The sequence below is a fragment of the Streptomyces sp. CNP082 genome, assembly GCF_059570535.1.
This window is the reverse complement of record NZ_JCANSZ010000038.1, coordinates 1-57,671: the sequence shown is the minus strand read 5'-3', so window position 1 is coordinate 57,671 and position 57,671 is coordinate 1. Positions and strand designations below refer to the sequence as shown.

At 71.6% G+C, this 57,671-nt stretch carries 41 protein-coding genes, 5 tRNA genes and 1 pseudogene; 23 read left to right on the top strand and 24 right to left on the bottom strand.

The window, feature by feature from the left end:
• The first annotated feature begins 270 nt into the window (after positions 1–270).
• The 4 genes from B124_RS25940 to B124_RS25925 all read left to right on the top strand — a co-directional run bounded on the left by B124_RS25940 (position 271) and on the right by B124_RS25925 (position 5,177).
• Positions 271–2,964 (top strand): AAA family ATPase, encoded by a 2,694-nt coding sequence (locus B124_RS25940; protein ID WP_496505374.1) that lies wholly within the window; start codon positions 271–273, stop codon positions 2,962–2,964.
• 55 nt (positions 2,965–3,019) lie between these two features.
• Positions 3,020–3,391, top strand: coding sequence for a 6-pyruvoyl trahydropterin synthase family protein (locus tag B124_RS25935; protein ID WP_496505373.1), 372 nt, complete (start codon positions 3,020–3,022; stop codon positions 3,389–3,391).
• Between the two features lie 1,127 nt (positions 3,392–4,518).
• On the top strand, positions 4,519–4,806 hold the full coding sequence (locus B124_RS25930) for a helix-turn-helix transcriptional regulator (RefSeq protein ID WP_496505372.1): 288 nt from the start codon (positions 4,519–4,521) through the stop codon (positions 4,804–4,806).
• Positions 4,807–4,865: 59 nt separating this feature from the next.
• On the top strand, positions 4,866–5,177 hold the full coding sequence (locus B124_RS25925) for a DNA-binding protein (protein WP_496505371.1): 312 nt from the start codon (positions 4,866–4,868) through the stop codon (positions 5,175–5,177).
• Between the two features lie 170 nt (positions 5,178–5,347).
• Here B124_RS25925 and B124_RS25920 read toward each other — a convergent pair whose 3' ends face one another.
• Positions 5,348–6,394, bottom strand: coding sequence for a LacI family DNA-binding transcriptional regulator (locus B124_RS25920; protein ID WP_496505370.1), 1,047 nt, complete (start codon positions 6,392–6,394; stop codon positions 5,348–5,350).
• Between the two features lie 107 nt (positions 6,395–6,501).
• Here B124_RS25920 and B124_RS25915 point away from each other — a divergent pair, with 107 nt between their 5' ends.
• From B124_RS25915 to B124_RS25900, 4 genes are read left to right on the top strand one after another with little or no spacing between them, the layout of a single operon-like run.
• Positions 6,502–7,680 carry a phytanoyl-CoA dioxygenase family protein gene (locus B124_RS25915; RefSeq protein ID WP_496505369.1) on the top strand — a complete coding sequence of 393 codons (1,179 nt, stop codon included), beginning with the start codon at positions 6,502–6,504 and terminating at the stop codon, positions 7,678–7,680.
• Between the two features lie 16 nt (positions 7,681–7,696).
• On the top strand, positions 7,697–8,458 hold the full coding sequence (locus tag B124_RS25910; RefSeq protein WP_496505368.1) for an SDR family oxidoreductase: 762 nt from the start codon (positions 7,697–7,699) through the stop codon (positions 8,456–8,458).
• 54 nt (positions 8,459–8,512) lie between these two features.
• On the top strand, positions 8,513–9,517 hold the full coding sequence (locus tag B124_RS25905) for a Gfo/Idh/MocA family protein (protein WP_496505367.1): 1,005 nt from the start codon (positions 8,513–8,515) through the stop codon (positions 9,515–9,517).
• Positions 9,514–10,533, top strand: coding sequence for a Gfo/Idh/MocA family protein (locus tag B124_RS25900; RefSeq protein ID WP_496505366.1), 1,020 nt, complete (start codon positions 9,514–9,516; stop codon positions 10,531–10,533). Before B124_RS25905 ends, B124_RS25900 begins: the two co-directional genes overlap by 4 nt.
• Before the next feature lie 58 nt (positions 10,534–10,591).
• On the opposite strand, the gene B124_RS25895 is transcribed toward B124_RS25900, so the two are convergent.
• The 4 genes from B124_RS25895 to B124_RS25880 are packed head-to-tail and all read right to left on the bottom strand — an operon-like array spanning position 10,592 to position 14,644.
• Positions 10,592–11,611 (bottom strand): Gfo/Idh/MocA family protein, encoded by a 1,020-nt coding sequence (locus tag B124_RS25895; RefSeq protein WP_496505365.1) that lies wholly within the window; start codon positions 11,609–11,611, stop codon positions 10,592–10,594.
• Positions 11,612–11,640: 29 nt separating this feature from the next.
• A complete protein-coding gene (locus tag B124_RS25890) occupies positions 11,641–12,543 on the bottom strand; it encodes an ATP-binding cassette domain-containing protein (protein ID WP_496505364.1) in 903 nt (300 codons plus the stop codon).
• 5 nt (positions 12,544–12,548) lie between these two features.
• On the bottom strand, positions 12,549–13,628 hold the full coding sequence (locus B124_RS25885; RefSeq protein WP_496505363.1) for an ABC transporter permease: 1,080 nt from the start codon (positions 13,626–13,628) through the stop codon (positions 12,549–12,551).
• Positions 13,628–14,644 carry a sugar ABC transporter substrate-binding protein gene (locus B124_RS25880; protein ID WP_496505362.1) on the bottom strand — a complete coding sequence of 339 codons (1,017 nt, stop codon included), beginning with the start codon at positions 14,642–14,644 and terminating at the stop codon, positions 13,628–13,630. The genes B124_RS25885 and B124_RS25880 overlap by 1 nt, the downstream gene beginning before the upstream one ends.
• 296 nt (positions 14,645–14,940) lie before the next feature.
• Between B124_RS25880 and iolC the strand changes: the two genes are divergently transcribed.
• From iolC to B124_RS25855, 5 genes are read left to right on the top strand one after another with little or no spacing between them, the layout of a single operon-like run.
• On the top strand, positions 14,941–15,888 hold the full coding sequence (iolC, locus tag B124_RS25875; protein WP_496505361.1) for a 5-dehydro-2-deoxygluconokinase: 948 nt from the start codon (positions 14,941–14,943) through the stop codon (positions 15,886–15,888).
• A 33-nt stretch (positions 15,889–15,921) separates the two neighbouring features.
• Positions 15,922–16,809 (top strand): Cgl0159 family (beta/alpha)8-fold protein, encoded by an 888-nt coding sequence (locus tag B124_RS25870; RefSeq protein WP_496505360.1) that lies wholly within the window; start codon positions 15,922–15,924, stop codon positions 16,807–16,809.
• Positions 16,810–16,838: 29 nt separating this feature from the next.
• Positions 16,839–17,750 (top strand): 5-deoxy-glucuronate isomerase, encoded by a 912-nt coding sequence (iolB, locus tag B124_RS25865; protein ID WP_496505359.1) that lies wholly within the window; start codon positions 16,839–16,841, stop codon positions 17,748–17,750.
• A 31-nt stretch (positions 17,751–17,781) separates the two neighbouring features.
• Positions 17,782–19,281: a CoA-acylating methylmalonate-semialdehyde dehydrogenase gene (mmsA, locus tag B124_RS25860; RefSeq protein WP_496505358.1), complete on the top strand. Its 1,500-nt coding sequence runs from the start codon at positions 17,782–17,784 to the stop codon at positions 19,279–19,281.
• Between the two features lie 2 nt (positions 19,282–19,283).
• Entirely contained in the window at positions 19,284–20,057 is a 774-nt protein-coding gene (locus B124_RS25855; protein WP_496505357.1) for a GntR family transcriptional regulator, read from the top strand.
• A 44-nt stretch (positions 20,058–20,101) separates the two neighbouring features.
• On the opposite strand, the gene B124_RS25850 is transcribed toward B124_RS25855, so the two are convergent.
• From B124_RS25850 to B124_RS25820, 7 genes are all read right to left on the bottom strand, one after another.
• Positions 20,102–20,950: a sugar phosphate isomerase/epimerase family protein gene (locus B124_RS25850; protein ID WP_496505356.1), complete on the bottom strand. Its 849-nt coding sequence runs from the start codon at positions 20,948–20,950 to the stop codon at positions 20,102–20,104.
• A gap of 159 nt (positions 20,951–21,109) precedes the next feature.
• Complete coding sequence (locus B124_RS25845) at positions 21,110–21,997, bottom strand: sugar phosphate isomerase/epimerase family protein (RefSeq protein WP_496505355.1); 888 nt, start codon at positions 21,995–21,997, stop codon at positions 21,110–21,112.
• A complete protein-coding gene (locus B124_RS25840; RefSeq protein WP_496505354.1) occupies positions 21,994–22,953 on the bottom strand; it encodes an NAD(P)-dependent oxidoreductase in 960 nt (319 codons plus the stop codon). The genes B124_RS25845 and B124_RS25840 overlap by 4 nt, the downstream gene beginning before the upstream one ends.
• Before the next feature lie 4 nt (positions 22,954–22,957).
• Positions 22,958–24,175 (bottom strand): Gfo/Idh/MocA family protein, encoded by a 1,218-nt coding sequence (locus B124_RS25835; protein ID WP_496505353.1) that lies wholly within the window; start codon positions 24,173–24,175, stop codon positions 22,958–22,960.
• A 16-nt stretch (positions 24,176–24,191) separates the two neighbouring features.
• Positions 24,192–24,992 (bottom strand): HpcH/HpaI aldolase family protein, encoded by an 801-nt coding sequence (locus tag B124_RS25830; protein ID WP_496505352.1) that lies wholly within the window; start codon positions 24,990–24,992, stop codon positions 24,192–24,194.
• Positions 24,989–26,953, bottom strand: coding sequence for a 3D-(3,5/4)-trihydroxycyclohexane-1,2-dione acylhydrolase (decyclizing) (gene iolD, locus B124_RS25825; RefSeq protein ID WP_496505351.1), 1,965 nt, complete (start codon positions 26,951–26,953; stop codon positions 24,989–24,991). The genes B124_RS25830 and iolD overlap by 4 nt, the downstream gene beginning before the upstream one ends.
• A gap of 43 nt (positions 26,954–26,996) precedes the next feature.
• Positions 26,997–28,439 (bottom strand): aldehyde dehydrogenase family protein, encoded by a 1,443-nt coding sequence (locus B124_RS25820; protein ID WP_496505350.1) that lies wholly within the window; start codon positions 28,437–28,439, stop codon positions 26,997–26,999.
• A gap of 320 nt (positions 28,440–28,759) precedes the next feature.
• Between B124_RS25820 and B124_RS25815 the strand changes: the two genes are divergently transcribed.
• Positions 28,760–29,551 carry an NAD(P)-dependent oxidoreductase gene (locus tag B124_RS25815; RefSeq protein WP_496505349.1) on the top strand — a complete coding sequence of 264 codons (792 nt, stop codon included), beginning with the start codon at positions 28,760–28,762 and terminating at the stop codon, positions 29,549–29,551.
• A 240-nt stretch (positions 29,552–29,791) separates the two neighbouring features.
• Here the strand turns inward: B124_RS25815 and B124_RS25810 are convergent.
• The 5 genes from B124_RS25810 to B124_RS25790 form a co-directional block, all read right to left on the bottom strand.
• Positions 29,792–29,873, bottom strand: a tRNA-Phe gene (locus B124_RS25810).
• 23 nt (positions 29,874–29,896) lie between these two features.
• Positions 29,897–29,971 (bottom strand) — tRNA-Asp (locus tag B124_RS25805).
• Between the two features lie 42 nt (positions 29,972–30,013).
• Positions 30,014–30,086: transfer RNA gene (locus B124_RS25800), tRNA-Glu, on the bottom strand.
• 142 nt (positions 30,087–30,228) lie between these two features.
• Entirely contained in the window at positions 30,229–31,635 is a 1,407-nt protein-coding gene (locus tag B124_RS25795) for a GntP family permease (protein ID WP_496505348.1), read from the bottom strand.
• Between the two features lie 253 nt (positions 31,636–31,888).
• Positions 31,889–32,461 (bottom strand): gluconokinase, encoded by a 573-nt coding sequence (locus B124_RS25790; RefSeq protein ID WP_496505347.1) that lies wholly within the window; start codon positions 32,459–32,461, stop codon positions 31,889–31,891.
• Positions 32,462–32,555: 94 nt separating this feature from the next.
• Here B124_RS25790 and B124_RS25785 point away from each other — a divergent pair, with 94 nt between their 5' ends.
• Positions 32,556–33,341, top strand: coding sequence for a FadR/GntR family transcriptional regulator (locus B124_RS25785; RefSeq protein WP_496505346.1), 786 nt, complete (start codon positions 32,556–32,558; stop codon positions 33,339–33,341).
• Positions 33,342–33,581: 240 nt separating this feature from the next.
• Here B124_RS25785 and B124_RS25780 read toward each other — a convergent pair whose 3' ends face one another.
• On the bottom strand, positions 33,582–35,762 hold the full coding sequence (locus B124_RS25780) for an MMPL family transporter (RefSeq protein WP_496505345.1): 2,181 nt from the start codon (positions 35,760–35,762) through the stop codon (positions 33,582–33,584).
• Positions 35,763–35,918: 156 nt separating this feature from the next.
• Here B124_RS25780 and sigJ point away from each other — a divergent pair, with 156 nt between their 5' ends.
• A complete protein-coding gene (gene sigJ, locus B124_RS25775) occupies positions 35,919–36,905 on the top strand; it encodes an RNA polymerase sigma factor SigJ (protein WP_496505344.1) in 987 nt (328 codons plus the stop codon).
• A gap of 1,231 nt (positions 36,906–38,136) precedes the next feature.
• Positions 38,137–38,619 (top strand): hypothetical protein, encoded by a 483-nt coding sequence (locus B124_RS25770; protein WP_496505343.1) that lies wholly within the window; start codon positions 38,137–38,139, stop codon positions 38,617–38,619.
• Between the two features lie 130 nt (positions 38,620–38,749).
• On the opposite strand, the gene B124_RS25765 is transcribed toward B124_RS25770, so the two are convergent.
• Both B124_RS25765 and B124_RS25760 read right to left on the bottom strand, forming a co-directional pair.
• Positions 38,750–39,394 carry a hypothetical protein gene (locus B124_RS25765; RefSeq protein WP_496505342.1) on the bottom strand — a complete coding sequence of 215 codons (645 nt, stop codon included), beginning with the start codon at positions 39,392–39,394 and terminating at the stop codon, positions 38,750–38,752.
• A 296-nt stretch (positions 39,395–39,690) separates the two neighbouring features.
• Complete coding sequence (locus tag B124_RS25760) at positions 39,691–41,871, bottom strand: glycoside hydrolase family 6 protein (RefSeq protein ID WP_496505341.1); 2,181 nt, start codon at positions 41,869–41,871, stop codon at positions 39,691–39,693.
• Positions 41,872–42,256: 385 nt separating this feature from the next.
• Here B124_RS25760 and B124_RS25755 point away from each other — a divergent pair, with 385 nt between their 5' ends.
• A complete protein-coding gene (locus B124_RS25755; protein ID WP_496505340.1) occupies positions 42,257–43,690 on the top strand; it encodes a sulfotransferase family protein in 1,434 nt (477 codons plus the stop codon).
• Positions 43,687–44,883 carry a glycosyltransferase family 4 protein gene (locus B124_RS25750; protein ID WP_496505339.1) on the top strand — a complete coding sequence of 399 codons (1,197 nt, stop codon included), beginning with the start codon at positions 43,687–43,689 and terminating at the stop codon, positions 44,881–44,883. The genes B124_RS25755 and B124_RS25750 overlap by 4 nt, the downstream gene beginning before the upstream one ends.
• A 163-nt stretch (positions 44,884–45,046) precedes the next feature.
• On the opposite strand, the gene B124_RS25745 is transcribed toward B124_RS25750, so the two are convergent.
• Together B124_RS25745 and B124_RS25740 are read right to left on the bottom strand one after the other, a co-directional pair.
• Positions 45,047–48,427, bottom strand: coding sequence for a S8 family peptidase (locus tag B124_RS25745; protein ID WP_496505338.1), 3,381 nt, complete (start codon positions 48,425–48,427; stop codon positions 45,047–45,049).
• A 238-nt stretch (positions 48,428–48,665) separates the two neighbouring features.
• The gene (locus B124_RS25740) at positions 48,666–50,747 is read right to left on the bottom strand and encodes an ATP-binding SpoIIE family protein phosphatase (RefSeq protein WP_496505337.1); all 2,082 of its coding nucleotides are present in this window, start codon (positions 50,745–50,747) and stop codon (positions 48,666–48,668) included.
• A gap of 180 nt (positions 50,748–50,927) precedes the next feature.
• On the opposite strand from B124_RS25740, the gene B124_RS25735 reads away from it, so the two are divergent.
• From B124_RS25735 to B124_RS25725, 3 genes are all read left to right on the top strand, one after another.
• Entirely contained in the window at positions 50,928–51,812 is an 885-nt protein-coding gene (locus tag B124_RS25735) for an amidohydrolase family protein (protein ID WP_496505336.1), read from the top strand.
• A 129-nt stretch (positions 51,813–51,941) separates the two neighbouring features.
• A tRNA-Asp gene (locus B124_RS25730) sits at positions 51,942–52,019 on the top strand.
• 54 nt (positions 52,020–52,073) lie between these two features.
• A tRNA-Phe gene (locus B124_RS25725) sits at positions 52,074–52,147 on the top strand.
• 255 nt (positions 52,148–52,402) lie between these two features.
• On the opposite strand, the gene B124_RS25720 is transcribed toward B124_RS25725, so the two are convergent.
• A complete protein-coding gene (locus B124_RS25720; RefSeq protein ID WP_496505335.1) occupies positions 52,403–55,405 on the bottom strand; it encodes a helix-turn-helix transcriptional regulator in 3,003 nt (1,000 codons plus the stop codon).
• Positions 55,406–55,550: 145 nt separating this feature from the next.
• On the opposite strand from B124_RS25720, the gene B124_RS25715 reads away from it, so the two are divergent.
• Complete coding sequence (locus B124_RS25715; protein WP_496505334.1) at positions 55,551–57,077, top strand: MFS transporter; 1,527 nt, start codon at positions 55,551–55,553, stop codon at positions 57,075–57,077.
• A gap of 36 nt (positions 57,078–57,113) precedes the next feature.
• Here B124_RS25715 and B124_RS25710 read toward each other — a convergent pair.
• A pseudogene (locus B124_RS25710) lies at positions 57,114–57,305 on the bottom strand (ABC transporter permease); the annotation flags it as partial.
• Between the last annotated feature and the right edge of the window lie 366 nt (positions 57,306–57,671).

Below are 57,671 nucleotides of genomic sequence, written 5' to 3'. Positions count from 1 at the left end.
GCCGTACCGAGGGCAACGGCAAGAAGAGCTGCCCCCTCCAACCAGTCATCACGGGCGTCCGTCCAGCGTCCGGCGGACTCGGCCCAATCTGCCGGAGCCCCGAGCCCCTCAGAAAAGCCGTGGGCCAGCGCGAGCGGCGTCTCGGCACCGAACTCGGGGAATGCCAGGCGACCGGTGGCCGTCTGGGGGCCGGGCCTCGAATGATCTACGGTGGACGCCACGTAACGGTGTGGGTACGGAAACGTCCGTGACGGAGGACTGGAGCGGGTTGTGGTACGGACCAGGTTCGTTGACCGTGTGGAGCACATGGCCGAACTGCGCTCGCTGATGGCGGCGTTAGCGCAGGGGCGCGGTGGCCGGGCGATCGTGGTCGACGGTGTCTCGGGCGTGGGGAAGTCGGCGCTGCTGAGGGCGTTCGAGACGGAGGTTGCCACCGCTGCTGGAGCGGGCGTGGGCAGGGTCGTATCGACTCGCTGCCATCCAGGGATCGGGCCGGGACTGCGTTACGGGCCCGTCGTCGATCTTCTTCTGCAGTTGGCGGAGGATCACGAGGTCAAGGAGCCTGGTGTCTTCCGCAGACTGCTGAACTTCAGCGGTCAGAGCGTCGTTCGATCCGCCCCGGAGGTGCTTTCTGCGCTCGTGCCCGGGCTGGGGGCTCTGTTCACCCTTGGCAGGGAGGTCGCTGAAGCGTCACTCGCCTCCGGCTCGATGCCCTTCGACAGTCTGCTGCCCTTCCAGCAGGGAGCGGCCGCACAGATCGTTGAGGGACTGCTGGACCTGGTCAGGCAGGGCCCGCCCACCGTCCTCCTGATCGACGACATCCAGCACAGCGATCCCAGCAGTCTGCTCGTCCTTGACCAGCTGCTGCGCAGGCTCCCCGGCGAACCGCTTGCCGTGGTCCTCAGCCATGCCACGGACGGGGTGTACGCGGCGGACTCCGGCTCCACGGTCGAGGAATTGCTCCACCGCTGGACGACGGAGGAGATCCTGCAAAGGTCGTCACTGACAGGGCTGCCACCCGATGCGGTGGCCGAGCTTGTGAGGACCCGACATCCTGCCGCTCCCTCTTCCCTGCCGGAGCAGCTGAGTCAACTGACCTCCGGCCATGCTGTTTTCATTGCTCTCTGCCTGGACGAGTGGCGTCCCGAGGACGGAACCCGGGTTGAATTGCCCGCCAGCCTCGCACGCGTGGTGGAGGATCGCCTGGGGGGACTCGGAGAGCAGGACCGGGAGCTGCTCGTTATCGGCGCCACCCAAGGTGAGGCGTTCTTCTCGCGGACTGTCGCCGCGGTCAAGGGCGCATCGCACGATGACGTGATGGAGCGGCTGAGACGCATCGCCGCCCGCCATCGGCTGATCGCGCCGGAGCGCCTTCCCGGATGGGCCCGGCTGGAGGCGTCCGACCGCTACCGGTTTGAACACCGGGCTCTGTGGAGCATGGTGTACGCCCGGCAGAGCCCGCAGCAAACGCGTTCCCGCCACGCGCGCATCGCGGCTGCGCTCACCTCCGAACCGCTGCACGGTGCGCCTCTGGAGCGCCGACTGGAAGTCGCCCACCATCTGCGCAACGGTGGCACGGAGTGCCTGGTCGCCTCGGCCGACGTGCACTACGAGCTGGCTCGGGACGCCGCCATGGAAGGGCTGTCCTTCGCCGAGGCGGAGCAGCACTGCGAAGAAGTGATCAACGCGGTCCGGGACCTGCCCGAGTATGAGGAGAGCCGGGACCGGCGCCTCATCCAGGCCGTTGAGCTGCTGTTGTCGTTGACGGAGGTGCGCTGGCGAGGCCAGCATCAGCCGGCGGGGGGTCCCGACATCGACGCCCTGGCCGCCGAGGCCGAGGTGGCGGCGAGGCGCTGCGGCACCCCCGAGCTGGTGATCCGTACCACGCTGTTGCGTGGCAAGACCCTGCTGGCAACCCAGGGACTGGTGCCGTCCCTGGACAAGCTCCGCGCAGCCGTGGAGCTGGCCGAGCGGCACGGTGACCCTGTCTCGCTCTTCGTGGCCCGGGTCGAGTACGGACGCCAGGTCTCCAAGCGGCGGCTGGCCGACGGGCTTGCCCAGCTCCGGGAGGCGGAGCGCATGTACGCCTCCGATCCGCGCCTCGGCGGCAGCGACGACCCGGTCCTCCAGCACGCCCGCAACCTGGGAGAGATGCAGCTCGGCGTCACCCTCTTCGACAGCGGGCACCTCAGTGATGCACTGGCCAGGCTGCGCCGCTGTGCCGGGCGGCTGCGCGACGAACCGCTGAAGGCCGAACTGCCCATCGCCCTCAACTACCTGGCCCAGGTCTACGCCGCTCTCGGCACCGACCGGGAGGCGGAGGACGTCCTGCGTGCAGCCCTCGACTTCGAGGCGGACCGCGGGGGCGACAGCGGCTGGCACGCTTACAACACGGCACTCCTCGCTCGCCTTCTTGTCGATAGGCCGGGGCAGCGCAACCAAGCCCTGGAGCTGATCACCAACGCGTGGGCGGAGACCGAGCGGACCTGGCTGGCCAACCTCGTTCCCATCGTCCGTAACCTGTACGCCGAGGTTCTGCTCCTTGCTGCGGAAGAATCCGGAGAACTTCTGGACCAGGCAGAACGCCTGGCCAACACCACCTGCGTCGAGACTCAGCGCAGTGGCATGATCCGCAGCAGGATCGCCGCGCACTCTCTGCGCAGCCGCATCCTGCTGAGGCGAGGCGCCGTGGGCGATGCCGGCGAGCAGGCCCGTGAGGCCGTACGCATCCTCGACGACGTAGGAGACATGCCAGCCCTGCGGACCGAGGAAGTCCTCTACCACTCCGCCGTCACTCTGGCCGCTGCCGGTGCGCAAGCGACGGCTCAAGCACTCCTTGAGCGTGCACGGGTCGAGGTCTGCCGCAAGGCAGACCTGATTACGGAGCGGGGCCTGCGGGATCGCTTCCTCACCGAGGTCCCCCTCAACCATTCCATCCGCGAGGGCGACGGGATCGGCTGGTGACCAGGGAAGGTGACGTGCGGAGAACCCCGGGAGCGGGTGGCAGACTGGAGCCGCCATGCTGACGATCACCAAGGAGTTCCACTTCTCGGCCAGTCACGTCCTCGACCGGCTGCCGAGCTGGCACCCCTGCGCCCGCATGCACGGCCACAACTACGTTGTCGTACTGGAGCTGTCCGCCCGTAGAGAGAACCTCACCGAGGCGGGTTTCGTACGCGACTACCGTGAACTTGATGCCTTCAAGAAGTGGATGGACGACACCCTCGATCACCGCCACCTCAATGAGGCGATGGGGGGGGGTATCTCCCCGTCCGCCGAGAATCTCGCAGCCTGGATCTTCGACAACTGGATTCAGAGGCTCCCCGAGCTGACAGCGGTGAGGGTCTCTGAGACGCCCAAAACCTGGGCTGAGTACCGGCCCGAGCGATAGGCAGACCGGCGGCGGAGGCTCTGTTGTCAGTGGCTTCCGGTATCAATCGATGTGGAAACGATCAGCCGGTTTTCGTCCTGGGGAGCGATCTGCTGGCCCTGGAGCCGGCCGCGTTCAAGACCGCTGGTTGGATCACCTGTTCGTCGACGCTGACGGGATACCGACGCTGGTGGAGGTCAAGCGGGCGAGCGATACGCGTATCCGGCGCGAGGTGGTGGGTCAGATGCTGGACTATGCGGCGAACGGAGCGCGTTACTGGCCCGGAGCACTGCTTCAACGCTCCTTCGAGGAGACCTGCGTCGCGGACGGCCGATCGCTGGAGGCGGCGTACGGGGAACTGCTCGGCGGCCGCTCCCCGGAGGAGTTCTGGACGACGGTCGAGGAACGACTGGCCGCTGGGCAGATGCGGCTGTTATTCGTCGCGGATCGGATCCCGCTGGAGCTACGGGCGATCGTTGAGTTCCTGAACCGGCAGCTGCGGCAGACCGACGTGTACGCGGTCGAACTGACTCAGTACCGAGGTGACGGCGATCTCCGCGTCCTCGTCCCGCGCGTTCACGGCGAGGTCGCTACGGCAGCGAAGTCCCCCTCCGGGCGCCGGGCCACGCAGCGGACGACGCGTGACGACATGGACGCAGTGATCCGTACTCGCGTTGCGCCAGAACCGAGGCGGATCGCGACCGCGCTGCTGGATCACGGCGCGGCCAGGGGACGACTGGAAGGGGGAACGGCCAAGTACGCCAGCATGTCCGCCCACTATCCGGTCGCCGGCCGGCAGGTGCCAATCTGGACGCTTTCCCTGAACGACAACCCCGCGAGGGAAGAACTCGCCTTCCTGAGGCAGGGGCGAGACGCTCGGTGCGTCGCCGAACCAGGGCCGCCCCTTGAATCCGCCGTCGAACCGGCTGCACTCGGCCCCGGCGGCATACACTCCACGCCAGGGGTCGGTCGTCGGGCAGTCGTCGGGCCCGCATCCTCGGGGGTCGGATCGGGGAGGGGAGAGGCGCATGTCCTCGATGACGACGCCGAGCGACGCGAACACCGCGACGAGGCTGGAGTTCTGGCGGGACGTCGTCAGCCGGAGCTTCGTGCCCCTGCCCTGATGTTCCCCCCGGGCCATGCTCGGGATGCCGGAACGCGACCTGGCACGGGTGATGGCGATCTCGGTGTCGTGCCGCGACGGGCTGGGCACGGTGGTGCGCCCCTTCCTGTACGGACTGGCGTGTCAGGCGGACGAGTTGGAGTCGCTCGGCACGTCCCGGCTCGCCGACAACGTGGCCGACCTGGTGGGCACGCTGTCGCATCTGCCGGTCGGCGCCATCGGCAGCCGCTGGGGCTTCCCAGGCCCGGCCCACTTCAGCCACGCCTTCAAGACGGCCTACGGCAGCAGCCCGAGCCAGGCCCGCACAGCGTAGTCCGCGCGCACGGTAAGGACGGTGACAGTGCTCAGCCCGGCAAGCCTCCGTGCACCGCCGTGAAAGCCCGAACGCCCACCGATTTCGTCATCGGCGCCAACACCATCGTGGAAGTCAGCCATGCACGGGTGAACATGCCTCGACTGCAGTGGGTGCTCTTCCGTGTCAAGGTCGAGCCGGTGACCGAGAGCGTGGCGAAGACGTCCGCGCAACTGCTCAGGGCCGCGGGTCAGCACGGCCACACGTACGCGATCGACGCGACCGTGGCCGAGGTGGCGCTGCGCCAGCCGGGCCCGGTGGCCATGCTGACGTCCGACGTCGACGACATGACCCGGTTGTGCGGTGACCGTGTCCGGCTCATCGGCATCTGAGCGGAAGCTCGACGCTGCCCTCCTGACCCCGAAGGCTCATCACCGGCCGATGGGGAGCGTTCGTCCAATCCGCCGGTCGTAAGGGATACGCCCAGCTCAGGCTGCGATGGGTGAAAGGCTCGACCGAGTTCGCCGATCGTGAAGATCTGGCTCAAGGACACGCAGCGGGTTCAGCCGACGACCGGCATGGACGGGGCCCCTGGCGGCATGTTGAACGGCGTGACCACCTGGATCGCCGAGGGCAGCGAGGGGCCGTCGTCGGGGAGTGCCTTGTGGGCGCGCATGATGATCTGGCAGGTGCGGCGCATGTCCTGGCGCAGGTCGTGGTGCAGGACCGCGGACAGGCGGCGATCGCGCAGCAGCCGGGTGTTGTCGTGGTCAAGGTCGTGGGCGATGAACACCGCGCACTCCCGCCCGAGCGCGTCGAAAGCGTCGAGGGTGGCGAGGTTGCCCCCGCCCGCGGAGTAGACGGCGATGATGTCCTCGTCCCGCTTGAGCGCCTCCAGGACGAGATCGTGCTGGGTGGCGTCCAGGCCGTCGCTGTCGGTGACCTCCACCAGGGCTCGTCGGGGGTCGGCGAGGCGCATGGCGCTGCGAAAGCCCATCTCGCGTTCCTCCTCGCCACGGAAGGAGCCTCGGCTGATGGTGGTGAGCACGTTGCCGGGCCGCTTGCCCAGCCACTGTCCGAGGAGGTAGGCGGCGGTGGCACCGGCCGCGCGGTTGTCGATGCCGACGTACGCCAGGCGCGGGCTGTGGGGCAGGTCGGTCACCAGGGTGACGACGGGGATGCCGGCCGCGACCAGCCGGCCGACCGCGGCGGCGATCTCCGGCTCGTCGGGGGCCTTGAGGATCACGCCCTGCGTACCACGCTTCGCGATCTTGTCCAGGGTCCCGATCAGCTCGGCGGGAGGGCAGCTCTCACGGAAGTGGAAGCGCGAGCGCACGTGAGCGGGATGCAGGGAGGGCAGTTCGGCTTCGAGCGCCTCCCGAACGGCGGTGGAGAACCGCTCCGGGGTCTGCATCACGATGTCGATCATGAAGGTGCGGCCCCCGAGCCGGACCTGGCTCTGCTGGCGGTCCAGGTCGTTGATGGCTTCGTGCACCTCCCTGATGGTGCTCTCCGTCACATTGCCCCGGTCGTTGAGGACGCGGTCGACGGTGGCCGTGCTCAGTCCGGCCTGGCGAGCGATTTCCCTGATCGGGTAGGGGTGTCGCATGACTGATCCCAAGGCTGATGATGGATTTTTGATGTACCGATAAGCATTGAATGATGGGTTTGGGTTATCAACACTGGCAGAAATGCACGGACTGCGAAAGGACCCGGATGTCTCCCACAGCCGCGGGAGCGCGGACTTGGCTGACCGAGGCGGACTGCGATCTCGACGTGTTCCGCTCACTCGTGGAGCAGCGCACCGATCCGGGCGATCACCCCTCGGCCGAGCGGGTCGAACAGAACGTGCCGCTCTACGACAGCGAGCGGCTCCGCTCCCTGGCGACCTCCCCGGAGGGCCGTCGTAGCGTGCAGGACGAGTTGGTCCGGGCTCTGCTGGACGGGCCCGGCATCGTGGTCTTCAAGCGCGCCTTCCCGGACGTGGCTGTCGTGGACCGGGCGTCCGACGCCTTCCGCGCACTGATCGAGGAGGAGCGGGCGAGCAGCGCGGCCCGCGGTGACCACTTCGCCAGGCCCGGCGCGAACGACCGCGCCTGGAACGCCCTGGACAAGGTGGCCGTGCGGGCGCCGGAGGTGTTCGCCGACTACTACGCCAATGACGTCCTGGCGCTGATCGCCGAGGCCTGGCTGGGCCCCGGCTACCAGGTGACCTCCCAGATCAACGTGGTCAACCCGGGCGGCGCCGCGCAGAACGTGCACCGCGACTACCACCTCGGCTTCCTCACCCAGGAACGCGCCACCGCCTACCCGGCGCACGTCCACCGCCTCTCGCCGGTGCTGACCCTGCAGGGCGCGGTGGCCCACTGCGACATGCCCGTCGAGTCCGGCCCGACGCTGTATTTGCCGCACTCGCAGAAGTTCGAGCCCGGTTACCTCGCCTGGCGCCTGCCGCGGTTCGTCGAGTACTTCGGCGCCCACCACGTCCAGCTCCCGCTGGAGAGCGGCGACGCGGTCTTCTTCAACCCGGCGCTGTTCCACGGCGCCGGACACAACCGTTCGACCGACATCAAGCGCATGGCGAACCTGCTGCAGATCTCCTCCGCCTTCGGCCGCGCCATGGAGACGGTGGACCGCGAGGCGATGGCGAACGCGCTCTTCCCGGTGCTGCTGCGCCGCAAGGCCGAGGGCGTCTCGGAGGACTGGCTGCGCCGCGTGATCGCGGCCACCACCGAGGGCTACCCCTTCCCCGCCAACCTGGACCTCGACCCGCCGGTCGACGGTCTCGCACCGTCCTCCCAGGCGGACACCGTGTGGCAGGCCGTCGACGAGGGCTGGGCCCCCGGGCGGCTGCGCCAGGAACTGCAGGCGGCCGCCAAGCGCCGCCGGAGCTGAAAAGGACACAGCACTGATGGGACTTCTTGAGGACAAGGTCGTCCTCGTCAACGGCGGCAGCCAGGGCGTCGGCGCGGGCATTGTGCGGGCGGCCGTGCGGGAGGGCGCGAGCGTCGTCTTCACCGGCCGCCGGGCCGAGGTCGGCGAGAAGCTCGCCGCGGACACGGGAGCGCGCTTCGTGCGGGCGGACCTCTCCGATCCGGCGCAGGCGCGTGGCAGCGCCGTACAGGCCATCGATGCTCACGGGCGCATCGACTGCCTGGTCAACGCGGCCGGGCTGACGTCGCGTGGCTCGCTGCTGGACACCACGCCGGAACTGTTCGACCAGCACATCGCGATCAACCTGAAGGCACCGTTCTTCGCGATGCAGGCGGCGGTGGCCGACATGACGGCCCGCAGGGCGCCGGGCACCATCGTCAACATCATCTCCAACTGCGCGCACGGCGGGCCGCCCTTCCTGGCGCCGTACTCGGCGGCCAAGGCCGGTCTGGCCGGCCTGACGCGCAACGCCGCGCACGCGCACCGCTGGGACCGGATCCGGATCAACGGCCTCAACATCGGCTGGACGGACACCGAGGGCGAGGACGCCACGCAGCGCGCCTTCCACGACGCGGGCGACGACTGGCGGGTGAAGGCCGCCCGGTCGCAGCCGATGGGCAAGCTCGGGCAGGTCGACGAGATCGCCGACTTCGTCGTCTTCCTGCTCTCCGACCGCAGCGGTGTGGTGACCGGCTCGGTCATCGACTGGGACCAGATCGTCTTCGGCGGCCAGGACTGAGCCGCACTTCAGCAGGAACTGAGCCGCACTTTCAGTAGAAGGAGCACGATTCTCATGCGTATAGGCATCATGGGACTGGGCCGCATCGGCGCCTTCCACACGGAGACCCTCTCCGGGCTCGACGCGGTGGACTCCCTGGTGGTCACCGACCCGGTGGCCGCGGCCGTCGCCTCGGCCACCGAACGCTTCGGGGCCACCGCCGCCGACTCCCCCGAGACCCTGCTCGCCGCCGGAGTCGACGGCGTCGTGATCGCCGCCGCGACCGACGCGCACCCCCAGCTCATCCTCGCCGCTGTGAAGGCAGGTATCCCGGTCTTCTGCGAGAAGCCCGTGGCCCGCGGTGTCGAGGAGAGCCTGGAGGTGCTGCGTACGGTAGAAGGCGGCGGCGTCGAGGTGCACATCGGCTACAACCGGCGCTTCGACGCGGGCTGTGTGGCCGCGCGCAAGGCGGTGGTGAGCGGTGAACTCGGCGATCTGCACACCGTACGGTCCACCACCCTCGACCCCGCCCCGCCGCCGCCCGCCTACGTGGCCGTCTCCGGCGGCATCTTCCGCGACTGCAGCGTGCACGACTTCGACATCGTGCGATGGGTGACCGGCCGCGAGGTGGTCGAGGTGTACGCGACCGGCGGCAACCGCGGCGCGGACTACATCCGTGAGGCGGGTGACGTCGACACGGCGTCCACCCTGCTCACCCTCGACGACGGCGCCATCGCCGTCATCTCCAACTCCCGCCACAACGCCCGCGGTTACGACGTGCGTCTGGAGCTGCACGGCATGAAGGACAGCATCGCGGTCGGCCTGGAGGACAAACTGCCGCTGCGTTCGGTGGAGCCCGGGGTGACCTTCCCGGCCGGCACCCCGCACCACTTCTTCATGGACCGCTTCACCGCCGCCTACCGCGCCGAACTCACCGCGTTCACCGAGGTAGTCGCCGGCACCCGTACCTCCCCCTGCACGGTCGCGGACGCCATCGAGGCGAGCTGGATCGCCGAGGCGTGCACCCTGTCGCTCCACGACCACCGGCCCGTACGGCTCGACGAGGTGCGCAAGGCATGACGGACCAGCCCCTGCGGATCGGCGTCCTGGGCGCGGCCCGGATCGCCGAGCTGTCGATCGTCGGCCCGGCCCGTGCGACCGGCCACCGCCTCGTCGCGGTGGCCGCCCGCGACCGCGGCCGGGCCGAGTCCTTCGCCGCCGCGCACAGCGTGGAGCGGGTGGCGGACTCCTACGCCGATCTGGTTGCCGACCCGGAGATCGAGGTCGTCTACAACCCGTTGGCCAACGGCCTGCACGGGCCGTGGAACCTGGCCGCCCTCCAGGCCGGCAAGCACGTCCTCACCGAGAAGCCGTCGGCGAGCAACGCGGCGGAGGCGGCCGAGGTCCACGCGGCCGTCGCCAAGGCGGGCACGGTGTTCATGGAGGGCTTCCACTACCTGTTCCACCCGGTCATCCGGCGCCTGTACGAGCTGCTGGACAGCGGGGAGCTGGGCGAGCTGCGGCACGTCGAGACCGTGGTCGCCATGCCCGCGCCGCCGGACAGCGACGTACGGTGGTCGCTCCCGCTGGCGGGCGGCGCCCTGATGGACCTCGGGTGCTACAGCCTGCACGCCCAGCGCATGCTCGCGCCGTGGGCAGGTGGGGCGCCCCGGATGGTCGCCGCGCGCGGCGGGGAGAAGGCCGGGGCCGCGGGGGTCGACGAGTGGCTGGACGCCGATCTGGAGTTCCCGGCCGGCGTCACGGGTACCGCCCGCTGCCACATGGCGTATCACGAGTGGCAGATGAGCTGCCGCGTCGTGGGCTCGCGCGGCGAAGCCACGGTGGTGAACTTCGTGCAGCCCCACCTGGTCGACCGGGTCGTCGTGCGTACGGCCGCCGGTGAGCGCACCGAGGAACTCGGCCGCCGCTCCTCGTACACCTACCAGTTGGAGGTCTTCGCCGCCCATCTGCGGCACGGTGCACCGCTGGTGCTCGACGCCGACGACGCGCTGACCACCATGCGGCTCATCGACGCCTGCTACCGGGCGGCCGGGTTCCCGGTCCGGCCACGTACGGTCCTTCCGGACGTCGGCTGAGAAGCAACGAAAGAGGGCGGTACCCGACCGGGTACCGCCCTCAACTGCTGTGTACCGCCTACTGGTAGAAGGCAGGCCGCTCGATCGGCTCGACCTCGACGCGCCGCCCCTCCCGCTGGGACAGCACGCCCGCCTCGCACACGGCCGCAGCCGCGTAGCCGTCCCAGACGCTGGGGCCGGTGATCCCGCCGCGCCGGGTGGCGTCCACCCAGGCCTGGACCTCGCGGTCGTAGGCGTCGTCGAAGTGCTCGACGTAGTCCGGCGTGATACGTCCGCCCCAGCGGCCGTCGGCGCTCAGCCGCGGCCCGTGCTCGTCACCGATGCGTACGGTGCCCCGCTCGCAGACCGCTTCGGCGTGCACCTGGTAGCCGTAGCCGCAGTGGCCGAAGATCTCGACGTCGGCCAGGGCACCCGACTCGGTTTCGAAGAGGACGAATTGAGGGTCGTTCATACCGGCCGGAGCATGCGACGTCGGGGCCGGCTTGTGCACGGTGACCGCTGTGATCTCCTGGTCGAGGAGCCAGCGGGTCACGTCCATCTCGTGGACCACCGAGTCGTTGATGAGCATCTCGTCGGTGAACCACGGCGGCATGGACAGGTTCCGGTGCCGATGGTGCAGCATCAGTGCCCTGCCCAGCCCTCCGCCGTCGAGGAGCCGCTTCAGCTTCATGTATTCGGTGTCGTACCGCCGCATGAAGCCCACCTGGATACGCCGGTGCCCGAGCCGCTGCTCCGCCTCCAGGACGCGAAGGGCGGAGGCCGCGTCGGGGGTGAGCGGCTTCTCGCACAGCACCGGCAGGTCACGGCCGAGGGCTTCGAGCAGGGCCGCCTCGTGGGCGGGCCCCGGCGAGGCGATGAGTACGGCGTCGACGTCCGTCGCTGCCAAGGCCGCCATGGGTTCGGTGTACGCCGTGCAACCCTCGATGGCGTCCGCGAGCGTCTTGGCGCGCTCCGCCTCGATGTCGACGACGGCGCTCACGCGTGCCCCGCTGACGACGTGCTGGAGTCTGCGCACATGATCCGCGCCCATCTTGCCGGTGCCGACGACGGCAACACCCAGTACTCGCTGAGGTGGCATGTTCGTGATGTCTCCGGTGCCGGTGAGGGTCAGTTGGCCTGGGGGGCGCCGGCCTGAAGAGCGTCCTCTTCGGGTAGCTCCTCCGCGTCGACACCGCGGACCTGGGCCAACTCGTGCTTGAGTGCGGCGAGTTCGGTGCCGCCGGCCATGTGGTTGGTCAGCTCCTCCAGCGTGATCTCGCTGCGTTCGGCGGACAGTTCCATGGTGCCCAGGCGCAGCACGCTGAAGTGGTCGCCGACCATGTAGGCGTGGTGCGGGTTGTGGGTGATGAAGATGACGCCGAGGCCGCGCTCGCGGGCGGCGGCGACGTACTTCAGCACGACACCGGACTGCTTGACGCCGAGGGCGGCGGTGGGCTCGTCCAGGATCAGGACGCGGGCGCCGAAGTAGACGGCGCGGGCAATCGCCACGCACTGACGCTGGCCGCCGGAGAGGGTGCCGATGGGCTGTTCGAGGTTGTCAAGGAGGATGCCCATGTTGCGCAGTTCCTCGTCGGCGGTCTTCTTCATCTTCCCGATGTCGAGGCGGCGGATCGGCCAGGGGCCCTTGGTCATCTCGGAGCCGAGGAAGAAGTTGCGCCACACCGGCATCAGCGGGACGGTCGCCAGGTCCTGGTAGACGGTGGCGATGCCGCGGTCGAGGGCCTGGCGCGGGGTCGAGAAGTGCACCGGTTCGCCGTCGACGAGGAACTCGCCCTCGGTGTGCTGGTGCAGGCCCGAGATGATTTTGATGAGGGTGGACTTGCCGGCGCCGTTGTCGCCCAGCACGCAGGTGACCTGGCTGGGGCGGACGGCGAGGTCGACGCTGTGCAGGGCGCGGATGTTGCCGTAGGACTTGCCGGCGTTGCGGAGCTGGACGATGGGACGGTCCTCGCCCTCGGGCGTGGTGTCCTGGAGGATGGCGCCGTGGGTGCCGGTTCCGTTGCTTGTCATGGGGGTCACCTCCGGGTCGCTGTGCGCTGGACCCACAGATTGATGAGGGCGGCGCCGAGCAGCATCACGCCGAGGAACGTCTTGAACCAGTCGGGGTTCCAGCCCGCGAAGACGATGCCCTGCTGGACCATGCCGAACATGAACGCGCCGAAGACCGGGCCGATCGCCGAGCCGGCGCCGCCGGTCAGCAGGCAGCCGCCGATGACGGCCGCGGAGATGTAGATCAGCTCCTGCCCGACGCCCTCGCCGGACTGGACGGTGTTGAAGGTGAACAGCTGGTGCATGCCGACGAACCAGGCGCCGAGGCCGACCAGCATGAACAGCGAGATCTTCGTGAACGTCACCGGCACGCCGACCGCCCGCGCGCTGTCCTTGTTGCCGCCCACCGCGAAGATCCAGTTGCCGTACTTGGTACGCAACAGGACCCAGGTGGCGATGGCCGCGAAGACCAGCCAGTACACGATGGTGATCTTGACCTGGACGCCACCGACGTCGAAGGTCGACGCGAAGACCTTCTTGGCCTGGTTGAAGCCGTCCATGTCGCTGATGCCGTCGGTCGCCACATTGCCGGTGAACAGCTTGGTGACGGCGAGGTTCACGCCCTGCAGCGTCAGGAAGCTGCCCAGAGTGATCAGGAAGCTGGGCAGCCCGGTCTTGACCACCAGCCAGCCGTTCAGGAAGCCGACCCCCAGCGACACCAGGAGCGCAACGATCACGCCCACCCAGACGTTCATGCTCAGCTGATAGCTGATCATGGCCGCGGTCAGCGCCGAGGTGATCACCGCGACACCCGACGACAGGTCGAACTCGCCGCCGATCATCAGCAGGGCCACCGGCAGGGTCACGATGCCGAGGGTCGACGACTGGTAGAGCACCGTCGCCATCGAACTGCCGTCACGGAGCGTCGGCGCTGCGGTGAAGAAGAAGACGAACACCGCGAGGGCGCCGAGGAAGACGCCCACTTCGGGCCGGGCCAACACCTGGATGGCCAGCGGCCGTTCAGAGGTCCGCCCGTCCTTCTGAGCGGCCGGCGGGGCCGGCGACGGGGAGCCCGTCGCCGGTGCCGATGTCTGGGTCGTGGTCATCACCGGGTTCCCTTCGCGGCGAACTGGGCGATCTTGTCGACGTTGGTCTTGTCGACGAAGGCCGGCCCGGTCAGCACGGGTGCCACGCCGCCGCCGCTGTAGTTGCCGTTGTTCTTGTAGAGCCACAGGGAGTCGACCGACAGATAGCCCTGCAGGAAGGGCTGCTGGTCGATGGCCCACTGGATCTCGCCGGCCTTGATGGCGCCGACCGCGTCCTTGTTGAGGTCGAACGTGGCGAGCTTGGCCTTGCTGCCGGCGTCGGCGATGGACTGGATGGCGGTCATCGCGAACGGGGCGCCGAGCGTCGTCACATAGTCGATGGAGTTGTCCTGCTGGAGCTTGGCGGTGATCGTCGACTTCACCGACGGCATGTCGGTGCCGTTGACGTAGAGGATGTCGGTCTTGCCCTCGAACGTCTTCTTCACGCCGGCGCAGCGGGCCTCCAGGGCCACCTGCCCCTGTTCCATGATCACGCAGACGGTGTGCTTGGCGCCGGCCTCGTTGAGCCTGCGGCCGAACGCCTCGCCGGCGATGCTCTCGTCCTGGCCGAAGTACGACAGCAGGCCCTGCTTCTTCCAGTCCTGCACGCCGGTGTTGAAGCCGACGACGGGGATGCCGGCCTTCTCGGCCTTGGCGACCACGCCCTTCATGGCGTCCGGCTTGGCGAGGGTGACCGCGATGCCGTCGACCTTCTGGTCGATCGCGTTCTGCACCAGGTTCGACTGGTTGGGGCCGGCTGGGTCGCTGGAGTAGACGAGCTTGACGTTGTCCTTGGCGGCGGCGGCCTGGGCACCCTTGCGGATCGTGTCCCAGAAGGTGTCGCCGGGGGCCGCGTGCGTGATCATCGCGATCGTCATGCGGGGAGTGTTGGCCTTGCCGGCCGAGATATCGTTTCCGCTCTCTTCGGCCTTCTTGCCTCCGGAGCTGCTGGAGCATCCGGCGACAAGCAGTGCGGCGGCTGCCGCCGCGACGACGGGGACGATTCTGCGGGGGCGGGGGTGGGACGAACGGTCCATCTTTCCGGCACCTCACTGTGCTGCGGGGGAAAGGGAGAGGCGGCTGACCGAGCAGACGCTGCTGATCACATGTCGTTAACACTGCTGTTGCCTATGACGAGATAGAACCGTCATGCCACCCGGAGGTCAACGCTTGTAATGACATCATTTGTCCATCAGGGCAAGATGTCAGAACAATTGCTTGACGCTGGCTGCGCGTGACCTCTACACCTGAAATGGCCGGGCGTCCCCGGCCCTTTCCCTTCGCCTTCCTGATCGCGACGGGGGATGCGTGCCCGCATGCAGGAGATCCACGAATGAACGCTTCCTTTGATGTGATAACCATGGGCCGAACGGGCGTCGACATATATCCACTGCAGACCGGGGTCCCCCTGGAAAGGGTCGAGAGCTTCGGCAAGTTCCTGGGCGGCTCCGCCACCAACGTCGCGGTCGCCGCAGCCCGTCTCGGACGTTCCACCGCCGTGATCACCCGCACCGGGCAGGACCCGTTCGGCAGGTATGTGCACGAGGCGCTCAAGGGGTTCGGGGTCGACGACCGCTGGGTGTCGCCCGTGGCCGACCACCCGACGCCCGTCACCTTCTGCGAGATCTTCCCCCCGGACGACTTCCCCCTGTACTTCTACCGCCGGCCCAAGGCCCCCGACCTGGAGATCAGGACCGGGGAACTCGACCTGGACGCCATCCGGAGCACTCTCGTCTTCTGGATCACCGGCACCGGCCTGAGCGAGGAGCCCAGCCGCTCCGCCACGCTGGCCGCCCTCGAAGCACGGGCCAAGCGGGGCATCACCGTCTTCGACCTCGACTGGCGCCAGATGTTCTGGAAGGACCCCGACGAGGCCCGTCCGTACTACGCCGAGGCGCTGCGGCACGCCACCGTCGCCGTCGGCAACCTCGACGAGTGCGAGGTCGCGACCGGCATGCGCGAGTCCCGCGCTTGTGCCCAGGCGCTCCTTGACGCCGGCGTGGAGCTGGCCGTGGTGAAGCAGGGCCCCAAGGGCGTGCTCGCCGTACACCGCGACGGCAGGGTCGCCGAGGTACCTCCCACGCCCGTCGAGGTCGTCAACGGGCTGGGGGCCGGCGACGCGTTCGGCGGTTCGCTCTGCCACGGCCTCCTGACGGGCTGGGACCTGGAACAGATCATGCGGTACGCGAACGCGGCCGGCGCCCTCGTCGCCTCCCGGCTCGCCTGCTCCTCCGCGATGCCCACCCAGGCCGAGCTGGGCGACTTCCTCGCCCGCCGCTGACCCCCCACACGCCTCATCGAAAGAGGTCACCCCATGACCATCGGCATCACCGACCTCCCGGCGATCCGGGCACGGCACCCCGAGGCCATCGCCGAGGCCGCCGCCCGCCGCACGCGCCGCCCCCTGATCGGGGACAGCGGCCGCCTGATGATCATCGCCGCCGATCACCCGGCCCGTGGTGCTCTGGCAGCAGGCGGACAGCCGTACGCCATGGCCCGGCGCGCCGACCTCCTGGAACGCCTGTGCACCGCGCTGTCGAGACCCGGCGTCGACGGAGTACTCGGCACCGCCGACATCCTCGAAGACCTGCTGCTCCTCGGCGCCCTGGAGGGCAAGGTGGCGATGGGATCGATGAACCGGGGCGGCCTGGCGGGCGCCTCCTTCGAACTGGACGACCGCTTCACCGGCCACCGGCCCGAGGACCTCGCCCGGCTGCGCTTCGACGCGGGCAAGCTGCTGCTGCGCATCGACTACGACGACCCGGGCTCGCTGACCACGCTGGAGTCCACCGCACAGGCCGTCCACGCGATGGCCCAGCGTCGACTGCCGCTGTTCATCGAGCCGTTCATCTCCCGGCGGAACGACGGACGCGTCAGGAACGACCTGAGCACCGATGCGGTCACCCACTCCGTCGCGATCGCCTCCGGCCTCGGCGGCACCTCCGCCTACACCTGGCTCAAGCTCCCCGTGACCGACAACTCCGACGACATGGCGCAGGTCATGGAGGCGTCCACGCTGCCCGCCGTCCTGCTGGGCGGCGACGTCGGACCGTCCGCCGAGGAGCAGGAGGCCGCGTACGAGAAGTGGCGCAAGGCCCTCCAACTCCCCACCGTGCACGGTCTGGTCGTCGGCCGCTCGCTGCTCCACCCCGCCTCCGGCAGCGTGGAGGACGCGGTCGACACGGCCGTGGGTCTGCTGTGAACGGGCGCCGCCCGAACGAGGCTCACGCCGTGACCCGTCCGCCCGAGCCGCAGGGCCGGGACTACCGGTGTCACCTGCCCGCGGGCAAGACCGCAAGCGGCCCATACGCCGCCCACGTCACCCCCCGGACCGCCGGCTGGGAGTACTCCGGTCTGCGCGTCCTCGACCTGCCGCCCGACGGCTGGCACGACTTCGACACCGGCGACAGCGAGTGGATCGTCCTCCCGCTGTCCGGCTCCTGCACGGTCGCCGTCGATGGCCGGACGTTCCGGCTGACCGGGCGGGAGAGCGTCTTCACCGGCGTCACCGACTTCGTGTACACCCCGCGCGATGCCCATGTCTCCCTCGCCACCCGGGGCGGCGGCCGCTTCGCCCTCACCGGCGCACGCTGTGAGGGGCGTCTGCCCGCCCGCTACCAGCCCGCATCGGCCGTTCCCGTCGAGCTGCGCGGCAGCGGCCAGTACAGCCGGCAGGTCAACAACTTCGCCGCCGCAGGGGCCTTCGAGTGCGACAAGCTCATCGCCGTCGAAGTCCTGACGCCAGGCGGCAACTGGTCCTCCTTCCCGCCGCACAAGCACGACGAGGACCGTCCGGGCGAGAGCCGGCTGGAGGAGATCTACTACTTCGAGATCGCCGGTGACGACGGCCTCGGCTACCAGCGGGTCTCCCCCTCCGGCAACGGCCGCAACACCGATCTCCTGGCCGAGGTCCGCGACGGCGACATCGTGCTCGTGCCCGACGGCTGGCACGGTCCCACCGTCGCCGCGCCCGGCCACGACATGTACTACCTCAACGTCATGGCCGGCCCCGGCATCGACCGCGCCTGGCTCATCTGCGACCACCCCGACCACGCCGGGGTCCGGGACACCTGGGACGGCCGGCCGGTCGACCCCCGCCTGCCCCTCTACGCCGCCCCCGACAGTCGCCGCGACCACGCCTGAGTCCGGCCGTCCGAAAGGAAACCCGCACCCGATGAAGAACCTCCACCACTGGATCAACGGCAAGCCCAGCAAGGGTTCGTCCGAGCGCTACGGCCCCGTCCACAACCCAGCCACCGGCAACCAGGAGAAGCTGGTCCCCCTCGCTTCCGTCGAGGAGGTGGACGCCGCGGTCGCCGCCGCGAAGGACGCCTACGTCTCCTGGGGCCAGTCCTCGCTCGCCAAGCGCACCACGATCCTCTTCAAGTTCCGCGCGCTGCTCGACGCCAACCGCGACGCCATCGCCGAGCTGATCACCGCCGAGCACGGCAAGGTGCACTCCGACGCCCTCGGCGAGGTCGCGCGCGGCCTGGAGATCGTCGACCTGGCCTGCGGGATCACCGTGCAGCTGAAGGGCGAACTCTCCACGCAGGTCGCCACCCGGGTCGACGTTTCGTCCATTCGTCAGCCGCTGGGCGTGGTCGCGGGCATCACGCCGTTCAACTTCCCGGCCATGGTGCCGATGTGGATGTTCCCGATCGCCATCGCGTGCGGCAACACCTTCGTACTCAAGCCGTCCGAGAAGGACCCGTCGACGTCCCTGAAGATCGCCGAACTGTTCGCGGAGGCCGGTCTGCCCGACGGCGTCTTCAACGTCGTACACGGTGACAAGGTGGCGGTGGACCGCCTGCTGGAGCACCCGGACGTCAAGGCCGTCTCCTTCGTCGGCTCGACCCCGATCGCCCGCTACATCCACACCACGGCCTCGGCGAACGGCAAGCGCGTCCAGGCCCTGGGTGGCGCCAAGAACCACATGCTGGTCCTCCCGGACGCCGACCTGGACGCGGCCGCCGACGCCGCCGTATCGGCCGCCTACGGCTCCGCGGGCGAGCGCTGCATGGCCATCTCCGCGGTCGTGGCGGTCGGCGCGATCGGCGACGAGCTGGTGGAGAAGATCCGCGAGCGCGCCGAGAAGATCAAGATCGGCCCCGGCAACGACCCGACGTCCGAGATGGGCCCGCTGATCACGGCCGTGCACCGCGACAAGGTGGCCTCCTACGTCACCGGCGCCGCCGCCGAGGGCGCCGAGGTGGTCCTCGACGGCACCGGCTACACGGTCGACGGCTTCGAGGACGGCCACTGGATCGGCATCTCGCTGCTCGACAAGGTGCCGACCAGCGCGAAGGCGTACCAGGACGAGATCTTCGGCCCGGTCCTGTGCGTGCTGCGCGCCGAGACCTACGAGGAGGGCGTGGCCCTCATCAACAGCTCGCCGTTCGGCAACGGCACCGCGATCTTCACCCGGGACGGCGGCGCCGCCCGCCGCTTCCAGCTGGAGGTCGAGGCCGGCATGGTCGGCGTGAACGTCCCGATCCCGGTCCCCGTCGGCTACCACAGCTTCGGTGGCTGGAAGGACTCGCTCTTCGGCGACCACCACATCTACGGCAACGACGGCACCCACTTCTACACCCGCGGCAAGGTCGTCACCACCCGCTGGCCCGACCCGGCCGACGCCCCCACCGGCGTCGACCTCGGGTTCCCGCGCAACCACTGATGATGCCCGGGCGCCGGAAGGCGGAGGGCGGCACGGCTGTGCTCGACATCGCCATCGACCGTACGAGCCCGGTACCGCTGCACCACCAGTTCGCCCAGCAGTTGGAGCAGGCCATCGAGCACGGCCTGCTCCTCCCGGGCGCCCTGCTCGGCAACGAGATCGACCTCGCCGGACGGCTCGGCCTGTCACGGCCGACCGTCCGGCAGGGCATCAAGGCCCTGGTCGAGAAGGGGCTGTTGGTACGGCGTCGGGGCGTCGGCACCCAGGTCGTGCACAGCACGGTCAGGCGCCCTCTGGAACTCACCAGTCTCTACGACGACCTGGAGGAGGCCGGGCAGGCACCGAGCACACGGGTGGTACGCAACGACGTCGTGCCCGCGTCCGCCGAGGTCGCCGCAGCGCTGGGTATCAGGAAGGGCGACAGCGTGGTCCGGTTGGAGCGGATCCGGTACGCGGACGGACTCGCCGTGGCCGTCCTGCGCAACTACCTGCCGACCGACCTGCTGCTCGACCTGGACACGGAGCTGCTGGAGGCCACGGGTCTGTACCGGATCCTGCGCGCGGCCCGCATCAGTCTGCACAGCGCGCATCAGGCGATCGGCGCCCATGCGGCCACCGCCGAGGAGGGCGAACACCTCGGGGAAGTCGAGGGCGCGCCCCTGCTCGCCATGCGGCGCACGGCGTACAACGCCGCTGGGGAGGCCGTGGAGTACGGCACGCATCTCTACCACGCGGCGCGCTACGTGTTCGAGTTCCAGCTGCTCATGCGGAGGTAGGGCGTGGGCATTCGTCCCCGCCACCCCTGTGGCCTTTACCAGACCTACTTCACCAGCGCCGCGGCACTCCGGTACGCCGCCGCGACGGCCTCCCGCACCGGCAGCGCACGGTGTGTGTCGGAGAGGATCTCCACGCCCCAGGGGCCGCGAAAGCCGGCCGTGCGGAGCGCGGTGATGATCCCGGGGAGGTCGAAAGAACCCTCTCCGCACAGGCGACGGCGATGGACGGTGTCCTCGAAGAGCGTGCCGACGACCTGGCTGTCGGCGTCGTTGAGTTCCACGCCCACGATCCGCGACCCGGGTACGTCCGCCAGGTCGGCGGGCGGGGTGTGGGCGCGCTCGGTGTGCCAGACGTCGATGATGAGGCCGCCCGCCGGGTGACCGGCGGTCTCGACGAGCCTCAGGCCGTCGTGCACCGTCTTGAGGTTGGACCAGGGCAGGGGCTCGATCCCGAGCCGGGCGCCCACCCCGTCGGCCTGCGCCGCCAGCGTGGCGAACTCCTTGGCCCAGACGTCGAGGTCCCAGGGCGCGTCCGCCACGTCGGGGCCGATCTTGAAGGTGCGTGCGCCGAGCGCCTCGATGGCCCGCAGCATTCCGACGCGGACGGCGTCCGACGCGACCCGCCGGGGTCCATCGGCCCACCAGTCGGTCAGCAGCTCCAACTCGATGTGGCTGATGCCGTTGTCCTCGAAGAGCGACCGGATGCCGGCGAGCCCGTACGCGCGCTCGGCCTCCACTAGGTCCCAGTACAGCAGCCCGAAGCCCGTGAATCCGGCGTCGCGCGCCGCTTCCACCCGCTCCCGCAGGTTCAGCGGACTGCGCTGGTCTTCCTCATCGGGAGCGGCGTCGCCCGCGGTGGTCCAACAAGTGGCCAGAAATTCGTCAGCGGTCATTTCTGTTTCCTGGATTCCTCATGTTCGGAAAAAGACGCCGGCACGCAACGAATGGCAACTATAAGAATGGGCGCACGACGCCTCGGCATTCTTGGATGCCCTGCACGCGCCGGTCAATCCCTCAGAAGCCATCAAAAACACATCAGGACCTGTATACGGCTACGCGACCCCGCGCAGCACCGTGCGCAGATGCTCGGCGCTGGCCCACACATCCTCGACCGGCCCCTTTTCCTTGGGCTCCTCGGTCAGGATGGTGTCCTGTTCCAGGACGTACCAGCCGTCGTAGCCGCGTGCGCTGAGGTGGGTGACGATGGCCTGGACGTCCACGTCTCCCGCGCCCAGCGGGCGGTACATGCCCCCGCGTACGGCCTCGGTGTAGGCGAGGCGGCCCGACTGGACCTTGGCGGCGAGGGAGGCGTCCACGTCCTTCATGTGGGTGTGGGCGATGCGCTCGGGTGCCTGGCGGGTGAGTTCGGCCGGGTCGGTGCCGCCGATGAGCAGGTGGCCGGTGTCGAGGCAGAGGGAGATCGCCGAGTGCTCCAGGACGCGTCGGACCTCGTCGCCGTTCTCGATCATCGTGCCGACGTGCGGGTGCAGGACGGCGCGTACGCCGCGTTCGGCGGCCAGCGAGGAGAGCCGGTCGAGGTTGGACAGCAGCAGCTTCCAGCCGTCGGCGTCGAGTTCGGGGCGGGAGTCGTAGCCGTCCTGGCCGGTGACGGCCGACAGGACGAGGACTTCCGCGTTCGAGGCGGCGTAGCTCTGAAGGAGCTGTTCGGTCTCGGGCAGCGGGTCGTGTCCGGGCACGTGCAGCAGCAGCGGGGTGAAGCCGCCGACCGCGTGGAGGTCGTGGTGGGCGAGCGTCCGGGCCATGGCGTCAGGCTCGCCGGGCAGGAAGCCCTCGGGGCCGATCTCGGTGGCGGCCAGGCCGACTTCGCGCATCTCGTTCAGTACCCGTTCGGGCGTCAACTGGTAGCCCCAGCCGGGGACTTCGCACACGCCCCAGGAGATGGGCGCACCGGCGATCCTGTTCAGGGGTGACGTGGTCATGCCGTGGCCTTTCGGTGGTTCCAGTCGGGGTTGGCGACCGCGGTCGGCGGGCGGCCCGCGAGGACATCGGCGACACCGCGGGCGGCGTCGGCGAAGGTCAGGGTCTGCGCTCGCCACGTCATGCCCATTAGGTGGGGGGTGAGGACGACGTCGGGGTGGTCGAACAGCGGGTGGTAGGGGGCCGGTTCGGGGTCGAACACGTCCAGTCCGACGCCCGACAGCCAGCCCGACTCCAGGGCGGCCAGGGTGGCGTCCGGGTCGAGCAGGCCGCCCCGGCCGCAGTTGATCAGGATCGCTCCCGGCTTGATGCGGGACAGCAGGTCCTCGTTCACGAGGTGCCGGGTGCCCTCCACGAGCGGCGCGTGCAAGGTGAGCACGTCGCTCGACTCGGCCAGTTCACCGAGGTCGGCACAGGCGAACTCGGCGGGCGGCGGGCTGAACGGGTCGTGGGCGAGCGTCCACATCCCGAAAGCGGCGGCGAGTTCGCCCACCCGGCGGCCGATGCGGCCGTAGCCGACGATCCCGATGGTGGCGCCGTCCAGGTCGCCGACCGGTACGGCGTTCCGCTCGGCCCAGCGGCCGTCCCGTACCAGGTCGGTCAGCGGTTTCAGCCGCTTGGTCAGGTGCAGGGCCATGGCGAAGACGCCCTCGGCCACGGCCCGGCTGCCGCTGTTCGGGGTGATGACCACGGCGATCCCGCGGGCGGAGGCCGCCGCCACGTCGACCAGGTCGACGCCGACGCCGGTGCGGGCGATGACCCGCAGCCGGGGGGTCTGCCGGAGGAAGTCCTCGTCGACCCGCCGGTCGGCGCGGACGATGGCGCCCTCGGCGAGGGCGAGGTCGGCGGGCGTGGGATCGGTGACGAAGGTGACCCGCTCCCCGAGGACGGGGCCCACCGTGTCGGTGTCGACGGGGCCGAGGGCCACTACGACATGCTCGGTGACATGCTTGGTCATACGATCAACTCCGCACCGGATGACCGAAGTTCGCCCCCGGCACCTCGGGCACCGGCTGCCAGGAGCCACTCTCCGCGGAGGCGGCCGCGGCCGCGATCACCTCGGCGACGGCGTGCGCGTCCTCGATCGTCGAGTTGTGGTGCTCGATGCCGGCCACGGCGGCAAGGAACTTCTTGGCCTCGATCACCTTGAGGTCGTCGTAGCCCATGGTGTTCCCGGGACCGGGCTGGAAGCTGGCGTAGTCGCCCATGTGACCGTTGCCGAGCACGGTGGTGTAGCCCTGGTGGGGGCCGCTGCGGTCGAGGGCGACCCGCAGTTCGTTCATGCGCTCGAAGTTCCAGGCGACCGAGCCGTCGGTGCCGTAGATCTCGAAGCCGATGCCGCACTGCGGGCCGACGATGATGCGGGACGCCTCCAGGGTGCCCACGGCTCCACCACTGAAGCGGACCAGGGCGGCGCTGTAGTCGTCGTTCTCCACGGTGGCCATCTCACCGTCCTCGATCACCGCGAAGTGCGTGCCCGAGCCCATGGGCAGGATCGGGCGCTCGGTGTAGACGGTGCTGGTGAGGGCGGAGACCTCGTCGATGGGGGCGACGATGTAGCTGACCAGGTCCACGACATGGCTCATCAGGTCGCCGAGCGCGCCGTGCCCGGCCAGGTCCCGCTTGAAGCGCCAGGACAGGGCGCCCTTGGGCTCGGAGGCGTAGCCGGAGAAGAAGGTGGCGCGCACGTTGGTGATCCGGCCGAGTCTGCCCTCGGCGATCAGCTCGCGGGCCCGCTCGACGGCGGGGGCGTGCCGGTAGTTGTAGCCGATGGAAGTGACGACCCCGGCCGCGCGCGCCGCGGCGGCGACCTCGGCGGTCTCCTCGGCGCCGCGCCCGACGGGCTTCTCGATCCAGAACGGCTTGCCGGTCTTGGCGGCGGCGATGCCGATCTCGTGGTGGAAGAGGTTGGGTGCGCAGATCGAGACGACGTCGACGTCCGGGTCGTCGAGGACGGCGCGGTAGTCGGTCGTGGCCTTCTCATAGCCGAGGACGTCACGGGCGTAGCCGGCGCGGTCCTCGGCCGTGTCGGCGGCGTGCACCAGGCGGGGCTTGATGCCCAGCTCGGGGTAGACGGAGGGCAGGGCCTGGTAGGCGCGGCTGTGGAGTTTGCCCATCCAGCCGACGCTGATCAGTCCGACGCCGATCTCACGTGCGGCGCCCGGGGTGGTGGGGGTCATCGATGTCTCCCGATGGTCACAGGGCCTGGGCCCGGGCCTGGCCGAGCGCGGTGGACAGGGCGGCGGCGAGCAGGGTCGAGTCGGATCCGATACCGATGAACGTCCAGCCCTCGGCCCGCTTGGCGGCCGCGGCCGCTCCGTCGGGGACGAGGAGCCCGCACGCCTTGCCGTGGTCGGCGGCGGCCTTGCGGACGCGCTCCAGCGCCTTCCGGTAGACCGGGGCGCTGAACTCGCCCGGCACGCCGAGGTCGTGGCTGAGGTCGCGGGGGCCGACGAACAGCACGTCGACGCCGTCGAGGGCCGCGATGGCCTCGACCTCGTCCAGCGCGCTCGCCGACTCGATCTGGACCACGCCGAGGATCTCTCCCTCACGGTCCAGGGCTTCGGGGTCGAGTCCGAAACGGCAGGCCCGGTTGTAGGTGGCCACGCCCCGATCCCCCGCGGGCGGGTACCTCAGGTGCCGTATCGCTTCCCGGACTTCGGCCGCCGTGTCGAGGCGCGGCAGCATCACCCCGGCCACGCCGAGGTCGAGGACGCGGCCGATGCGGATCCGGGCCACGGACTCGACACGTACGACGGTCGGCACCCCGTAGGCCGCCGCGGCGGGGACGGTCGTACGGACCTGCTCCTCGCCTCCGGCGCCGTGTTCGAGGTCGAGCAGCAGCCAGTCGGCCCCGGCGGCAGCGCACACCTCGGCCGTGACCGGGGAGGCGGTGCCCACGAAGGTGCCCAGAGTGGCCTCACCGGCGGCGAGGCGGGCGCGCAGGCGGCCGTGGTCCAAGGGAGAGCGATTCAGATCCAGGGGAGAGCTGTTCATCCGTACCACCTCTGCGACGCCAGACCCTCTTCGTACTCGCCGCGCAGCTGCGCGGCCGTTTCCTGCTCGGAGACCTCGGCCGGGGCCACGTCCCACCACACGCCGGCGCCGGGCAGGTCGGCGTGCGGGATCACGGGGACGACCAGGACGACCGGGCCCTTGTGGTCGCGCGTCTCGGCCAGTGCGGCACGCACCTCGTCGGCGGTCGTGGCGCGGAGGGCACGTGCGCCGAGGCCCTCGGCGGTCTTGACGAGGTCGACCTGGATGTAGTCGCCCTCCAGGCGGGCGGGCTTGCCGGAGCCGATCTCCAGGCTGCCGTCGCGGTACCGGAACTCGTTGCCGAACTCCTGTCCGTTGCGGCCCATCTGGAGTCGGTGGATGACCTGGTAGCCGTGGTTCTCCGGGATCACGATCGTGAGCGGGAGCCTCTCCTGGGCGGCCGTGACCAGCTCCGTCGGCGCCATGAGGAAGGTTCCGTCGCCGAGCAGGGACAGCACCCGCTTCGACGGGTCCGGCTCGGCGAAGCGGACGCCGATCGCGGCGGGCAGCTCGTAGCCCATGCAGGAGAAGCCGAACTCCAGGTGGGCGAACCGGCCTTCGGTGGCGTCCCACACCTTCTGCAGGTCGCCGGGCGGACCGCCTGCGGCGGCGATGATCGTGTCGCCGGACTGCGCGTGCTCCTGGAGCAGACCGATCAGCTGGCCCTGGGTGAGGACCGCTCCGGTGTCGCGTACGACATCGGAGTCGTCGGGCAGCGACGCGAAGTCGAAGGAGGTGTCCGGGTCGAGCGCGGCGGCACGCTGCTCCCGCCACACCTCGTCCAGGGCGCGCACCTTCTTCTGCCAGCCCGCCGGTGTGGTGGTGCCGTTCGCGCGTACGGCGTCCGTCAGCGCGGCCAGGGCCCGCTTGGCGTCGGCCACGATGCCGGTCGCGCCCAGGCGGCCCGCGTCGTGCACGTTGACGTTGATGCTCGCGAAGCGCACGGCCGGGTTCTGGAAGATGGAGTGCGAGGCGGTGGCGAAGTCCGTCAGCCGCGAGCCGACGGTGAGCACGAAGTCGGCTTCCCGGGCAAGGACGTTGACCGCCGGAGTACCCTCCAGACCGATGCCGCCGAGCTGCCACCAGGCGCGGCGCTGGACCGCGCCCTTGCCCGCGAACGTCTCCGTGACGGGGATGCCCGCCGCGTCGGCGAGGGCCTCCAGCTCCCCGGTGGCACCGGAGTACACGACCCCGCCACCGGCGATGATCAGCGGCTTCTCCGCCTCGGCGAGCATCCGCGCGACCGCCGCGACCTCGTCGGCGTCCGGCGCGGGGCGGCGGATCGGCCAGTCGTGCTCGGCGAAGAACTCCGCCGGGTAGTCGTAGGCGTGAGACTGGATGTCCTGCGGGAGGGAGAGAACGACCGCGCCGGTGTCGACGTCGGTGAGCGCCCGCATCGCGGCGGGCAGCGCGGTGAGGAGCTGCTCGGGCCGGGTGATCCGGTCGAAGAAGCGGGAGACGGGCCGGAAGGCGTCGTTCACCGAGGCGTCGGCCTCGATGGGGTGCTGCAACTGCTGGAGTACGGGCCCCTGGTGGCGGGTCGCGTAGGTGTCGCCGGGCAGCAGCAGGACGGGCAGCCGGTTGACGGTGGCGAGGCCCGCGCCGGTCACCATGTTGAGCGCGCCCGGGCCGATGGAGGCGGTCACGGCGAGGGTGGCGTGCCTGCGCGTGGCCTTGCCGTAGGCGGTCGCGATGTGGACGAGTGCCTGCTCGTTGCGGCCCTGGATGAAGGGGAGTTGGTCGCTGAGCTGGTCGAGGGCCTGGCCGAGCCCGGCCACGTTGCCGTGGCCGAAGATGCCCAGCGCGGCCGGTATGAGGCGGCGGCGGTGGCCGTCGGCCACGGAGTACTGCCGGGAGAGGTAGGTGACGACGGCCTGGGCGACGGTGAGGCGCACCGTGCCCTGTTGCGTCCGATCGGTCATGAGTCGGCTCCTGATCGGGGGTGTGTACGGGGACGCGGCCGGGTCACCAGGGGCGGCCGTGCAGGACGATGGTCTTGACCTCGGTCATCTCGCTGACCGCAGCGCGGGGGCCTTCCTTGCCGTAGCCGCTGCCCTTCAGGCCGCCGTACGGCATGAGGTCGGCGCGCCACAGGGGCGTCCAGTTGATGTGGACCATGCCGGCGTCGATCTCTCGCATCGCCCGGACCGCGCCGGCCACGTCGGAGGTGAACACACCGGCCCCCAGGCCGTACGCCGTGCCGTTGGCCTGCGCGATGGCGGACTCCCAGTCCACTGCTGAGCTGACTGCGACGGCGGGCCCGAACAGCTCCTGCTGACTGAACGGGGAAGCGGGGTCGACATCGGACACGACGGCGGGGCTCACCAGGGCCCCGTCCCGCTCACCGCCGGTCAGGACGCGCGCTCCGTCCGCCCCGGCCTGCGCGATGGCCCGCTCCACCCGCTCCGCCTCGGCGGTCGCGATCAGCGAGCCCATGGTCGTCTCGGGGGACGACGGGTCCCCGGTCCGGATGGCCCGGACCTTGGGGACGAGAGCGTCCAGGAAGTCGCCGGTCACGGCGGGATGCGTGATCACCCGCTGGACGGAGATGCACACCTGTCCGGCGTTCACGTATCCGCCAGCCGCGACCGCGCTCGCGGCGAGTTCGAGGTCGGCGTCGGGCAGCACAACGACCGGGCAGGAGGCGCCGAGTTCGAGGGAGAGCTTCTTCACCCCGGCGACACGCGTAATGTGCTCGCCCGTGGCCGTCGAGCCGGTGAAGGAGATCTTCCGGACGCGAGAGTCGGTGATGAGGGCGTTGCCCACCTCCGCGCCAGACCCGACGAGCACGGAGAGCACGCCCTCGGGGAGCCCGGCGTCCACGAAGCACTCGGCGAGTTCCAGCGCGGTCAGCGGTGTCGAGGTGGCGGGCTTGAGGATGACGGCGTTGCCGGCGGCGAGCGCGGGTGCCAGCTTGTGCAGCACGAGCAGGGCCGGGTAGTTGAACGGCGTGATGGCCACCACGATCCCGCAGGGCTGGCGCAGCGTGAAGCCGACCTTGTCCAGGCCCATGTCGCTGTGTGCGTCCAACGGCAGCGTGTCGCCGTAGAGCTGGGTCCCCTCGAAGGCCGCGAGCCGGATCAGGTTCCCGGAGCGCGCCGCCTCGCCGGTGGCCTCGGTGATGGTCTTGCCGGACTCCGCGCTGATGGTCTGCGCGGTCTTCGGTGCCCGCTCGTCGGCGAGCTGTGCGGCACGCAGCAGGATGCGCATCCGCTCATGGGCAGGCGTACGCCGCCATACCGCGGCACCCCGCTCCGCCGCCGCCAGGGCCACCTCGACGTCCTCGGGGCCGGCCACCGCCACGGTGCCGACGGTCGAGCCGTCGAAGGGCGACGTCACGTCCCGGGTCCGTTCCGACCCTGCCGACGCTTGCCACCGGCTTCCGATGAGTAGTTCCGCAGGCGCCATTGCCTTTCCCTCCAGAGACCGTCAAGGCCGGTCCGCGGCTCTCCAAGGCTCTCCAAGGCTCTCCGAGGAGGTCCCGAACGACCTCTCACAAGGTCGAAGAAGTACTGATCAGCCAGCGGCCAGGCCGTTTACATGGGCGCAACGGTAGGTCGGTCGCAGGGCATTACTGAAGGGGAAGAATCCATCATTACCGCATCATTGGATACATCTTTTTTCCATCACCCGTGCCGCCGGTGCGCTCGCCCGACATGGATCACGCGCGCTGTCGTAACGTCCCTCCTCCAGCCACACCTCGACGAGCAGAAGGAAGCGCAGACCACATGGCCACGTCGGCCGTCCAGTCCCGCACCGTCGCCTTCATCGGCCTCGGCATCATGGGCTCGCCCATGGCCGCCAACCTCGTCCGGGCCGGACACACCGTCATCGGATACAACCGGAGCCGTCCGGCGGTGGACCGCCTCGTCCGGGCCGGAGGCCAGGGGGCGGACAGCGTCGCGGCGGCGGCCACCGACGCGGACGTGGTCATCACGATGCTCCCCGCGGATCCGCAGGTCGCCCAGGTCGTGCTCGGTCCGGACGGCGTCCTGGCACACGCCCGCACCGGCACCCTCCTCATCGACATGAGCAGCGTCAGCCCGCAGACAGCCGTCACCATCGCCGAGGCGGGCCGCGACAAGGACGTGCGCAAGCACGGTCTGGAGGAGCCCGGCGGCCTGTTCCGCCGGCGTTGGCTCCGAAGTGGCAGCGGCACCGTCGCGCGCCCACGGTCCGGCTCGGCTCCGACACCGCGCGGCGGCCGCGCGCCGCAGCAGGATGCCCTGGCCCTCAAGGAGGTCCGGACCGGCTGCCCCGAACTCGATGCGGCCACCCGGCACGTCCGTGACCTCGCGGAGATGATGCGCGACCGCAGCGGCGACCAGCTCCCCGCGTGGATGGAATGCGTCGAACAACGATGCCCTGCCCGTACCTGGCCGGAACTCCGGGAGTTCGACAGGCCGGCGACGACGGTGACCTGGTCGCGGCGAAGGCCGTTGACCAGGGGGGTGGCGCCAGGGCCACGCCGATCTCCTGTCCGAGGGGCTGGCGCAGTTGGACGACTGCCTGGACCGTAGGGAGCTGGCCACGGGTGCCCTCGTCGTCTTCGACACCCGCCCTCAGGCTGCCCCGGTCACGAGCGCACCGCCTTCTCGTAGCAGACCACCCCGTCCGGGCGCACCGTCACCCTGCTGCGCGCTTGACGGTCGGGAGACCCGACGCCTGCCCAGGACGCTGAACCGGGTCGAGCGCTGGAAGCCCTCAACCAGGAGCCCCGATCATCCTCCGTGACCGTGCTTGCGGAGTGTCACGGGCTTTGAACGGGAGCCGGAGGGCCGTAGCGAACCGGCGACCTATCGCTTTTCAGGCGATCGCTCGTACCAACTGAGCTACCCAGCCACGCAGTTCACAAGAAACTGCAGCGGTCCTGACGAGATTTGAACCCGCGGCCTCCACCTTGACAGGGTGGCGAGCACTCCAAACTGCTCCACAGAGCCAAGCTACTGTGTCCGAAAAATCCGCACACATGGCGTTATATGTGCCCCCAACGGGATTCGAACCCGTGCTACCGCCTTGAAAGGGCGGCGTCCTAGGCCACTAGACGATGAGGGCCGGCGGCCCGCCGGGGCGCTGACTGAACGCGCTCGGGGGCTCCAGCAGGATATGGGATGGCGGGGGAGATCGCCAAAACGATTCCTTCCGGTGCCCCGCGCGCGCCCGGCGGGCCGTGGGGACGGCGGGGGGGAAGCCTGGGTCAGGCGATGACGAAGAGGAGTGAGGCCAGGCCGAAGGCGGTCAGGCCGATCGTCGTCTCCATCACCGTCCAGGTCTTCAGCGTCGTCTTCACGTCCATGTTGAAGAACCGCCCCACCAGCCAGAACCCCGAGTCGTTCACGTGGCTGGCCGTGACCGAGCCCGCCGCCGTGGCCAGGACGATCGCGGCGAGCTGCACCGCGTTGTAGTCCGCGTCCATGACGACCGGCTGGATCAGCCCCGCGGCCGTCGTCAGGGCGACGGTGGCGGAGCCCTGGGCGATGCGGAGGGCGGTGGCGACGACGTAGGCGACGACGATGACCGGCAGGCCCAGGTCGCTCATCGCGTCGGCGAGGGCGTCGCCGATGCCGCTGGCGCGCAGGACGCCGCCGAACATGCCGCCGGCGCCGGTGATGAGGATGATCGCGCAGACCGGGCCGAGTGCGGAGTCGACGAGCTTCTCGATCGTCTCCAGGCCCCTTCCACGGCGAGTGCCCAGGACGTACGACGCGACGAAGGCCGTCAGCAGCAGCGCCACCGGCGTCGAGCCGAGGGCGCGGGCGACGTTGTACCAGGACTCCGTGTCCTCCACCCAGCCCGCCGCGCGGGCGGTGTCCAGGCCGGTGTTGGTGAAGATCAGCACCAGCGGGAGCAGGAGCAGCCCGATGACGGTGGACGCGCTCGGCGGGGCGTCCTGCTTGTCCTCCTGCGGGCCGCCGGTGAGGATGTCCGGGACCGCCAGGACGATCTTCTCGCCGATCCACAGGCCGTAGAGGTAGCTGGTGACGTACCAGATCGGGATGGCCATGACCACGCCGATCGCCACGACGAGGCCCACGTCCGCACCCAGCAGTTCGGTGGCGGCGACGGGGCCGGGGTGCGGCGGTACGAAGACGTGCATGACGGAGAACGCGCCGGCGGCCGGCAGCCCGTAGCGCAGGACGCCGCCGCCGAGGCGGCGGGCGATGGTGAAGACGATCGGCAGCATCACGACGAGGCCGGCGTCGAAGAAGATCGGGAAGCCGAAGATCAGCGAGGCGACGCCGAGCGCGAACGGGGCGCGGTCCTCGCCGAACTTCCGGATCATGGCGTCCGCGAGGCTCTGCGCGCCGCCGCTGACCTCCACCAGCCGGCCCAGCATCGCGCCGAGGCCGACGAGCAGGGCGACGCTGCCGAGTGTCGTGCCGAAGCCGTCGGTCGCCACCGGGACCACCTGGGCGGCCGGGATGCCGGCGGCGAAGGCGGTGAGGATGCTGATGCTGACCAGCGCGAGGAAGGCGTGGACGCGCAGGTAGATCACCATGAACAGGAGCACGGCCACGGCCGCGCCGGCTATCGCGAGCAGCGGGCCCGCGGACATCGTCTGGTTCCAGTCTTCGACCTCTTGGGCCAGGTGCACCGTCGTCATCGGAAAAGCTCCATCGCTTCTCGGGTACGGGGACGGGGTTGCGGGGACGGGGTTGCGGTCGGGGGACGGGTGGGGTGAGTGGGGTGCTGGAGTCGTGAGGGCTGGGGTGTCGTGTCAGGGCAGTCGGGAGGCCCCGGGGTCCCGGTGGGTGGGCAGGGTTCGGGGGTGGGGGCGGCGGGCGGGGGTGTGCAGAGGGGGTGGGCGGGGTGGGGCGCGGGTGCGGGGTGTACGGGCGTCCCCGTATCGGCCCGCCCTATTCCGTCGGTGCTGCAAGCCCCAGGCGCCGCAGCGCCTCGGCCGCCACCTCCTCCGGCCGCCCCCCGATCCCCACCGCCACTGCGTCCTCGTCCGCCTCCAGCGGCTCCAGATCCGCCAGTTGGGAGTCCAGCAGCGCCGGCGGCATGAAGTGGCCGGATCTGCCGCCCAGTCGGCGGGCCAGGGTGTCGTGGTCGCCGTGCAGGTGGACGAAGCGGACGCGGGGGCCGGCGTCGCGGAGCACGTCGCGGTAGGCGCGCTTGAGCGCGGAGCAGGTGACGACCGCGTTCTCGCCGGCGTCCGCCCGTCCGGCCAGCCACCCGGCGATGGCCCGCAGCCAGGGCCCGCGGTCGGCGTCGGTGAGGGGGGTGCCGGCGCGCATCTTCTCGACGTTCGTACGGGGGTGGAAGTCGTCCGCCTCCGCGAGCGCCCAGCCGAGCCGGTCAGCGAGGAGCCCGGCGACGGTGCTCTTGCCGGCGCCGGAGACGCCCATGACCACAAGCCCGGTGCGGGTGCCCGGGGTGGCTGCGGTGCCCGGGGTGGCCGAACAGCCGGGAGACGGCGGGGACATGAAAGCCTCCCTAGAATGGTGTTACCAATCGCCCGGAAAGGTAGCACCAATGCCGGAAACCGGGGAGGGGTCCCGTCCGGGATACTCTTCAGCCGTGGAACTACGGGGCGTCGGCCGGGAGAAGCAGGAGGTCACGACGGCCTCCCCGCCGCCCCCGGCCACCGACGCCGCCGTCCTTCACAGCTCCGTACTCGACACCATCGGCGAGGAGATCACCGGCGCGACCCTGCCCGAGGGCCACGTGCTCACGCTGGAGCAGATCCGCGAGCGCTTCGGTGTCTCCCGCACCGTCGCCCGCGAGACCATGCGGATCCTGGAGTCGATGGGCCTGGTCCGCTCCCGCCGCCGCGTCGGCATCACCGTCCAGCCCCGCGCCTCGTGGAACGTCTACGACCCCCGCGTCATCTGGTGGCGCCTCTCAGGACCCGGCCGCAACGCCCAGCTCCGCTCGCTGACCGAACTCCGCATCGCCGTCGAACCGCTCGCCGCCGGGGCCGCCGCCCGCAGCGCCTCCGCCGCCGAGCGCGTACGGGCCACCGAGATCGCCGCGTCCCTCCGCGTCCTCGGCGAGGCCGGCGACCTCGACCGCTTCCTGGCGGCGGACGTCGCCTTCCACACCCTGCTGCTCCAGGCCAGCGGCAACGAGATGTTCGGTGCGCTCGCCGACGTCGTCGCCGTCGTGCTCCAGGGCCGCACCCAGCTCGGCCTCATGCCCCACCACCCCGAGCCGGAGGCCCTCGACCTGCACGAGGCCGTCGCGGACGCGGTCGCGGGCGGCCGGCCGCGGGACGCGGAGACCGGGATGCGGGAGCTGCTGGCGGAGGTGCGGCACGCGATGCTGCCGCTGTGGGAGCCGCGGCCCCGGGCCCGGGAGGGCTGACCGCGCGGGCGCGGCGCCGGCGGTTCGTCGCATAGGCGCGGGTACTGCCCGCCGACGGCGTGCACGTACGTCCCGTACGCGCCCCAGCCCCGTACGTCCCCCAGCCTCCGGTCCCGTACGCGCCCCGGTCCCGCCCCCGGCCCCCAGCCCCGGCCCGTACGGCGAAAAGGGCCCCGCCGGTCGTCCTTCGACGACCGGCGGGGCCTTCCGCGGCTCCCCCTCCCTCGGGCCGCCGGCCTGTCAGTGCTTCTCCAGCTCCACCTTCGGAAGGATCTTCGCCAGGGGCGCCGGCAGCCACCAGGCGCGCCGCCCCATCATCTCCATCGCCGCCGGCACGATCACGCATCGGATGATCACCGCGTCGACGAAGATCGCCACCGCCATGCCGAAGCCCGCCTGTTGCAGCATCCGGTCCGGGCTGAGCACGAAGGCCGCGAAGATGACGACCATGATCGAGCCGGCTGCCGTGATCACCGCGCCGGTGTGGGCGAGGCCCTCCCGTACGGCGTGCGAGGGGTCGCGGTTCTCGTCGTTGACCCATTCCTCGTGCATCCGGGAGATCAGGAAGATCTCGTAGTCCATCGAGAGGCCGAAGACGATCGCGAAGATCATCACCGGCAGATACGCCTCGATGGGTCCGCCCTCGAAGCCGAGCATGCCGTCCTGGAAGACCAGCTTCATCGCACCGAGTGCCGCGCCGATGCTGAGCAGGTTCAGCACGGCGGCCTTCAGCGGGATGAGGATCGAGCGGAACACCGCCATCAGCAGGACGAGCGACAGCCCGACCACGATGACCATGAACAGCGGCATCCGTTCGCCGATCTTGCCCGAGAAGTCCTCGGCCGCGGCGGTGGCCCCGCCCACGAGGTACTCCGCGCCGTTGTCCGCCGACAGCCCCGGCAGCACGTCGTCGCGCAGCGTGTCGACCAGCTCCGTGGTCTCCTCGTCCTGCGGCGAGCTGGCGGGGAAGACGAGGACCGTGGCGGCCTCGCCGTCCGGGGTGGGCGTCGCGGGCGCGGTGGCGGCTACGCCCTCGGTCTCCTTCAGCGTCAGCGCCGCGGCGTTGGCGGCGTCTACGGCACCGGCGTCGCCGCCGTCGGTCACGATCAGCAGCGGTCCGTTGAACCCGGGGCCGAAGCCGTCGGAGAGCAGGTCGTACGCCTGCCGGCTGGTGGCGTCGCTCTTGTCGTTGCCCGCGTCGTTGAAGCCGAGGCGCATGCCCAGCGCCGGGAAGGCGAGGGCCCCCAGGAGCACCGCCGCGCCCACCAGGGCGGCCAGCGGGCGCTTCTGCACCGCGACGGCGAGCTTCCGCCAGCCGCTGCCGTCCTCGGCCTTGCCCTGCGCCTTGCGCTTCTCGGCCCGCTTGGCGAACTGGCGGGCGAAGCGCTCGCCGAAGATGCCGAGCAGCGCCGGCAGCAGCGTCAGCGACGCGAGCATCGTCATCAGTACGGTGACCGCCACCGCCAGGGCCATGCCCTGGATCGAACCGACGCCGAGGGCGGTGAGGCCGAGCAGCGCCAGGATGACGGTGCAGCCGGCGAAGAACACCGAGCGGCCCGCGGCGTCCATGGCCGTGGTGGTGGCCCGCTCCGGCGGCTCGCCGCGTACCAGTTCCGCCCGGTAGCGGGAGAAGATCAGCAGGGCGTAGTCGATGCCGACGCCGAGGCCGACGAGCATCATGATCGATGCCGTCCAGTCGGCGATGGTGACGGTGTGCGACGCGATGATGACGAGGCCGATCGTCGTGCCGACCGCGAACAGGGCGATCACGATGGGCAGTCCGGCGGCGATGAACGTGCCGAACATCAGCACCAGGATCACCAGCGCGGCCAGCACGCCCACGCCCTCGGCGACTCCGGTGCCGCCCTCGCTCAGCAACCGGGCGGCGTCACCGCCGAGTTCGACCTGGAGGCCGTCGCCGTCGATCTTCTGTGTGGCGTCGAAGATACGTTCCGTATCCTCTTTCACCATCTCTTCCGCCGGCACTTCGAGCTGCACCGTCGCAAAGCCGATGGTGCCGTCCTCGGAGATGGCCCCCTTGTTCTTTTCGTCGTAAAGGCTCTGGACGCCACCGACCTTGGGCAGCCCCTTGACCTCCTCGAGCATCGGCTCGACCTGGTCCTGGACACCGGTCAGCCCGCCCTCGGCGTGCAGCACGATCTCGACGGTGTCCCCGGCGCGCGCCGCGCCGTGCTCCTCCAGCATGTCGGCGGCGGCCTGCGACTCGGTGCCGGGGATGGAGTTGTCGTTGCGATAGGCGTCACCCGCGGCCGTGGCGCCCCCCAGCACGCCGACGAGGACTGCCACCCACAGGACCAGGGCCAGCCATTTTCGCCGGTAGGCGAAGCCGCCCAGACGGACGAACACGCCCGTCTGGACCGGCGGCTCTGCGCTTTGTTCTCGATTCTCGGTAATCGTCATGATCTCTTCCCCGGAGGGTTGTCAAGCGTCCCGGGGGTTTGGCCCGGGGTTCTGTAGCCTGTTGACGACGCAGCCCGCCGGGGTGTGACATGGATTCTCACCAGAACCGGAATGTGTCACCACGTGACCGGCCATTTGCCTGAACGGGACGGGGTAATGACGAAACCGGACGCACGGGGCAACGGACCTGGCAGCGGACCGGACACCGCCGGGTCGGACACCGGACGGGACACCGGACCGGACCCCGCGCGGGGCGTCACGCGGGACGCGGAAGAGCAGCTCGCGCGGTCCTTCGAGGCCAACCGGCCGCGGCTGCTGCGCGTGGCGTACACGATGACCGGCTCCCTGGTGGAGGCCGAGGACTGCGTGCAGGACGCCTGGCTGCGGCTGCGGCGGCTCGACGACCCCGGTTCCGTACGGGACTTGAGCGCCTGGCTGACGACGACGGTCAGCCGGCTGGCGCTGGACGCCCTGAGCAGCGCGCGGGCGCGGCGCGAGCAGTACGTGGGCACGTGGCTGCCGGAGCCGCTGGTCGCGGACCGCTCGCACGACCCGGTCGACCGGGTGACGCTGGACGAGTCGGTGAGCATGGCGCTGCTGGTGGTGCTGGAGCGGCTGTCGCCGGCCGAGCGCACGGCGTTCGTGCTGCACGACGTCTTCAGCGTCCCGTTCCCCGAGATCGCCGAGGTCGTCGGCCGCTCGGCCGCCGCCGTACGGCAGTTGGCGTCGCGGGCGCGGCGGCAGGTGGAGGAGGGCCGGCCGCGGACGCCGGCGACGCTGGCGGAGCAGCAGAAGGTGGTGGACGCGTTCACCGCGGCGTGCCAGCAGGGCGACCTGCCGGGGCTGATCGCGCTGCTGGACCCGGACGTGGTGCTGCGCGGCGACGGCGGCGGCAAGGTCGTCACGCTCCCGCGCGCGGAGCGCGAGGCGGCGCGGGTGGCGCAGATGATCTTGACGTACACGGCCAAGGAAGGGCCGCTGACGATGCGCGGGGTCGAGGTCAACGGCGTGGCGGGGCTGGCGATCCGGAACGGGAACGGGCAGTTCGGGGTGCTGTCGCTCACCGTGGACGCGGGGCGGATCACGGCGATCGACATCATGCGCAACCCCGACAAGCTGGGGATGGTCCCGGGCCTGGGCTGAGGCGGGGCTGAGGCGGGGCCGGCCGCCGGGGGCGGGGCCCGAAGCGGGGCGGGGCGGCGGGGCGTGCCGCTGGGCGTCGGGGGCGGAGCCCCGGTGCCCGGGTGGAGCCGGCGGGGCATGCCGCGGGCCGTCGGGGCGGCCTCGGGGTGCACGGCCTCGGTGGCGAGCCGCGGAACCTCCGACGCGGCCGGGCTCCCAGACCCACCGGGCTCGGATGACAGCGGCGGTGCCCCCGAACCACCAGCCCCGCAGTGCGCCCAGTCCGGCCCACTCGACCCCCGAAGGCCGCCTTCAGCCCCTCGAAGTGGACGTCACCGGGACAAACTCCGGGTAACCCTCAAGCCAAACATGAACAAATCGCCCACGCGACCCGAGTTTTGCCACTCTACGCGCACCCACACCAGGTCGGGGGTACGGCGCTGAGTGTCCGTGCGCCGCACAGGCGCCCGACCCCGCGCCGGTGGAGGTCGGGCGCCTTCGTGCGCCGTGCGGGAGCGGCGCCTCGCGCGAAGGCTCGTCGGGCCGGGTGCGCACGGGTGGTCGGCGTTGGCTGGTTCCGCCGTCGTCGTCCGTACCGCACACCGACGCCGATGCCCTCTGCGAGACGGTCGCCGCCGTCCTGGCGCACCGCGGGCTGGCCTGGCTGTCGGCGGTGAGGGCCGCCGCATGAACCTTCTTCGTCCTGGCCGTGCGGCCGGGCACGTGGCGAGGGTGCCCGGCCTTCGTGACCGCGTCGCCGCAGGCGTCCATGTCCGGCGGCGCGATCACGGGCACCGGGCGGCCTTCGTACTGCCGGGCGGGCACGACGCGCTGCCGCGGCGCGCGCGGCGGATCGTGTGCGATCTCCTCAACGGCTGGTCGGTGCCGGCCGACACCCGCAGTGACGCCGAGGCGATCATCTCGGAACTCGTCACCAACGCAGTTCTTCACACCATGAGCCACCCGCATCGAGTTGCGCCTGCACCTGCACGGCTCGCAACTCACGGTCGGCGTGCTGGACCAGGGCCGCGGGCCTCGGCCCGGCGGCCGGGCCGGGGCCCGCTGCGACGGCGAGCCGACCGGAGCGATGCCGCCGCGCTGGCGGAGTCCGGCCGCGGGCTGCTCATGCTCGACAAGCTCACCCGGCAGCAGTGGGGGCGCTCTCCAGCCGCGGCGGCACCCTGGTGTGGGCCCGGCTGACGATCTCCGCTCCAACAGATGCGCTGAGTCGCCCGCAACGAAGGGACGAACGATGACCAACGGGAACAGCGACGGCAACGTCAACAGGCCGGCGGCGTCAGGGCTCAGCCCGGCCCGTCTGAACGGCCGCTCAGCCGCGGGCGACTCGTCCGCGAAGCTGCCTGACGCAGCGGCAATGCACATCATGAGCTTCAGCCACGGGCCCGGCCCGACCCCCGACGCGGATATCACCATCGACCTGCGCCGCCGGTTCGGCAGTCCCGTGCAGCTACAGCCCGACGACCTCACCGGCACGACCCTCTGTGAAGCGTGCGCGCTCTTGCCGCCGGAGGCGGACGGCATCCCGGAGCTGATCGAAGCCGTCATCCCCCTGGTCGCCGCGTTCCGTACCAGGAACGGGCCGGGCGACGGGCCGGTCACCCTGGCCGTGGGATGTGCCGACGGGCAGTTGTCCGCGACCGTCGCGACCGCGATGCACCAGCGGATGAACCGCCGGCGCCGCGTGACGGTGGAACACCTCACCGCTGCCGACTGAACCGCACCGTCCGGCGACTCCTCCCTGTTGCTGAGCAGGGCGGGCTGGATCGAAGCGACCCGCGAACCGGCCCGGCCGCGGAGCCGGTTCGCTCCCGGTGCGGGAGCGGTCTCGCGCTGGCGGGAGTACGTCAAGCGCCGCGACGAGGTGACGACGCCCGGGGGGTGAGCCCGGCCCGCCGGCGGCGGTGATCGGCGATGACGACCCCGGTGTGCATCGCCATCACGAGGACCATGCCGATGCCGGCCCCGACCACCCACCAGACCTGGCTATCGAGGTTCAGGGACGGCAGCGGTCCCTTCGGGTCGTACGCCACCAGCAGCCGGGTTCCCTTGTACTGGTCGGTGGTGTCGGTCCCCTCCCAAGCCGCCGCCTTGTGCCCCACCCAGTCGGTGCTCCCGTCGTCGCAGGCCAGCCGGCGGTAGTGGTAGGTCTCCTGCCCGCCGCTGGCCAGGCCGGGCATCTGCCGGTGCCACGTGTGTGCCTCGACCACGGTGCACAGGTGTCGTGGAGCAACCGTGTTGAGCGCCATGACGTACGCGGCGACGACCGTGGCGACCAGGACGATGCCGCTGGCGAACGCCTGGGCGCCCGGGCTCTTGTCCTCGAAGCGGTCGTGGATGTGCCAGCCGACCACCAGGGCCAGCGCGACGCAGACCAGGCCGAGTAGGAGGAACAGCGGGTGGACGCGCATGGCCAGGTAGGCAACGCCGACGAACGCGGCCACGACCAGCGGCGCCGCGCACAACGCGATCAGCAGCCGCAAGGGGAGCATTCCCCCACTATCACTGAGCTGTACGCGCTCGTCGAGCGGGCGAGCGGGCGAGCGGGTGCGAGGCGCGGGCTCCGGGGCTTGAAGAAGGCCCCGCCCCCGACCGCGGCGGGCAAGCGCGCGTACGCCCTGCCCTCATGACGACGGCCGGGTCCGCCGTTATCCGTCCCGGGCCCGCTGGGTCAGAGGGACGGCGGCCCGCGCGCAAGACGCCCCCACACCGGTGGTGGGCCGGGTGGGGGCGTCGGGCCCGGACACGGGGTCCGGGGGAGGCGGGCGGGGGAGGGGCCGCCCGCCTGCTAGGGGGCCGTACCCCAGGTGAGCGTGCCGGCGGCGTAGACGCCGACACGCGGGTTGTCCGCGAAGGCGGTGTTCGTCGCGCGGCTGTAGTCGTCCGACTCGTCGAAGGCCGACCAGTCGCTCTTCGACAGCCGCAGCTGGATCTCGCCGGTGGCCGCGCCGGGCGCCAGCGTGCCGGCGGAGAAGCCCACCTCCAGGTACCGGTCCGCGCCGGGCGCCGCCGAGCCGGACGCGCTCACGCCGTGCGTGACGCTCCCGCAGCCCGCGGCGGCCCAGTCGCACCAGGTGGCAAACGTCGTCCCGCCGGAGTCACCGCTGAACCAGTAGCGGACCTTGACCGAAGACAGCTCCACCGGTGTGCTGCCGGTGTTGACGAGCTGCAGGCCCATCCGGATCTGGTTGTCGCTCACGGACCCGTCGGTGTTCTTGTACTGCGCCTTCACCGCGCCGCCCCCGCCGCCGTCGCTGCCGGTGACGGCGGTCACCGGGGAGGTGCGCGCCGAGGCGTTGCCCGCCGCGTCGCGGGCGCGGACGGCGTAGGCGTACGACGTGTCCGCCGCGAGCCCGGTGTCCGTGAACGAGGTGCCGGCCGTCGAGCCGACCTGCGTGCCGTCACGGTAGACGTCGTACGCGCTGACGCCGACGTTGTCGCTCGACGCCGTCCACGACAGGGAGGCGCTGGCGCCCGTCGTCCCGGTCACCCGGAGCGCGGTGGGCACGGTCGGGGCCTCGGTGTCGTCGCCGGGGCCGCCGCCGCCGTCGACCGGCGGGTAGGCGTTGGCGACCAGCTCGCGGAACTGCGCGGAGAACCAGTGGCCGGCCAGCGGCGAGTCGGGCAGCGCGCCGGAGAGGCTGTAGCCGTTGCGCCCGTTCCCCTCGTACGTGGGGTCGCACATCCGGTCGAAGCCCTTGCCCTCGTCGTTGTCGATGGGCTGGCTGTTGCCGTCGGACTCGCCCGGGGGCTTGGCCCACACGTAGGCGTCGATGCCGGACTCGGGGGCGGCGACGGGCCGTTCGCCGAGGCCGGCGCCGGACTGGTTGCACCAGTTGCCGGCGTGGATGCGCCGGTCGATGCGGCTGGCCTCGACGAACTCGTTCGCGGTGGTGCTGGGCCCGGGGCCGGCGGGCCGCTCGGGGCCGCCCCAGCCGTTGCGGGAGGTGTCGATCAGCATGCCGAGGCCCGGGTCGAAGCCGCCGCGGGAGACGAGCAGGTCGCGCAGCGCCTGGGCGTAGGTCAGCTCGTCCACGTACTGGTTCCAGTCGACCCAGTCGGTGTTCCGCACCGTGGTGCCGTTGACGCTGTCGCCGACGGCGAAGTACGGCTCGGTGAGGGCGGAGTAGTTGGCGGTGTTGACGATGAAGCCGTGCACGTCGCCGACGGTGGCGCCCTCGGAGGTGGCCGCCTTCTTGAACTCGTCCACGGCGGGCGCGAGGTTGGAGTCCCAGCCGAGCCAGCCGTGGTGGGCGGCGTCGACGTAGGTGTAGACGTTGGGGATGTCGGCCAGCGTGCTCAGCGCGTAGCCGACGCCCTTCTCGTAGTTGCCGAGTTGCTTCATCTGCACGCAGGCGTCGGTGGAGCCGTCGGTGCCGCCGGCGTTGGTGACCATGTTGGGCAGCGAGTCGGGCTCGATGAGCGTGACGATGCGCAGGTCGGCGTACTCGGGGTCGGCGAGGATATCGGCGATCGGGTCGATGTACCGGGACTTGTAGACGTCGAGTTCCTCGGGCTTCAGCTCGCCGTTGGAGGCGAGCGCGGCGCAGTCGCGGCCCGGCAGGTTGTAGATGACGACCTGGAAGAGGTCGGCGCCCTGGGCGAGCGCCTCGTCGAGGTGGCGTTCCAGGCCCCAGGCGTCGCCGACGCCGCCGATGGCGGCCCGGCGGTCCATCCAGACGAAGGTGGGCTGGTCGGCTATGGCGGCGCCGCCGTCGGCCGTGGCCTTCGCGGACCACTGGGGGTTCACGTACGGGGTGGCGCCGGCGTACGGGTTGTCCACGCGGGCGGCGGCGCCGGCGGCGGGCGCCGCGGTGCCGGTCAGGGCCAGGGCGGCGCCGACGGCGAGCGCGGCGAGTACCGCCGCGGGGCGCCAGGGTCTGCGTCGCGTACGGGTACGGGTGCTGGGCCTGCGTCTGCCGCCGCTGCGGCCGGGGTTTTCTCCACCGGTGCTTCTTCGCACTGTCATCGCGGCTCTCGTGCTCCTCTCGGATAGCGGGACCGGTGGCGGGATGCAGCGGGAAGGCGTCTCCCGCCACCGGGGCTCTGCGTGCGTGCGCGGCACGTGGGGGAGTGCCCGTGGATCGACGTGCAGTGGCCGTCGCGGTGCAGGTGCCCCGCGGCGTTCGTGCAACGTGCGTGCTGCGTGCAAGGCTTGAAGCTATGGGAGCGCTCCCACCGTCGGGCAGGCCCGCCGGACTGTCAACCCCCCGTGCACGAATCAGTTCCCGCGCCCCCCGCCCCACCGGCGCCGATCCCCGGTACGCAGATCTGAATAATCCGCCGGAGCGCAACCCTTCGCCCTCCGCGTCGTTTTCCGGGCCGGAAACACCTCTCGCACGGACGGGCGGACAATGCTGCGGCAACTGAACAGAGCCCTCGGCCGGTTCACCGGCCTCCAGATCCGACGCACGCCCGGCCCGCCCCGGAAGAAGTCCAGGTCCGCAGCCCCGGCCGTCCGCGCCGGCCGGCTGGCCGACTACCGTCCACCCGCGAACCCGCAGGTCGACCGGTTGATCCGGCAGCCGGTCTTCGTCATCACCCCGGTACGCTCCGGCGCCACCCTGCTGCGCATGCTCCTCGGCGGCCACTCCCGGCTGCACGCCCCGCACGAGCTGCACGTGCGCCGGCTGGAGGTCTCCGCCGGCACCGATCTGGCCGTCGAGGCGATGGGCGAGCTCGATCTGTACCGCACCGACCTGGAGCACCTGCTCTGGGACCGCGTGCTCCACCGCGAACTCGTCCGCTCCGGCAAGGACGTCCTGGTCGAGAAGACGCCGAACAACGCCTTCGCGTACCAGCGCATCGCCACCTGCTGGCCCGACGCCCGGTTCGTCTTCCTGCTGCGCCACCCCGCCTCCATCGCCCAGTCCTGGTACGAGGCCGACCCCTCCGGGCGCACCCCGGAGGAGGCCGCGCTCCAGACCCTGCACTACACGCGCGCCACCGAGCGCGCCCGCCGGGAACTCCCCGGTCACCTGGTGCGCTACGAGGACCTGACCACCGACCCCGAGAGCGTGCTGCGCGGCATCTGCGACTTCCTCCAGCTCGACTACGAGCCGGGGATGCTCGACTACGGCGCCCGCGAGGAGGGCGAGCTGCCGAAGGGGCTCGGCGACTGGAAGGAGAAGATCCGCAGCGGGCACGTCCAGCAGGGCCGCGCACTGCCCGAGCCCGCGGAGGTGCCCGAGGCGCTGCGCGAGATCAGCACCGCGTGGGGCTACCTGGACGACCCCGCCGCGGCAGCCGCGCCGGATGAGCCCAGCGCCGAGGTCACCGAGGTCTGGCCGCGCGACGGCCGCATCCGCATCGTCGGCCGCCTCCACGGAATCCCCGCGGCCCAGCATCCGGCCCAGCACCCGGCCCAGCCCTCGGCCCGGCACCCGGAGCCGGACCCCGCCCAGCACCCGGCGCCGGCCCCGGCCCCCGGCTGGCGCCTGGCCGTCACCCTGACCGGCTCGCCGGAGCACCGCCTGGACTACCCCGCGATTCTGCGCGGCGAGACCTTCGAGGCCAGCGTGCCCGTCGCCGACCTCGCGCCCTCCGGGATCGCGCTGCCGGCGAAGTGGGACCTCCACCTCACCGCGGGCGGTGACGCCCCGGACGTACGGCTCAGGGCCGCCCGGAGACTCGACGACATCGAGCAGAAGAAGAACGTCCTGGTCTACCCCGCGCAGTCCGTGCCGACCGACGCGGACACCATCCAGGTGAAGCCCTACTACACCGTCCGCGACAACCTCTCCATCGCCTGCCAGCTCCGCGACGACCTCTCCCGGACCGTCTCGTGAAGATCCGCTACCTGCTCCTGAACGCCTACGGCAAGGGCGGCACCATCCGCACGGTGTTCAACCAGGCCGGCTCCATGGCCGCCGCCGGCCACGACGTCGAGGTGGTCAGCGTGCTGCGCCGCCGCAAGGCGCCGGGGTTCCCGCTGGACCGCCGGGTGCGCGTGACCGCGATCGTCGACACCTACGGCGCACCGCCCGCCCCCGAACCGTCCGCGTGGACCGCCCGGTTCGCCGCGCGCCGCCGGGGCTCCCGGTACGTGCCGCACGGCGAGATCGCCCGCGAGCACTTCACCCGTGACGTGGAGACGCGGGTGATCCGCTGGATGGCCCGGCTGCGCGGCGGCGCGCTCGTCACCACCCGCCCCGCGCTCAACATCCTCGCCGCGCAGCACGCCGCGGCGGACGTCGTCCGGGTCGGCCAGGAGCACATGAACCTCGCCACCCACTCCCCCGACGTGCGCGCCGCGATCATCCGCCACTACCCGGGCTTCGACGCCGTCGCCGTGCTCACCGAGCGCGACCGCGACGAGTACGCGCGGCTGCTGCCCGGCACCCGCGTCGTGTGCATCCCCAACGCCGTCCACACCGGCGCCAAGCAGCAGTCGTCGTACGCGAACCGCATCATGGTCGCCGCCGGCAGACTGAAGAGCCAGAAGGGCTTCGACCTGCTCATCCCGGCGTTCGCGCAGGCCGTCGCCTCCCGCCCCGACTGGCAGTTGCGGATCTTCGGCAACGGCGACAAGGAGCCGCAGTTGCGCGAGCTGATCGAGCGGCACCACGTGTACAACCACGCCTACCTCATGGGCTTCACCCCGCGGCTCGACGACGAGCTGGCCAAGGCGTCGGTGTTCGTGCTGAGTTCCCGCTTCGAGGGCCTGCCGATGGTGATGATCGAGTCGATGACGCACGGGCTGCCGGTGGTCAGCTACGACTGCCCGACGGGCCCCGCGGACGTCCTGACCGACGGCCGGGAGGGGCTGCTCGTGCCGCCGAAGGACATCGACGCGCTCGCGGCGGCGATGGGCACGCTGATGGACGACGAGGGCATGCGCGTGGACATGGGCACGGCGGCGCTCGCCAAGTCGCGGACGTACGCGCCGGAGGCGGTGCATCCGCGGTGGGAGGAGCTGTTCGCGTCGCTGGCGGCGGAGCGGGCGGCGCCGCGGCGCAAGCTGGTGCGGACAGCGGCCTGAGGGTCCGTACGGCGAACGGCCCCCGGTCCGGCGTGCGGACCAGGGGCCGTCGTCTCGTGCGCGTCTCGTGCGCATCTCGTGCGCGTCTCGTGCGCGGGTCAGCGCCCGGTCGCGTACGTACGCGGGTCAGCGGCCGTTCGCGTACGGTACGGACCGCTCGCGGTCACCGCGCGCGGTAGGCGTCGAAGATCCGCATCTGGACGCTGTTGCCCTGTTTGTCCACGGCCTTCGCCTTGAACGACACGGTCTTGCCCGCGGCCGGGTTGACCACGGTCACCTTGCCGTCCTGCACGGGCCGTTCCTGCCAGGTGGCGCCCCCGTCGGTGGAGGCCCACACGGTCAGCGACTTCAGGTTGCCGCCCGCCGCCGCGCCCAGCACCTTGACCGGGACCTTCTTCGTCGCCCCCGCGTTGGAGCTGCTCTGCGCCGACAGCGTCGGCGAGTAGCGCACCACGGAGAACGGCAGCTTCTCCAGGCCGTCCGTCCTGGCGGAGGAGAAGGTCCAGGTGGCGGTGACCTTCGTGGACGTCCGCGCGACCGTGGCCGGGCGGGTGGAGGAGGTGGTGAGCTTGTAGTCGGCGCTGCCCGCCGGCACCGTGAACTGCGTGCCGATCGGGATGTCGGCCACCGACTCCAGCTTCTCGCCGTTGCGGTACAGCGTGGTGTCCGCGTTCTCGTACGCCGAGTAGCCGGTGTGCGCCGGGTCGTCGAGATAGACCGGCAGGAGGGCGTCGATCGTGTCCCCCTCGCGGTAGACGCCGATGTCCTCGGTGAGGATCGGGCCGACCACGGCGGCGTTGAAGGACTCCTCGTGCGTGCTGCCCGGGGCGTAGGTGCGCTCGGGCGCGTAGTAGGCGACGTCCTCCCACTCCTCGCCGAACTGGTAGTAGTCCAGGGCCCAGGAGATGCGGTCACCGCCGCGGACGAAGAGCGTGCCCGCGTACGGGATCTCCCGGTCCATGACCGAGGCGCCCGACGTGCCGCCGATCCACGGCGTCGCGGCCAGCGCGCCGCGCCGGTCGGCCGCGGAGGTGCCGAGCGTGACGTCGATCTCCGCGAACTCGCTCTGCGGGGTGGCCCGGTTGAGGCCGTTCCACATGGTGGTGCGGTTGGCCTGGCTGTAGACGGTGGCGTAGTCGGTGCGCGCCGCGGGGTTCGCGAACTGCACGTACACCTGCTGGAACAGCTCGCCGGGCGCCGTCTCGGGGCCGAGGTGCGCGGTGCGCACGTCGGCGTCGCCGGGCACGCCGGTGCCGATGCCCATGCCCGCGTCGGGCGTGGAGACCAGCAGCGAGAGGTCGACGGTGGTGCGCTCGGCGGCCTCGTCCGGGACGGTCACGTTGACCGGCTCGGCGGTCCTGGCGTCCAGGGTGACGGTGGTGTCCCCGGTGACGTCCAGGCGCGGCTGGGTGATCTGGTCGTACTCGGCCAGGTCCTCGCCTTCCTCGCCCCCGTACGCCGCCATGTCGCCGTAGAGCATGTAACGGCCCTTCGGCACGCGCACGGTGGCGGTGGAGCTGTCGACGACGGCGAAGACCTCCGCGGTGCTCTCCTCCATGCCGGCCAGCAGCGCGAAGCCGTTCGGGCTCGGCTGCCCGTCGCGGCCGAGGAAGTCGACGGCGACGTCGTACATCTCCCCCTCGCGCTCCACCCCGCCCGGGGTGACGACGCGCTGGCCGCCGCCGGTCGCGGTGACGTACACCGAGTACGCGCCGTCGGCGGACCCGAGGCGGGTGTCGGCGGTCACGGACACCTCGGCGGTGCCGCCGGCCGGGACGGTGACCTCGTCGGCGCCGAGGGTGAACATCCCCTCGGGCGCGGCGGCGCCGCCCGGCTGCACGGTGGCCGTCGACAGCGACAGCGTCACGTCCTGATCGCCCAGGTTCCGGTACGTGATCGGCTTCGTCACCGGCTCGTCGTCCTGGTGCGGCCACTCCTGCCGGCCGAAGCTCAGCGACGCCGGCTCGGTCACCACCGACTGACCCACCGCCTGGTCCGAGGCGATGAGCCCGGCGCCCTGGCCGAACGCGCCGCGCTTGGCGGCGGGCTTGGCGGAAGCGGACAGCGCGGCCTTGAGCTGCGCGCCGGTCCAGTCCGGGTGCTGCTGCGCCAGCAGCGCGGCGGCGCCCGCGACGTGCGGGGTCGCCATCGACGTACCGTCGATCGTCAGATAACCGGGGGGGTTCTGGCCGACCTCCTGCTCGATGACGCTGCCGGGCGCGGCAGCCGCGGTGATCGCCACGCCGGGGGCGGTGACGTCGGGCTTGACGGCGCTGTCGCCGAGCCGCGGGCCGCGCGAGGAGAAGCCCGCCAGGCCGCCGTTCGGGCCGACCGCGCCCACGGTGAGCGCGGCGTCGGCGGAGCCGGGCGAGGAGACGGTACGGGCGCCGGAGCCCTCGTTGCCGGCGGCGACCGCGAACAGCACGCCCTCCTCGGCGGAGATCCGGTTGACGGCCTCCTCCAGCGGGTCGGTCTCCGGGCTGTCGGCGCCGCCGAGGCTGAGGTTGACGATGTCGGCGTCCTGCTCGACGGCCCACTCGAAGCCGGCGAGGATGCCGGAGTCGTCGCCGTAGCCGTCGTCGTCGAGCACCTTGCCGGCGAGCAGCTTCGCACCGGGGGCGACACCGGTGAACGCGCCGTCTGCCCCCGGGGAGGCAGCGCCCGTACCGGCCGCGATGGAGGCGACGTGGGTGCCGTGGCCGTAGCGGTCCTCGGCGTCGCGCGCGGGCGTGAAGTTCTCGCTGGCGACGACCTGGCCCGCGAGGTCCGGGTGGGTCTCGTCGACGCCGGTGTCCAGGACGGCGATCTTCACGCCGTCGCCCCGGTAGCCGGCGTCCCAGGCGCCCGGTGCGCCGATCTGCGGCACGCTGACGTCCAGGCTGGCGCGGCGCACGCCGTCCAGCCAGACGCGCTTGACGCCGGACTCGGCGGCCAGCGCCTCGGCGCCGTCGCCGCCCGGCGCGCGGGTCAGCGCCTTCCAGGCCGCGGCGGCGTCGCCCTTGGCGGTGGTGGTGGCCTCGGCGTTGAGCCGCGGGAAGCGGTGCTCGACGTCGGTGCCGTCGGCGGCGTGCAGCCGGTTCCGCGCCTCGGGCTCCTTGCCGCGGTAGTCGACGATGAGCTTCAGGCCCGCGCGCTGCTGGCGTATGTACTCGGGGCGGGACTGGAGCGTGACGTCGAACAGCCGGCGGTCCAGCGTGCCGTCGGCGACGAGCGCGGTGGCGTCGCGCGGGACGACGTAGGTGTGGCCCTCCGTCGCGAAGGTGCTCACGGGTATCTCCGCGCGGCCCGGCCCGCGGTCGATCGCCGCGACCTTGCCGTCGGCGCCGACCCGTACCCGGTCACCGGTGATCAGCGTCACCCAGGTGCCGTCCTGCTGCGCGTACGCCGCCGGGCTGGTCCCCCCGTCCGCCGCCCCGTCCGCGCCGGCCGATCCGGCGGGCCCGGCTGATCCGGCCGCGGGCGCGGCCGTGAGGCCCGCGGTGAGCGCCGTCGCCGCGGCGGCTGCTAAGGCGGCGGTTCCCGCCCTCTTGATGTGTCTGCGCACTGAACCCCTCCCTGTGACTCGAGGGGCCAGGAGTCACTGGTGTCCCCGCCCCTCCTTCGCACAAATGATTCCGCCGAACGGCACGAAGTGGTTCCCTCCGGTTTGCGGGTTTTCCGGGCGGAGGGGCAGGGGCGCAGGTCAGGGGGTGCTGGGGGAAGTTGTTCAGGCCGCTGTTTTGTTCAGCTCTGTTCGGCGGCACATCTGGCGCTGCGCGCCGGTGTGTTGCGTACCGACGGGCTCACTGCTCCTCGCCCTCGCGGAACTCGGCCCAGATCGCCTTGCCGTCCCCCCGCGGCTCCACGCCCCAGGTGTCGCACAGCTCCTGCAGCAGCAGCACCCCGCGGCCGGAGGACGCCATCTCGCCCGGGTGCCGGCGGTGCGGAAGGTTGCCGTCAGCGTCGGCGATCGTCATGCGCAGCACGCGCTGCCCCGGCGGCCCCGTCAGGTCCGCCAGCACGTTGGCGGTGCTGTCCGTGTGCATCATGACGTTCGCGATCATCTCCGAGAGCGCCAGCTCCGCCGCGTCGATCTGGTCCGGCGCCGCCCAGTCGTGGAGCATGCCGCGCAACTGGTGCCGGGCGTCGGAGATGCGCTGCTGCTCGGACTGCGGCACGGCCATGTACATGTGCCGCTCCGACTCCGGGTGCGCCCGCCGCGCCGCCCCCTCGGTGCGCAGCAGGACGAACGCGATGTCGTCCTGGCTGCGCCCGGAGTGCGGCCCGCGGGTGGCGTACGCACCGGAGCCGGTGACCGTGTCCACGAGCGCGTCGGCCACCGTCTCCAGACCCGCGCCGAGCGTCCCCGCGAACGCGGCGGCGAGCCGGGCCTGCCCGCTGTACAGGTCGTGGCCGCCGGTCTCGACGAGGCCGTCGGTGCACAGGAGCATGGTCCCGTCCGGATCGATCTTGTGCTCGGACAGCGGGTACACCGCGTGGTCCTCGATGCCCAGCGGCAGGCCGCCCGCGCTGGGGTGGATGATCAGCGTCCCGTCCGGCAGCACCACCGCGGGGTCGAGGTGGCCGGCGCGGGCCACGGTCAGCGTGGCGGTCGCCGGGTCGGCCTGGACGTACAGGCAGGTGGCGAAGCGGGCGTCGGCGGGGTCGGCGGCCTGCCGCTCGTTGATCCGGTTGAGGAAGGCGGAGGCGCGGGCCAGCACGGCGTCCGGGCGGTGGCCCTCGGAAGCGTACGCGCGGATGGCGATACGGAGCTGGCTCATCAGCCCCGCGGCCCGTACGTCGTGCCCCTGCACGTCCCCGATGACCAGGGCCGTCTGCCCGGAGGGCAGCGCGAAGACGTCGAACCAGTCGCCGCCGATCCGCAGCCCGCCGCCGGAGGGGACGTACCGCGCCGCCACGTCGAAGCCGGGGACGCGCGCGACCGTCGGCATCATGCTGCGCTGGAGCCCCTCCGCCAGCTCCCGCTCCGACTCGTGCACGTGCGCGTCCGACAGCGCCTGCCCCAGCATCCGCGCCACCGTCGTCAGCACCGACCGCTCGTCCGGCGTGAACGGCACCAGGTCCTCGAACGCCGCCCCCCACGCCCCGACCGTCCGCCCCTCCGCCGCCAGCGGCAGAAACGCCCACGACTGGTGTCTTGAGGGCCTGGCGTACCCCCACGCCCCGGGGAAGCTGCGCGCGTACTCCTCGCGGCCGGAGAGGTACACGGCGCGGCCGGTGCGCGCCGCCTCCGAGGCGGGGAAGGCGACGTCCAGCCCGACGGAGAGGAACAGCTCGGCCTCCTCGGGGCGGTAGCCGTGGTGGCCGATGAGGACCAGGTCGTCGCCCTCGACCGCGAACACCGCCATCGCGTCCGGCGAGAAGCCGGGCATCGACAGGGACGCCGCCACCCGCAGCACCTGGCCGGTCGAGCGCGCCTCGGCGAGCGCACGGCCGGCGGAGAGCAGGAACGCCTCGCGCGACAGCCGCCAGTCGCTGGTCCCCCGCGGCCCCTCGCCGGGCCCCGCGGGCGCGTCGATGATCTCCTGGACGGTGCCGACGATGTGGGTCTGCTCCTCGGGCACCGACTCCAGCGCCCGCATCCGGCAGCGCACCACCCGGACGACGCCGCCCTGGGAGTCGATGACGCGCAGCCGGCCCTCCGCGAGGGTGCCCTCGGCGAGGGCGAGGTCGAGGATGCCCTTCAGCTCGATGAAGTCGGCGCCGTGCAGCCGGGCGCGCACCGCGGAGGCGTGGACGGTGACCTCGACGCGCGACAGCCCGAGCAGCCGGGCGGCCTGCGCATCCAGCACCACCCGGTCGGTGTGCGCCGCCCAGCGCCAGACGCCCGTACCCAGCCCGGATAGGACCTCTTCCGTCCGCATTGTCCACATTTTATGCTCTGACAAAGTAAGTGCGGCACTTTGCGGCCTTCCTCACACCCGGACGGGGCGCCGCGGCGGCAGACCGCGGGCCGGACCGGGCCGGACCCGCCGCCCGGCTGGTGGACGATCGGCGCAGCCACGTTCTCGACACCGCGCGAGCCGAACCGGGAGAATCCCCCTGTGACCAGCACCGATACCGAACGTGACCGGGTGGCGGCGTTCCGCCGCGCGCTCGGCCTCACGCACCTGATAGACATCCACACCCACTTCATGCCGCAGCGGGTGCTGGCGAAGGTGTGGGCGTACTTCGACGCCGCCGGCCCGCTGGTCGGCCGCCGGTGGCCGGTCGCGTACCGGCAGGAGGAGGCCGAGCGGGTGGCGCTGCTGCGCGGCTTCGGGGTGCGCGCCTTCACCTCGATGCTCTACCCGCACAAGCCGGGCATGGCCCGGTGGCTCAACGACTGGTCCGCCGACTTCGCCGCCCGCACCCCGGACTGCCTGCACACGGCGACGTTCTTCGCCGAGCCGAGCGCGGCCGACGACGTACGGCGCGCGATGGCGCAGGGGGCGCGGGTGTTCAAGTGCCACCTGCAGGTCGGCGCGTACGACCCGAACGACCCCGTGCTCGACGAGACCTGGTCCCTCCTCGCGGACACCGCCCTCCCGGTCGTCACCCACTGCGGCTCCGGCCCGGTCCCCGGCCCCCACACCGGCCCGGCCCCGATCGCCGCCCTGCTGAAGCGGCACCCGCGGCTGCGGCTGATCGTGGCGCACCTGGGAATGCCGGAGTACGAGGACTTCCTGACCCTGGCGGAGCGCCACGAGGACGTCATGCTCGACACGACGATGGCGTTCACCCCCTTCACCGAATCCGCAGCCCCGTTCCCACCCCACGCCCGCCCCCGCCTGGCCGCCCTCCGGGACCGCATCCTCCTGGGCACGGACTTCCCGAACATCCCGTACCCGTACGCGGACGCCCTGGACGCGCTGACGACGCAGGACCTCGGCGAGGACTGGCTCCGCGCGGTCTGCCACGACAACGCGGCCCGCCTCTTCGGGCTGTAGCTTCGTTTAGGGGACGCGGCGGGGGTTCTGCTACGCTGATCCAGCGACGTCACGGCCCGTAGCCGACGACGGAGAATCCCGGTAGGGATCACGCAACACTCTGTGCGAGACTAGGGCTCGCGCAAGCCTGGTCCTGTGGAGCAGTTTGGAGTGCTCGCCACCCTGTCAAGGTGGAGGCCGCGGGTTCAAATCCCGTCAGGACCGCCACCCTCAGGCACGCCTGAGGGCCACCCGACTGGGGACCCCGGTCCCCAGCCATCGGGCTGGGTAGCTCAGTTGGTACGAGCGTCCGCCTGAAAAGCGGAAGGTCGCCGGTTCGACCCCGGCCCCAGCCACCTGGTGTGAGCAGCAAAAATGCCCCCTCCAAGATCGCGGAGGGGGCATTCTCGTGCCCGCTTACGCCAACCGGTACGCCAACTCCGGAGGGCCCGTCGCTTCTCGTCCAGAACGGTCAGGCGCCGGCGGTCAGGAGGCGGTAGCCGGCGTCGATGCTGTCCCGGGTGAGGAGGTCGGCGTGGCGGCGCTGCCAGCGGCCCGTCGACAGGTCGGTGGCGAGCGCGGCGAGGCCGGGGGCGGTAGCCGGCCATGCTCTAGTGCTCCCCCGCCGGCTCCGGGAACAGGCGCATCCGGTGGGCGATCGCCGCCGCCTCTCCGCGGCTGGCGGCGCCGAGCTTGGCCATCATGTTCGAGACGTGGACACTCGCCGTCTTCGGGGAGATGAACAGTTCCTCGGCGATCTGCCGGTTGCTGCGTCCCGCCGCGACCAGCCGCAGCACGTCGTGCTCCCGGGCGGTCAGGCCGAATCCGGCCAGCGGGTCGTGCGCCGCGGGGGCGCCGTCGGCGCCGGTGGACAGGGCGATACGGGCCCGGCCGGCGAGGAGTTCGGCGTCCTCCTGCAGCGGTCTCGCGCCGAGGCGTACGGCCTCCGCGTGCGCCTGCGCCAGCAGCTCCGCCGCCTGCTCGCGCGCATCGTCCCCGCTGCCGGCGAGCAGCGCCTCCGCCCACTGGCACCGGATACGCGCCAGGGCGTGCGGGCAGCCGTACGGTTCGACGGCGCCGGCCGCCCGGGCCCACAGGGCGGGGTCGTCCTGCTGCCGGGCGCGGGCGAGTTCGGCGGCCAGCCACGGCGGGAGCGCCGGCCAGGTCGGAGCCAGCCCCGCCGCCGCCTCGGCCAGCCGGTCGGCCACGTCCCGGCGCTCCGCGGCGTCGAGCCGGGGCAGGCCCGCGGTGTCCCCCACCAGCCGGGCGCCGGAGATCAGAAGCTGCGTGACATACCAGTCCTGACCGGGCAGCGGCAGGGACGCCAGCGTGGTCCGCAGCACCGCGAACGCCTCGGCGTACCGGCCCTGACCGGCGGCGGTGTCCAGCTCCACCACCGCCAGTGGCAGCTCGAACTGCGGCTCGCCCAGCCGGCTCACCTGCTGCCGGGCGTCGGCCAGCAGTGCGGGAACCGTGTCGTACGCGCCGCGGGCGGCGGCGGTGCGCGCGGCGACCAGGTGCAGGGACGCGTAGCCCCGGGAGGTCGCGCTGTCGCGCCACTGTTCGACCAGCGTCCCCGCCCGGTCCCACTCGCCCAGGTGGAACAGGGACTCCGCCACGTTCGCGGCGGTGAAGGAGGCGGCGCCGTAGAGCCGCCGGCGGCTCAGCTCCTCGACTCCCGCCAGGCCGGCCTCGACGGCCTCGGCCGCCCGGCCGAGTTTGTGCAGCGCGTCGGTCAGGTTGATGTTCACCCGGCCGAGCAGCCGGGGCGCGTCGGCGCGGGTGGCGGCCTCGCGCAGCTCGTACAGCTCGGCGATGGCCGTCTCGGTGTCGCCCAGCTGCGCGCGTACGTGCGCCAGGGTGGCGCGCGCGTTGAGTTCCAGGTCGGTGGCCCCGGTGGCCCGGGCCAGCTCGACGGCGCGGGCGGCGAGCGCCACGGTGTTCTCGTCGGCGTCGTGCAGCCGTTGCCGGGAGGCGAGGTAGTGCAGGACGTCCGCGTGGGTGGGCGACGGCGGCGTGTCGCGTACGAGGTCGTGGGCGCGGGCCAGCTCGGCGGCGCCGTCGCCGCGGTCCGAGAAGGCGGTCAGCCGCGAGCACTCCATCCAGAACCAGGCGGCCCGCAGCGGGTCCTCACGCTCATCCAGCAGCCGCTCCGCCTGCCGGACGAAGGCGAGTCCGCGCTCTCCGGCCCAGCCCAGGAGGGCCGCGCGCGCGGCCTCCGCGAGGAGGTCGACCAGGTGCAGGCCCGGCTCTGCGCGCACCGGGTACGACTCCAGCGAGCCCCGCCACACGAGGCCGCGCCGCTGCTCCTCCGGCACCCGGTCCCAGAGTTCGATCACCTGCTCCAGCAGGTCCAGTTGGGCGTCGTAGACGTGCCGCCCGCGCGTCTCCGCGAGCGCGTCGAGCAGCGCGGGCAGCGCCCGGGCCGGCTCGCGCGCGTGGTACCAGTAGCGGGCGAGACGCACGGCCCGCTCCTCGCTGCCGACGAGCGTGGCGTCGGCCGTGAGCGACTCCGCGTAGCGGCGGCCGAGCCGCCGGCGGTCGCCCGGCAGCAGATCGTCGAGCACGGCCTCGCGCAGGAGCGCGTGGCGGAAGCCGTAGCCGTCGGCACCCGGGGAACCTCCCGGGGAGCGGGCCGGCATGAGGATGCGGGCGCCGACCGCCTCCCGCAGCCCGGCCAGCAGCTCGTCCTCGTCGAGGCCGGCGACGGCGGCCAGCAGCTCGTGCTCGACGACGGCGTCGAGGGCGGCCGTACGCACCACCTCCCGCGCGGCCTGCGGCAGCGACTCCACCCGGACCAGCAGCAGGTCCCGCAGCGAATCGCTCATCCCGTGGCCGGCCGCCGCGCTGAGGCTCAGCTCCTCGACGAAGAAGGGGTTGCCCTCGGAGCGCCGGTAGACCTCCTGCGCGGCGGCGGGCGTGGGCGCGGGCGCCGCGTCGCCGTGGATGCCGACGAGCTGGGCGAGCACTTCGTCCCGGGCGAGCGGGGCGAGGTCGACGTGCTGTACGGCGCCACGGAGCCGGTCCAGTTCGCCGAGGAAGGCCCGGAGCGGGTGCCTCCGGTGCACCGCGTCGGAGCGGAACGTCGCCAGCACCAGCAGCCGGGCGGGCAGCATGGCCCGTACGAGATAGCCGAGCAGATCGCGCGTGGACCGGTCCGCCCAGTGCAGATCCTCCAGCACTACGACGACGGTGCGGTCGGCGGCCAGCCGCTCCAGCAGCCGGGCCGTCGTCTCGAACAGGCGGGTACGGCCCTCGGGCGCGATCTCGCCGAGCTCGGGCAGCAGCCGGGCCAGGTCGCCCTCCATGCCCGCGGCGTGCGCCGCCAGCGCGGGGCCGAACTCGCGGTGCAGCGCACGCAGTACGGCGACGAAGGGAGCGAATGGCAGCCCGGCCGCGCCCTGGTCCAGGCAGGCGCCCACGGCGACGACGGCGCCGCACTGCCGCGCCTCCCGCTGGAACTCCTGCACCAGACGGGTCTTGCCGATCCCGGCCTCACCGCCAACGAGGCGCACCTGCGACTCGCCCGCATCGGCCTGCCGTAGGGCCGACCGCAGCGCGTTGAGCTGCTCTTTCCGACCGACGAACACGGGACTGACGAACCGGTTCTTCACCCGACCGAGGATCGCACACGCACCGCCCTGCGTCCCCCCGCGTACTCCTTCTAAGGCGATAACCGGGGAACTCTCCCGATGCCGGGCCGCCCTGTCCCCGACAGGCTGGGAAGCCGACAACCGGCCACTGCCCTGGGAGCAGACCATGTCCGCAACAACAGAAGCCAACCCGCGGCGTTGGCTTGCGCTGGCCTTCATCGGGCTGGCGCAGCTCATGATTGTTCTTGATGTCACGATCGTGAACATCGCGCTGCCGTCCGCCCAGACGGACCTGGAGATCTCCGACGGGGACCGGCAGTGGGTGATCACCGCGTACACGCTGGCCTTCGGCGGCCTGCTGCTCCTCGGCGGGCGAATCGCCGACTACACCGGGCGGCGCCGGGCGTTTGTGACGGGGCTCCTCGGTTTCGCCGCCGCTTCTGCGCTCGGGGGCGCGGCGACCGGCTTCGGCATGCTGCTGGGGGCGCGGGCCGCACAGGGGGCGTTCGCCGCACTGCTCGCGCCGGCGGCGCTGTCGCTCCTGACGACGAGCTTCACCGATCAGCGTGAACGCGCCCACGCGTTCGGCATCTTCGGCGCGATCGCCGCGGGCGGCGGCGCGATCGGCCTGGTCACGGGCGGGGTGCTGACCGAGTACCTGGACTGGCGCTGGTGCCTGTACGTGAACGTGCCCATCGCGGTGCTGGCGGCGGCCGGCTGGTGGGTGCTGCCCGCCGACAGCCGGGCGCAGGCGCGGCAGCGGATCGACGTGCCCGGCGCGCTGCTCGCGGTGACCGGTCTGGTCGCGGTCGTCTACGGGTGCAGTGAGGCGGAGTCCGAGGGCTGGGGCTCGGCGCTGGTGCTCGGCCTGCTCTTCCTGGGGGTGGTGCTGCTCACCGGGTTCGTGCTGTACGAGCGGAACGCCGCCGCGCCGCTGCTGCCGCTGCGTGTGGTGCTCAGCCGGGCCCGGGGGAGCGCGTTTTTGGGCATCGCGGTGGCCACGGTCGGGATGTTCGCCATGTTCCTGTTCCTCACGTACTACATGCAGATCGTCATGGGCTACTCGGCGCTGAAGACCGGGGTGGCGTTCCTGCCGATGACCGCGGGGGTGCTGTTCGGCGCCGGCGGGCTGGCCAGCAGGCTGCTGCCGATCGTCGCGCCGCGGGCGCTGCTGGTGCCCGGCCTGCTGCTCGCCGCGGCCGGCACCGGCTGGCTGGCCACGCTCGAGGTCGACACCTCCTACGCCGCCGGGGTGCTGCCGGCGCAACTGCTCGTCGGCGTCGGGATGGGCCTGGTGATGGCCCCGGCCATCAACTACGCCACCCACGGCGTCCGCGAGGAGGAGGCCGGCATCGCCTCGGCCACGGTCAACACCTCGCAGCAGATCGGCGGCTCCATCGGCACCGCGCTGCTCAACACCGTCGCCACCAGCGCCACCACCGACTACATCGCCGACCGGGTGCCGGACCCCGGCGCGATCGAGGAGCGCCGGGCCGCGGGCGGGCCGGTGCCGGAGTTCGTCAAGGCGGGCCTGGTCGAGGGCTTCGCCTCGGCGTACGCGGTGGTGTCCGTCGTCCTGCTCGTGGCGGCGGCGGCGGTCGCGGCGCTGATGAACACCCCCCGCCCCGACCGCACCAAGCCGCACACCGCCACCACCGGACCCGTCCGGTCCGACCTGGTCCACCTCGCCTGACACCCGCCCCCGGCGGAGCGGGCCGGTGCCGCCGCGCTACGGCCGCGTCGCCCCCTCCACCGGGACCGGGTCCCGCCCGCCCGGGTGCCCGCGGCGCCAGGTCCAGAAGACCGCCGTGGCGGCGACCGCCCACCCCGTCAGCACCAGGTACGGGAACGGGTGCTGGTGCCCCGCGAAGTACACCGCCGTGTGCTGGGCGTTGGCCGACGCGCCCGGCGGCAGCCAGCGGCGACCGGCGGGTTGTGCGGCGTCGGGTTCGCCGATCGCCGCGGTGTACGAACCGGCGAAGAGCCCCGCGGAGGCGGCCAGCAGCAGCACCAGCACCACCGGTGTCAGGAACGGCCCGGAGCGGAACGCGCGGATCCGCTCCGGTATGGGCCGCGGGGCCGGGCGCCGGCGCGGGACACGGCGGCGGAGCCGGGGGCGCGGGCGGACGTGCACCGGCAGCACCCGCGCCCGGGAGGGGGAGCGGGAGGGGGAGCGGGAGGGAGAGCCGGCGCGGGAACGCGAGCCCGCACGCCCCCGGCGCCCGGCGGCACCACCCTCGCGCCGCCCCTCGCTCTCCGCCACAAATGACGAGCTTGGTGTGATTTA

Bases quoted from the DNA above. Each gene is read 5' to 3' on its own strand.
- B124_RS25935 (WP_496505373.1), top strand. From the start codon at position 3,020: ATGCTGACGATCACCAAGGAGTTCCACTTCTCGGCCAGTCACGTCCTC.
- B124_RS25930 (WP_496505372.1), top strand. From the start codon at position 4,519: ATGCCGGAACGCGACCTGGCACGGGTGATGGCGATCTCGGTGTCGTGC.
- B124_RS25920 (WP_496505370.1), bottom strand. From the start codon at position 6,394: ATGCGACACCCCTACCCGATCAGGGAAATCGCTCGCCAGGCCGGACTG.
- B124_RS25915 (WP_496505369.1), top strand. From the start codon at position 6,502: ATGTCTCCCACAGCCGCGGGAGCGCGGACTTGGCTGACCGAGGCGGAC.
- B124_RS25910 (WP_496505368.1), top strand. From the start codon at position 7,697: ATGGGACTTCTTGAGGACAAGGTCGTCCTCGTCAACGGCGGCAGCCAG.
- B124_RS25905 (WP_496505367.1), top strand. From the start codon at position 8,513: ATGCGTATAGGCATCATGGGACTGGGCCGCATCGGCGCCTTCCACACG.
- B124_RS25900 (WP_496505366.1), top strand. From the start codon at position 9,514: ATGACGGACCAGCCCCTGCGGATCGGCGTCCTGGGCGCGGCCCGGATC.
- B124_RS25895 (WP_496505365.1), bottom strand. From the start codon at position 11,611: ATGCCACCTCAGCGAGTACTGGGTGTTGCCGTCGTCGGCACCGGCAAG.
- B124_RS25890 (WP_496505364.1), bottom strand. From the start codon at position 12,543: ATGACAAGCAACGGAACCGGCACCCACGGCGCCATCCTCCAGGACACC.
- B124_RS25885 (WP_496505363.1), bottom strand. From the start codon at position 13,628: ATGACCACGACCCAGACATCGGCACCGGCGACGGGCTCCCCGTCGCCG.
- B124_RS25880 (WP_496505362.1), bottom strand. From the start codon at position 14,644: ATGGACCGTTCGTCCCACCCCCGCCCCCGCAGAATCGTCCCCGTCGTC.
- iolC (WP_496505361.1), top strand. From the start codon at position 14,941: ATGAACGCTTCCTTTGATGTGATAACCATGGGCCGAACGGGCGTCGAC.
- B124_RS25870 (WP_496505360.1), top strand. From the start codon at position 15,922: ATGACCATCGGCATCACCGACCTCCCGGCGATCCGGGCACGGCACCCC.
- mmsA (WP_496505358.1), top strand. From the start codon at position 17,782: ATGAAGAACCTCCACCACTGGATCAACGGCAAGCCCAGCAAGGGTTCG.
- B124_RS25855 (WP_496505357.1), top strand. From the start codon at position 19,284: ATGCCCGGGCGCCGGAAGGCGGAGGGCGGCACGGCTGTGCTCGACATC.
- B124_RS25850 (WP_496505356.1), bottom strand. From the start codon at position 20,950: ATGACCGCTGACGAATTTCTGGCCACTTGTTGGACCACCGCGGGCGAC.
- B124_RS25845 (WP_496505355.1), bottom strand. From the start codon at position 21,997: ATGACCACGTCACCCCTGAACAGGATCGCCGGTGCGCCCATCTCCTGG.
- B124_RS25840 (WP_496505354.1), bottom strand. From the start codon at position 22,953: ATGACCAAGCATGTCACCGAGCATGTCGTAGTGGCCCTCGGCCCCGTC.
- B124_RS25835 (WP_496505353.1), bottom strand. From the start codon at position 24,175: ATGACCCCCACCACCCCGGGCGCCGCACGTGAGATCGGCGTCGGACTG.
- B124_RS25830 (WP_496505352.1), bottom strand. From the start codon at position 24,992: ATGAACAGCTCTCCCCTGGATCTGAATCGCTCTCCCTTGGACCACGGC.
- iolD (WP_496505351.1), bottom strand. From the start codon at position 26,953: ATGACCGATCGGACGCAACAGGGCACGGTGCGCCTCACCGTCGCCCAG.
- B124_RS25820 (WP_496505350.1), bottom strand. From the start codon at position 28,439: ATGGCGCCTGCGGAACTACTCATCGGAAGCCGGTGGCAAGCGTCGGCA.
- B124_RS25815 (WP_496505349.1), top strand. From the start codon at position 28,760: ATGGCCACGTCGGCCGTCCAGTCCCGCACCGTCGCCTTCATCGGCCTC.
- B124_RS25795 (WP_496505348.1), bottom strand. From the start codon at position 31,635: ATGACGACGGTGCACCTGGCCCAAGAGGTCGAAGACTGGAACCAGACG.
- B124_RS25790 (WP_496505347.1), bottom strand. From the start codon at position 32,461: ATGTCCCCGCCGTCTCCCGGCTGTTCGGCCACCCCGGGCACCGCAGCC.
- B124_RS25780 (WP_496505345.1), bottom strand. From the start codon at position 35,762: ATGACGATTACCGAGAATCGAGAACAAAGCGCAGAGCCGCCGGTCCAG.
- sigJ (WP_496505344.1), top strand. From the start codon at position 35,919: ATGACGAAACCGGACGCACGGGGCAACGGACCTGGCAGCGGACCGGAC.
- B124_RS25770 (WP_496505343.1), top strand. From the start codon at position 38,137: ATGACCAACGGGAACAGCGACGGCAACGTCAACAGGCCGGCGGCGTCA.
- B124_RS25765 (WP_496505342.1), bottom strand. From the start codon at position 39,394: ATGCTCCCCTTGCGGCTGCTGATCGCGTTGTGCGCGGCGCCGCTGGTC.
- B124_RS25760 (WP_496505341.1), bottom strand. From the start codon at position 41,871: ATGACAGTGCGAAGAAGCACCGGTGGAGAAAACCCCGGCCGCAGCGGC.
- B124_RS25755 (WP_496505340.1), top strand. From the start codon at position 42,257: ATGCTGCGGCAACTGAACAGAGCCCTCGGCCGGTTCACCGGCCTCCAG.
- B124_RS25740 (WP_496505337.1), bottom strand. From the start codon at position 50,747: ATGCGGACGGAAGAGGTCCTATCCGGGCTGGGTACGGGCGTCTGGCGC.
- B124_RS25715 (WP_496505334.1), top strand. From the start codon at position 55,551: ATGTCCGCAACAACAGAAGCCAACCCGCGGCGTTGGCTTGCGCTGGCC.